Here is a 56,444-nt window from a genome sequence, read left to right on the forward strand (position 1 = left end):
CGTCCATCAGCCGGCGGCACGGAGACCAAGGAACCCCAACTCCCCGCACCCGGCACGGACATCGAACTGCCCGGCGACGACCTGCTGCCCAGCGGCGCTCCGCTGGGCAGCAACAGTGCGGACTCGATGGCCTCCACCCCCTCCACAACCGCGGATACTGGGCGGTAATGTCGCCATCCGCCGGACAGCACGAGACCGGCGGATGAGCGCGAAGGGGCCCTCATGGCGATGGACATGCCTGACATGCCTGACATGCCTGCGGAGATACAGGCGGCCCACGACCGTTGGCAGCGCATGTGGAGCCATCGCGAGCAACTGCTCAAGGTGGCCCGGCGCAGGTCGATGAGCCCTGAGGACGCCGAGGACGCGGTGCACGAGGCCATGCTGCGCGCCGCGGAGCGCCCCGACCTGGACGACGAACGCCTCGGCGCCTGGCTGACGACCGTGACCATGCGGCTGTGCGTCGACCGGTACCGCCAGGTCAACCGCGAGGCCGAGGTACGGAGCAGCCCCACGCTCGTCGCGCCGGGCCCGGTGCCCATCGAGGAGGCGGTGTGCGACCGGGCCGAGGCCAAGTGGCTGGCCGTGCGCAGCGGGGAACTGCCCGAGCGCCAGGCCGAAGCGCTGCGGCTGAAGTCCGAGGACCTCGACGTCGGCCAGGTCGCCGTGCGCATGGGGCTCAGCTACCGGACCGTCGAGTCGCTGCTCGCCCGGGCCCGGCGCACGCTGCGTACCTCGCTGGCCGGAACGCTGGGCGTCGCCCTGTTCCTGTGGGGGCGCGGGAAGCTGCGCGCGGGCGGACACGCGCAGGCTGTGGTGGTGACCTCGACGGCCGCGACCCTGGTGGTGGCGGGGTTCGTGTTGCCGTACGTCCACGACGGGGACGGGCAGGGCTCTCCCCGGCCCTCGGTGTCCCGTATGGCCCAGGAGACCACGGGGACCCTCCGGCCCGACGACGTCGGCCGGGCAGCCACCCCGAACGCCCGTGATCTGTCGGCCGCCTCGACGTCTCACGAAGCGACGCCGACGCCGACAGTGCCGGCCGGCGATCACGGCCGGTCCCTGCTGCCACTGTCGGTGCCACCGCTGCCGGACGCCTCGCTGACAGCGGTGCCGTCCGTCCCCGACGTTCCCAACGTTCCCGATGTTCCCGGCGTCCCCGGCGTGTCCGACCTGCCGAACGCGTCCGACCTCCCCCACCTCCCCGATCTGCCGGGCGCGTCCACGGTCCCGACGGCGCTGCCGGCCGTCCCTGAGGCTCCCGCCACGTCCTCCGCCGCGTCCTTTGCCCCGGTCGGCGTACCGACGCCGACGCCGCTGCCGTAGAACCGCGCCAAGAGCGCCGCCGTAGGCGGCCGGAGGGATGTCTCCGGCCGCAGTGGCACCGCCGGAAAGGCGCTGCCCTGGAACCAGTGGCACCACCGGAAATGGCGCCGCCGTCGACCCGACGGAAGCCCCGCCGCAGGCCCCGGAAAAAAAACCGCATCCCCCGCGACGGACACCCCGCCCCTCCCCGTAGAGCAGATGTCAGAGCTGCTCCATGGCTGAAGGGTGGACCGGATGGGTGTCGAGATCTGTGTGGAAGGGCTGACGAAGTCCTTCGGTCACCAGGTCATCTGGCAGGACGTCTCGCTGACGCTGCCCGCCGGGGAGGTCTCGGTCATGCTCGGCCCCTCGGGTACGGGCAAGTCGGTGTTCCTCAAGACGCTCGTCGGACTGCTGAAGCCGGAGCGCGGTTCCGTGAAAGTCGCGGGCCGGGACGTGACCAAGCTGCGCGAGCACGAGCTCTACGAAGTGCGGAAGCTCTTCGGCGTGCTGTTCCAGGACGGCGCGCTGTTCGGCTCGATGAACCTGTACGACAACATCGCCTTCCCGCTGCGCGAGCACACCCGCAAGTCCGAGAGCCAGATCCGGCGCATCGTGCTCGAGAAGATGGACATGGTCGGGCTGATCGGGTCCGAAGGGAAGCTGCCCGGCGAGATCTCCGGCGGAATGCGCAAGCGGGCCGGGCTGGCGCGGGCGCTGGTGCTCGACCCGGAGATCATTCTGTTCGACGAGCCGGACTCGGGCCTCGACCCGGTGCGCGTCGCGTACCTCAACCAGCTCATCGTCGACCTCAACGCGCAGATCAACGCGACGTTCCTGATCGTCACGCACGACATCGCCTCGGCCCGGCAGGTGCCCGACAACATCGGACTGTTGTTCCGCCGCGAGCTGGTCATGTTCGGGCCCCGCGAGAAGCTGCTGACCAGCGACGAGCCGGTCGTACGGCAGTTCCTGAACGGCCGGATGCAGGGCCCGATCGGCATGGCGGAGGAGAAGGACGCCGCCCAGGTCGAACAGGAGCTGGCCCAGCTCGGCGACGGAACGCACACGAGGACTCCCGGCGGTCAGGCTCTGACGCCCCGCCTGTTGCCGGGGCCGGGCATCACCCGCCCGCCCCGGTGGGAGGCGATCGCGAGACGCGAGGCCGAGCTGCACCGGAAGGAGGTGGCGGACGCATGAGCCTGTCACCGACCGGGGCGCTCAGGCAGTCGGGGAACCTCTTCGCGATGGCCCTGGACGTCATCCGGACCGTGCCCCGACGGCCCTTCCAGGCAAGGGAGTTCATCCAGCAGGCCTGGTTCGTCGCGAGCGTCACCATCCTGCCGACGGCCCTGGTGTCCATCCCCTTCGGCGCGGTCATCGCGCTGCAGATCGGCAGTCTGACCCGGCAGCTCGGCGCCCAGTCGTTCTCCGGGGCCGCCTCGGTCCTCGCGGTGCTGCGGGAGGCATCGCCGATCGTCACCGCGCTGCTGATCGCGGGCGCCGGCGGCACGGCCATCTGCGCGGACCTCGGGGCGCGGAAGATCCGCGAGGAGATCGACGCGATGCAGGTGCTGGGCATCGACCCCATTCACCGGCTGGTCGTCCCGCGAGTGCTGGCGTCGATGGTGGTGGCGGTGCTGCTCAACGGGCTGGTGTCCGTCGTCGGTGTCGCGGGCGGCTACTTCTTCAACGTCGTGCTGCAGAACGGCACACCGGGCGCCTATCTCGCCTCCTTCACCACGCTGGCCCAGCTGTCCGACCTGTGGGCGGCCGAGATCAAGGCGCTGGTGTTCGGCGCGATCGCGGCGATCGTCGCCTCGTACAAGGGACTTACGGCGAAGGGCGGGCCGAAGGGCGTGGGCGACGCCGTGAACCAGTCGGTGGTGATCACCTTCATGTTGCTGTTCGTGACGAACTTCGTGATGACCGCGGTGTACTTCCAAGTCGCCCCGCAGAGGGGTTAGCCGATGCGACTTCTCGACCGCCCGCTCAAGTCCCTCGAAGAACTGGGCGCCCAACTCTCCTTCTACGGCCGCTCCTTGGCGTGGACGGGCCGCACCGTACGCCGCTACAAGAAGGAGATCCTGCGGCTGCTCGCCGAGGTGAGCTTCGGCCGCGGCGCGCTCGCCGTCGTGGGGGGCACGGTCGGCGTCATCGCCTTCCTGTCGTTCTTCACCGGCACGGAGGTGGGCCTGCAGGGGTACGCCGCGCTCAACCAGCTCGGCACGTCCAATTTCGTGGCGTTCCTCTCGGCGTACTTCAACACCCGGGAGATCGCCCCGCTGGTGGCCGGGCTCGCCCTGTCCGCCACGGTCGGCGCCGGGTTCACGGCGCAGCTCGGCGCGATGCGGATCAGCGAGGAGACCGACGCGCTCGAAGTCATGGGCGTCCCCTCGCTGCCGTTCCTGGTGACCACCCGGATGATCGCCGGCTTCGTCGCGGTGATCCCGCTGTACGTGGTCGGGCTGCTGTCCTCGTACTTCGCCGCCCGCACCATCACCACCAGCTACTACGGGCAGTCCGCGGGCACCTACGACCACTACTTCCAGCAGTACCTGCCGCCGGTCGACGTGCTGTGGTCCTTCGGGAAGGTGCTCGTCTTCGCCGTCCTGATCATCCTGGTGCACTGCTTCTACGGCTACTACGCGAGCGGCGGCCCGGCGGGCGTCGGCGTCGCCGTGGGCCGCGCCGTGCGCACCTCGATCGTCGCGATCAACGTCCTGGACTTCTTCCTGTCGCTCGCGATCTGGGGCGCCAACACGACCGTGCGGATTGCGGGGTGAGCCGTATGAGAGTGCTGAGACTGCGGTTGTACGGCCTGGTGTTCCTCGCCGTGCTCGGCCTGCTGCTGTCCCTGTCCGTCGCCGTGTACCAGCAGGTGTTCACCTCGGCCGTACGGATCAAGCTGGAGGCCGACAGCCTCGGCAACCAGCTCGATCCGCGGGCCGACGTCAAGCTGCGCGGGCTGCTGGTCGGCGAGGTGCGCGCGGTGCACGCCGACGGGACGAAGGCGACGCTCGACATCGCGCTGAAGCCGGAGTACGTCGCGCACATCCCGTCCGACGTGCACGCACGTCTGCTGCCCAAGACGCTGTTCGGCGAGAAGTACGTCGATCTGGTCGCGCCCGCGCGGTCCTCGGCGAGGCCCATCCGCGCCGGGGACGTCATCACCCAGGACCGCACCCGTGTCGGCATCGAACTCCAGCAGTTGATGAACGACCTGCTGCCGCTGCTGCGGACCGTGCAGCCCGGCAAGCTCGACGCCACGCTCTCCGCGTTCGCCACCGCCCTGGAAGGGCGCGGCGACCGGATCGGCGACAACCTCACGCGCGTGGAGGACTATCTGCACCGCCTCAATCCCCACCTGCCGTCCCTCACCGAGGACTTCGCACGCCTGGCCGACGTCGCCGAGGGGTACGGCGACGCGGCTCCCGACCTGATGGAGATCCTGCGCAACACCGTCACCACCAGCCGCACCATCGTCGAGCAGCGGGACCGGCTCGCGTCCGCGCTCACCACGACGGCCACCGCCGCGGGCACCGCGGACGACTTCCTCGGCGCGAACGGCGACCGGCTGATCACCCTGGGCCGGATCTCCCGCCCCACGCTCGACCTCTTCGCCCGTTACTCGCCCGAGTACCCCTGTCTCCTCGCCGGCCTGGTCCGTGAGGAGCAGGCCTCCGAGCAGGCGTTCCGCGGCGGCAAGATGCACATCACGCTCGAGGTCGTCCGCCAGCAGGGGGCGTACGAACCCGGTGAGTACCCCCGCTACGGCGAACGGTCCGGGCCCAACTGCCGCGATCTGCCCCATCCGCCGGTGCCCGCACCCGGGGTCCACCTCGACGACGGTTCGAAGAAGGGGAGTTCGTCCGGCCCGGTCGGCGTGTCCGCCACCCGGGCCGAGCAGCGCGCCGTCGGCTCACTCGTGGCACCCGTCATGGGCGTGCCCGCCGACCAGGTGCCGCCGGTGGCGACGCTGCTGTTCGGTCCGCTGGCGCGCGGGACGGCGGTGAGCGTCGCATGAGGAACACAGGAGCGCGACAGACCGCCGCACCGCTGATCAAGTTCAGCCTCTTCGCCCTGGTGACGATCCTGGCGACGGCCCTGCTCGCCGCCACCATCGTCAACATCTCCTTCACCCCCGAGCACACGTACCGCGCGGTGTTCAGCGATGTCACCGGCCTGGAGAAGGGCGACGACATCCGGGTGGCCGGGGTACGGGTCGGCGAGGTCGAGGGCATCAGCATCAAGGACCGGACGCTGGCGCAGGTCACCTTCACGGTCAGCGCGGACCGTCCGCTGCTCAGCAGCACCGGCGCGGTCGTCCGCTACCGGAACCTGGTCGGACAGCGCTATGTCGCCCTGACCGAGGGCGCGGGAGACGGCACCCGGCTGAAGCCCGGCGCCACGATCCCGCTGTCGCGCACGCAGCCCGCGCTGGACCTCAACGCACTGCTGAACGGCTTCAAGCCACTGTTCGCCGCGCTCAGCCCGCAGGACGTCAACCAGCTCGCCACCGAGATCATCCGCACGTTGCAGGGCGAGGGAGGCACCGTCAACAGCCTGCTGGCGCACACGGCCTCGCTCACCACGACGCTGGCCGGCCGCGACAAGCTCATCGGGTCGGTGATCGACAACCTCAACACGGTGCTGGAGACGCTGGACAAGCGCGGCTCCCGCTTCTCGGGGCTGCTGGTGCAGTTGCGCCGGCTGGTCTCGGGCCTGTCCGCCGACCGCAAGCCCATCGGGCAGTCGCTGGTGAGCATCGGCGACCTCACGGACGCCACCGCGGGGCTGCTCGAGGACGCGCGTCCGCCGCTGAAGGACGACATCGCCCAGCTGAGCGATCTCACCGGAACGCTGAACAAGAACGAGAAGACTGTGGAGGGCGTCCTGAAGCGGCTGCCGAACAAGCTCAACGCGCTGACGGGGACGGCGTCCTACGGCTCGTGGTTCAACTTCTACCTCTGCGACTTCGACGGCCGGATCGTGCTGCCGAAGACGAAGCAGACGCTCACTCCAGACCTGCATGTGGCGAGGGCGAGGTGCGGCGCATGATGAAGCGTTCCCGCAAGCGCCGCCCGGAGCCGTTGGTCAAGGTCCGCGTCGACCCGCCCAGGCTCCCGAACATACGGCTGCCCCGCATACGGATCCGCCGCCCGCGCCTGACCCCGTTCCGCGAGCGGAACCCGGTGGTGATCGGAGCGGTCGGCCTCACCGTCCTCGGGCTGGTGGCCGTGGCCGCGTTCAACGCCGACAGCCTGCCGCTGATCGGTGACGGCGAGACGTACAGCGCGGCCTTCTCGGAGGCGGGCGGGCTCAAGCCCGGCGACGAGGTGCGGATCGCGGGGGTCAAGGTCGGCAAGGTCGAGGACGTCGATCTGGACGGTGACCACGTCAAGATCACCTTCAAGATCAAGGGCGACCCGGAGTTCGGTACCGAGACCGGCGCGTCGATCCGGGTCAAGACCATCCTCGGCGCGAAGTACCTCGCGCTGCAGCCCAAGGGACCGGGGCAGCTGACGGCCGGCAGCGAGATACCGCTGAAGCGGACGGTTCCGGCGTACGACGTCGTACAGGCGTTCAGCGATCTCACCACGACGACCGAGGACGTCGACACCGACCGGCTCGCGAAGGCCCTGGACACCATCTCCACCACCTTCCAGGACTCGCCCGCCGAGGTGAGGGCGTCCATCGAGGGCCTGTCGAAGATCTCGCGGACCGTGGCCTCGCGCGACAAGGCGCTGGGCGAACTCCTGGACCACGCGAACGGCGTCACGGGCGTACTGGCCGACCACTCCAAGGACTTCTCCGCGCTGGTCAAGGACGGCGACAAGCTGTTCAAGGAGATCAGCAGGCGGCGCGAGGCGATCCACAAACTGCTGAAGAGCTCCGCGACGCTCGGCATCGAGCTCTCCGGCCTCGTCGACGACAACGAGAAGGAAATCGGACCCGCACTCAAGGGCCTGGACCGCGTGGTGCGGATGCTCGAACGCAATGAGTCCAGCCTGAACCGGAGCGTCGAGCTGCTCGCGCCCTACGTACGGGTCTTCACCAACGCCCTCGGCAACGGCCGCTGGTTCGACAGCTATGTCCAGAACCTGGTCGCCGCCCCGGTGGAACCGCGGACAGGAGGCTCGCAGTGAGGAACCCGAAGAGGCGCCTGGCCCTGCTCACCGCCCTCGCCCTGGTCGCCGCGCTCACCTACGTGCTGTGGCCGCGCTCCGAGTCCGTGCGCGTCACCGCGTACTTCCCCCGCACCGTCGGCATCTACCCCGGCTCGGACGTCCGCGTCCTCGGCGTCCGGATCGGCGAGGTCAAGGGGATCACGCCGCAGGGCGACCGGGTGCGCGTGGTGCTGGAGTACGACGCCGGCCGCAAGGTCCCGGCCGACGCCAAGGCCGCGATCATCAACTCCTCGGTGGTCAGCGACCGTTACGTACAGCTGCTGCCGGTCTACCGCGGTGGTCCGGCGATGCGCGACGGCGCCGTCATCCCCGAGCAGCGCACGGCCGTACCGGTCGAACTGGACCGCGTCTTCGACAGTCTGCACACGACGGCCGAGGCGCTCGGCCCCAAGGGCGCCAACAAGGACGGCTCGCTGTCGCGGCTGCTCGGGGTGAGCGCGGACAACCTCCACGGCCAGGGCAAGAACCTCAACCAGACGGTCGAGGACCTCTCGCGGGCGGTCACCACGCTGTCCGACGGCCGCACGGACCTCTTCGGCACGGTCCGGAACCTGCAGGTGTTCACTGCGGCGCTGGCCGCCGACGACACGAGCGTGCGGTCGTTCAACACCAGCCTCGCCGACGTCGCCGGTCAGCTCGCGGGTGAGCGCGAGGACCTCGCGGCGGCGCTGCGGAACCTGGCGGCGGCCCTCGGCGACGTGTCCCACTTCGTGAAGGAGAACAAGAAGTCGCTGACCTCGAACGTGAAGGGCCTCAGCAAGGTGACCAAGGTGCTCGTCACCCAACGGGCCGCGCTGGAAGAGCTGTTGAGAGTCGCACCCACGGGTCTGTCGAACCTGAACAACGCCTACAACCCGTCCGCAGGCACCCTCGACACCCGCAACAACGCCCGGCAGGCGCAGGATCCGGCCTCGCTGCTGTGCTCCGTACTGAGGACGACCGGCGACGAAGGCGGCAAGAACCCCGACTGCAAGGAGCTCAAGGAGCTCTTCGACTCCCTGCCGAAGGTGCCTCAGGGCTCCGCGGTGACCGGCACCACCGACCGCACCCTCGGCGGAATTCTGGGGGCCGACGCATGAACGCACGACGCGTGAGCGCACGACGCGTGAGCACACTGCGCAAGGGCGGGGCGGTCGCCTGGGCGGCCGTCGGCTCGCTGCTGCTGACCGGCTGCGAGTTCAACGGCTGGTACGACGTCCAGCTGCCCGGCGGTGCCGCCGCGGACGGCCACGCCTACCACGTCACCGTCGAGTTCCGCGACGTACTCGACCTGGTGCCGCAGTCGGCGGTGAAGGTGAACAACGTCACCGTGGGCGCGGTCGAGAAGGTGCGGCTGAACGGCTGGCACGCGCGCGTACGGCTGCGGGTCGCCGACTCGGTGAAGCTTCCCGCCAACGCGGTCGCCGAGCTGCGCCAGACCAGCGTGCTCGGCGAGAAGTACGTGGCGCTCTCCGCCCCGCCAGACACCGCTCCCGTGGGCCGGCTCGGCGACGGCGACCGCATCCCGCTGTCCCGCAGCGGCCGCAACCCGGAGATCGAGGAGGTGCTGTCCGCGCTGTCCGCACTGCTCAACGGCGGCGGAGTGGCCCAGCTCAAGACGATCACCGTGGAGCTGAACAAGGCCCTGAACGGCCGGGAGAACCGGGTCAGGTCGCTGCTCAAGGAGCTGAACACGTTCGTCGGCGGCCTGGACGACCAGCGCGCGGACATCGTCCGTGCCCTCAAGGCCGTCGACGCGCTCGCCGAGCGGCTCGGGAAGGAGAAGAAGACGATCGCCGAGGCCGTCGACACGATGCCGCCCGCCCTGAAGGTCCTCGCCGACCAGCGGCGCGATCTGACGAAGATGCTCACCGCCCTGGCGAAGCTGGGCAGGACGGGCACCAGGGTGGTCACGGCCTCGCACGACGACACGGTCGCGAACCTCAGGCGACTGCGGCCGATCCTGCAGCAGTTGAACAAGGCGGGCGACGATCTTCCCAACTCTCTTGAACTGCTGACTACTTACCCGTTCCCGCGCAACGCGGTGGACGCCGTCAAGGGCGACTACGTCAACCTCCACATAACCGCCGACCTCGACCTGTCGGACCTCTACGGGAACCTGGCGGGCGGGTCCGGCAAGCCCGGCAACGGCAACTCCAAGGAACCCGGCGCCCCCGACGTACCCGGTCTTCCGGACCTGCCGGCCGTCCCGACACCCACCGCGCTGCCCAGCGCCCCGAGTGTGCCGTCCCCCTCGGTTCCGTCGGCCCCGTCGGCCCCGCAGGGCGGCGGCGGTCCACTGTGCCCGCCGGTGTGCACCAGCAGTTACACCACCCGAGGAGAGCTGGCCGAGGGGATCGACCTCGCGCTCGCGGAGCTGATGCTGAAGGGGGTACAGCCGTGATCACACGTACGGTCAAAGTCCAGTTGCTCGCCTTCGCCGTCGTCACCGCCGTCGGGATGTCGTACGTCGGCGCCGAGTACACCGGACTGGTGGACGACGTCCTGGGCCACGGTTACACCGTGCGGGCGGACTTCGCCGACTCCGGGGGAATCTTCCCCGGCGCCGAAGTCACCTACCGCGGGGTGCCGGTGGGCCGCGTCGGCGCGCTGCGGCTGACCGGCTCCGACGGGGTCTCGGTCTCCCTCGACATCAAGGACGGCGCACCGCGCATCCCGGCGGACACGCTCGCCGTGGTGGCGAACCGTTCGGCGGTGGGCGAGCAGTACGTCGATCTGCAGCCGCGTACCTCCCACGGCCCGTATCTGCTCGACGGCAGCTCCATCCCACGCGGCAGCACCCGCGTGCCGCTGCCCACGACGGACCTGGTCCTCAGCCTGGACCGGCTGGTGAACTCGGTCGGCAAGGACGATCTGCGGGTCACCGTCGACGAGTTGGGCAAGGCGTTCTCCGGCACCGGACCGAACCTGAGCCGGCTGGTGGACTCGGGCAACGCGCTCGTCGAGTCCGCGTCCGACTCACTGCCCCAGACGATCTCACTCATCGAGGACTCGCGGAAGGTCCTCAGGACGCAGGCCGACCAGGGCTCGTCCATCAAGTCGTTCGCGCACGATCTGGCGGCGCTCTCCGCACAGCTGAAGTCGAGCGACGGGGACCTGCGCAAGCTGATCGGCAACGCGACGCCGGCCGCGCAACAGGTGAACTCGCTGCTGAAGTCCACCGGACCACGGCTGTCGGTCCTGCTGGCCAACCTCATCAGCGGCGGCCAGGTCACACAGGCGCAGCTGCCCGGCGTGGAGCAGGCCCTGGTCACGTTCCCGGCAGTGGTCGCGGGCAGCTACACGGTCGTTCCGGGCGACGGCACCACCCACTTCGGCCTGGTGGTGAACGCCGACGACCCGCCGCCGTGCACCCAGGGATACGGGACGACACCGCGCGACCCCGCGGACACCAGCACACGCAGGGCGAACACCGACGCGCGCTGCACGGCCCCGCGCGGAAGCAACACGTCGGTGCGGGGCGCGCAGAACGCCCCCGGCGCGTCCGCCGCTTTTGGCGGTACGAACCAGGCGGCGTACGTCACGCCGTACGACCCGGAGACCGGCACGGCCACCGGCCCGGACGGAAGGCCCGTCGAGATCGGCTCGACGGGCGGCCAGCAGGCCGTGTTCGGAAAGGAGTCGTGGCAATGGCTGCTCGTTGGACCGATGGCATGAGCAGGCCCCTGACGGGCAGGGCGTGGTCGGTGGGGCTCGTCGTGGCGACCGTCCTCACCATCGCCCTGGCGATCTGGCTGAGCGTTGAGCGCTACGACCAACGCGAGGCGGAGCAGCGGCGCCAGGACATCCTGGCCGCGAGCCGCCAGTCGGCGCTGAACTTCACCTCGCTCGACTACCGGCACTACGACCGGGACAGCGCGAACGTCCTCAAGGACGCCACCGGCGACTTCAAGAAGCAGTTCGCCGCGCAGACCGGGCAGTTGACCAGGCTCGTCGCCGAGAACAAGTCCGTGTCCGAGGGCCAGGTCCTCGAAGCGGGCATCGTCCGGTCCGACGAGCACTCGGCCCGCGTCCTGGTGGTCGCCGACAGCAAGGTGACCAACACCGCCGCGCCCGAGGGCGAGGCCCGTACCTATCGGCTGCAGCTCGACCTGGTGCACCGGGGCGGCCGCTGGCTGACCTCCGACGTCGAGTTCGTCGGCTGACCGCACCCTCCCCGCCGTACCACCATGAGGAGTAAGACCGTGGCGAAGACGACCATCCGAGGCAGCGGCTCCGGTCCCGGCACCCGGCACACCATGATCGCGGCTGCCCGCGCGGCGGCCAAGCGCGCGGAGCGCGGCCGCCGCGAGCCGGGCCCGGCGGCCACCGACGAGGAGGCCCCGGGGCGGCCCGAGACGCCGACCGCCGGACGCACCGTGCTCGTCGAGGCCCCGGACGAGGACGGCTGGGAAGACCCGCCCGAGCCCTCGCCGGAGTCCTTCGGGGAGGACCCGCCGCAGGAGGAGGACGAGCCCGACCCCGGTACGGCGACGCGACGCGGTCCGCTGCGGCGACTCAACGCGGTCCTGTGCGTCCTGCTCGCGGCGGGCCTGGTCGCGGTCGGCGTGCTCGGGTGGCGCTATCGGGAGGACGTGCGGGCCGAACAGGCCCGGGTACAGGCAGTCACGGCCGCGCGGCAGGCGGCGCCCGTTGTGCTGTCGTACGACTACCGGCATCTGGACCGCGACTTCGCCGCGGCCCGCGCCCGGCTCACCGGGCACTTCCGCGACACATACCGGAAGACCACCACGACGGTGGTCGGGCCGACAGCCAGGAAATACCACGGGGTGGTGAAAGCGACGGTGGCGCAGCCACCCGGCGGCTCCCCGGCAGCCTCCGTGGTCTCGTCCTCGGCGGACCGGGCCGTGATCCTCCTCTTCGTCAACCAGGTGACCGAGAGCACCCAGGTCTCAGGCTCCCGGGTGGACCTGAACCGGGTGCGGATGACGCTGACCCGTACGGCCGACGGCTGGAAGGTGAGCGCCGTCGACGCCCTCTGACCGGCGCGGACACAAGAGCGTTGAGTGCGGAGTCCGGGTCGGTCAGTACGCGCGTCAGCCGGGCGGCGAGGCTCATCCGGCACCCCTCTTGATCTGGCGGACGATGGTCTCGTCGGTGATCTCGGTGTCGGCGGCGAGCAGGAATGCCTTGCTGAGGATGAGGGAGAGCCGTGCGTCCTCGAACGGCAGGAACACCCTGCCGTCGCCCTTGCCGCGTGACGGGACGATGCACAGGTAGGCGTCGTCGGGCTCCATCAGGATGTTGGCCGACCCCAGATGGATCCTGTAGGTCGTCAGGTCCCCTCGGACCACCAGGAAGCGGCCGTCGAGCGAGCACCGGCCGGCGCTCCTCAGGCGGGGCAGGATCCGTTCCAGGGCCTCGCGGCGGACCTCGGCGCTCGCCGTCAGCGCACCGAACGTGGCCGTGCGCCAGTACACGGAATGGCGGTCCTCGCCGCGGTCGGTCCAGCCGGGGTCGGCGGCGATCGAGGTCACGCCCACGAATAGATCGACGTCCCGCATCGCCTCGCTGAACACCAGCGGGGGCACCTCCGCCAGCGCAGCCTCCCGCCAGCGTCTGCCGTCCCGCCGCTCGAATCGGACCTGGTCCGTCGCGGCGTGCTCGGGCGCGTAGCCGTCGTCGTCCGCGGCGGGCTCGTGGTGGAAGCAGGCCCGCCAGTCGCCGTCGCCGAACTCGGCCCGCGCCGTCCCGTGGTAGCCGCCGTCGTGCCGGCCGAGGAAGTTGGCCTGCCAGCCGCGTTCCTTGAACAGCGCGTAGAGCTGCGGGTAGTGGACGATGTGGGCGGCGAACCGGTTGGAGTAGACGCCGGTTTCCTCCTCCGCCGGGGTGAGCAGGTAGATCTCCCGGAAGGCCTGTTTGAACGGCTGGCGCAGCCGCTCGGCGACGAGCCGCTCCCGCCACGCCCTGACCTCGTCCGCCGACGCCCGGATCGGATGCCACAACCGCACGCGCTCGGGCTCGCCGGGCGGCTCGGCCATCGGCGCCACCGCACGCCACTCGCCGTCGGCATCGCCGACGTCGCGGAACTCCCAGATCAGACCGCGGACGAGAACCCCGGTGACCGGATGGTCGCGGTAGTAGCGACACCACTCGTCGTACGGCCACTCACGCCCGGCCGACATCAGCGCCTCGACGCGGGCCCGCTCGGCCGACAGTGTCCCCCGCACCTCCTTGGCCAGCGCCTTCAACTCCTGGAGCTCGTCCGGGAAGCCGTCCTTCACTGCCGCCGGAGCGGTGCGGCTGGTCCCCCCGTCGGGGCGTGTGAAGGTGAGCCGCACGGTCGCCGCGCCCTCGATCACCACCCGCACCCGGTGTCCGCCCAACTCCCGTTCCATTGAACCGTCCGGCGCCAGGCCGTGGTCCGGCACGCTGCGCTCGATGAGTTGCCCGGCCGTGATGCCCTGCTTCCCTGCTGCCGTCACCAGGGCGGTGTCGAGCTGCTTGCGCAGAGCCCGGTGCTTGATCCGGGACCGCAACCGCCACAGGGTCTCCAGAGAGGCCGGATCGCCGGTCTCGGCCAGCGCGTTGACCGCCGCGCCCGCGAGCTTGAGGTCCTCGATCACACCGGTTCCCTGGCCGCCGGTCCGCAGAGCGAGCGCACCGAGGTGTCGCACCACGGCCGGGCCGCCGGTCAGCGCGGCCGCCCAGACGACGCCGCGCGCCAGATCGCCGTCGTTCTGGTGGACGACGTAGTGATAGTGGTGATCGCCGTGGATCCAGCCGGTGTGCGCACCGCTGTCCGTGCTGCACAGCACCTCGTCCCCGGCAAGCGACCGCAGGACATCGGCCACGGTGTCCCGCGCCGACGCCGCGTCCGCGAGTTCAAGGCACGTCCCCCGCCACCTCTGCGTGGGACGCGGCCCCGACAGGCTCACCAAGTGCCGTACGAAGCTGGCCAGTTCCGGTGTCGGCGAGGTCTTCGCACGGTCCCTCAGCGGGGCTGCCCACGGCGCGTCGGCGGGGATGAGTCCCTCGGGGATGTGCGCCTCGTCCACGCTCGCCAGCAGCGCGCGCAGGCGCTGGACTAGCGACGCGCGCAGGCGCGCCTCGACCGTGGTGCCCATGAGCTCCGTGTGGGCGTGCCGCAGCCAGGGCGTGACCGCACGGCGGCCGTCGGCGTCGAGCTGGTCGACGGCGTCCAGCACCAGCCCCAGCGCGTGGGCGAACCGGTAGCCCTTGGCGTACTCGGTGGCGCGGAGCAGCATCACCGCGACCTCGCCGGGCGTCCAGCCGCGCACCCGCGAGATCAGAGGCTCGATCTCGGCGTCGTACTGCCACGAGTTCCGGTCGTCGAAGCGGGCGGCCAGCATGAGGCACAGGACCGCGGCCCTGCCCTCCTCGTCCGCGCAGCCCGCGAGCCGCCCGTCGATCTCGGCCTGGGTCGCCGCGCCCGCCGCCCTGGATCGCCGGAACGCGTGCCCCATGAACCGACGGAACTCGGATCGCTGACGTTCCAGGAGGTCGACGAGCCAGCGGACGCGGTCGAGCGCAGCGGACCTTACGTCGTCGAGCGAGTCGTTCCTACGGGATTCGGCCACCAAGGCGTCGTACAACATGGCGGGATGATGGCAGAGGGGACTGACAACACGATCAGCTCGAAGGAGCTTACGGGCAGACGAGTCGGGCTGTACGCCGGGTTCTGTCACCCGACCACCTCGCGGCGGTCGGGGAGACGGCCATCCATCTAGGGCCGGCGTTGCCGCCGGTCTCGTGCGGTCTACCCGGGGACTCGGGCGGGCAGCCCTCGAACGTCCCCGCAGAGCAGCCTGTTGCCAAGCCGTTCCTTTTGACCTTGCTCCGGGTGGGGTTTACCTAGCTGCTCAGGTCGCCCTGGGCACTGGTGGTCTCTTACACCGCCGTTTCACCCTTACCGAGGACCGAGGTCCCCGGCGGTTTGTTTTCTGTGGCACTTTCCCGCGGGTCACCCCGGGTGGCCGTTAGCCATCACCCTGCCCTGTGGAGCCCGGACGTTCCTCGGGGAGTCCTCCCAGGGAGGATTCCACGCGGCCGTCCGCCCGGCTCGTCTGCCGTGGGGACCATGTTACCGGGGACTCGCAGCAGGATGGTTCCGCGGTGACCTTGACCGGGCCTGCCGTGGCCAGGACCGAGCCCGTCAGGATCAGGGCGAAGGCCACGCCGACGCCCACAGTCAGGGGCTCCGAGAGGAACAGCACCCCCGCCACCACCGCCACCGCCGGGTTGACGTACGTGATCACCGTCGCCCTCGTCGGGCCGACCTCCTTGATCAGTTCCAGGAAGGCGACGAAGGCCACCGCAGTGCAGATCACCCCGAGGCCGGCCAACGCCGCCAGGACCGAGGCGGAGGGCATCGAGGAAGGCCAGGTCAGTGCCGCTCCCGGGGCGTACACCAGGGCCGCCAACGCCAGGCACGGCGCCGTGAGCTGCAGGGACGGGACGTCCTTCAAATGCCTCGCGGCTATCAGCGGTGCCGTCGCGTAGCCCACCACCGTCACCAGCACCTCCGCCATCGACTTCGCGTCGCCCCCGGTGAGGTGCGGGATCGTCAGCACCCCTACACCCGCCAGGCCCAGTGCCAGGCCTGTCACCCGCCTCGCCCCCAGCCGTTCCGTGTCGCCGAAGAAGCGGGCCAGGACCACGCCGACTATCGGTACGCCCGCTATCAGCAGGCCCGCCGTCGAGCTGGACAGGTGCCGTTCCGCGTCCGTCAGCGTGTACCAGGGGCCCATGATCTCTATGACCGCGAAGGCCAGCATGGGGCGCCAGTGCGACCGTACGACATCGAACAGGCCGCCTTGCCGGACAGCGAACGGGAGCAGGAGCAGCGCGCCCAGGGCGCAGCGTACGAACACCACCATCGCCGCCGACAGCGGGGCGTCCACCGCCACTTTGATCATCAGGTAGGGGATGCCCCAGACCACTCCCATCAGGGAGAACAGGAACCAGCCGCGTGCAGTCATGCGGACATCGTCAGCGCCGTCAACGGCTCGCGTCTTGAACGCTGTTGCGGTACGCCGCCGGGGTCACCCCCAGTACGCGGCGGAACCAGCGCGTCAGGTGCGCCTGGTCCGCGAAGCCCACTGAGGCGGCCACCTCCGAGGGGCGGAGTCCCGATTCCAGCAGGCCGCGAGCTCTGCCGACCCGGTACTGGGCCAGCCATGCGTACGGCGGCACCCCCATCGTCGTACGGAAGGCCCTGAGGAGTTGGTAGCGGGACAGGCCCAGGTCCGCGGCCAGGTCGGCCAGGGACGGGGGTGACACCAACTCGTCGGCCAGGCGGTCGCGTACCGCTCTCGCCACCGCCTCCGCGCCGGGGATCACGCACGTCGTCACGCGTGTCGTGGAGTGGCGGGAGGCGAGGGCCGTCAGGAGCCAGGGGAAGCGGGACTCCGTCTCCAACGGGTCGGGGCAGGCGCTGAGTTCGGTGTGGGCCGAGAGGAGGGCTGCGGCCAGTTCGGGGTCGTCGAGGAGTGGCTCGCGGAAGTGTGGGAGGCCGGCATCGTCCGTCAGCAGGGTGGGGGTCGCGTACAGGGCCCGGTACGCGTAGCCGTCGGTCGTGGTGCCGGGGCCGCCCGTGTGTATCTCGCCGGGGGCCAGGACGACGATCGAGCCGGGGCCCGTACGGATGTGGCCGCCCCGGTAGTCGATGAGCTCCGAGCCGCCTACGCAGACGCCGATCGTGTATTCGTCGTGGGCGTGCGGGGCGTAGATGTGCTTGTCGAAGCGGGCGGTCAGGAGATCGAGTGGGGGGCCGCAGCGGCCCAGCCGTGCTCTTGTCCACAGTGCTTGTTCCATACGCGCCGCCCCCTGTCATCGCCCTCTGGGTGCAACGCCTCAGCGGTCAGAGAAAGTCCGCGGTATCCAGGTCGAAGGCGAAGGGTTCCGGGAGAGGCAGGGGCTTGCCGAAGGCGACGGCCCGGTGCTCCTGGTAATCGTCGGAGCCGGGGGCGCTGAACAGCGTGGTCCATGCGGTGTCGCGGTCGACCAGCAGGTAGAGGGGGATCCCGGCGCGGGCGTAGCAGCGTCGCTTGGTCTCGCGGTCGAGCCGCGGGTTCCGGGAGGTCACCTCCAGCACCATGACCACGCCGTCGCAGGGCATCCACGGATCGGCTCCCCGGAACAGCCGCAGTTCCTTGGGAACGAAGGTACCGTCCGGGATGACGTGATCCTGGGGGCAGGCGTCGGCGCTCCGCAATTTCAGCCCCTTCGTCCCTGAGAACTGCATGTCAGTCCGGGAGCAGCGGTGCATCTGGCCGACGATCCTGCTGATGCAGTGCTCGTGGTTGCCGTCCGGGACCGGGGCCAACACCAGTTCCCCCTCGACCAGTTCCACTCTGAGACCCTCCGGGGTGTCCAGGTTCACGAACCAGTCCAGGACGAGCTTCCGCGTGAACGCATCCAGTGCCATACCGCGATCCAACGTTTCCGCGGCCAGCCGGCGGAGCGCGACCCCAGAAGATCACCTGCACGAGGGGGTACCGGGGCCATCTCTTGACCCTCCCGCGACGTCAACGTACTGGTGGCATGCGAGTCGGACTACATGCGATCAAGGTCGGACTACATGCGATCAAGCAGGCACGAAGCGCACCTTCGAAGTCCCCGGATCTGACCGGACGACCCTCACCCGCAGCCGCTCGCCCAGCGCCAGACCACCCTCCCCGTCGATCCGGCCCATGACCGCCGGTGCCTCCAACTGCACGGTCCCCACATCCGGTCGGCGTTCGTCCACGTCCACCACGCACCCGTCGAACACCTCCCCCACCCGGTCCTTCAGCACCGCCGCCTCGACGATGTCGACGCACGCCCGTTCCACCGTGGCCGCACGGCGGCCGCCCTCGGACATCTCGCGAGGCAGCGCCTCGAAAGCGGTGAGCACCCAGTCCGGTACGGCCGTCCCCGCCGACGCCGCCAGGCAGATCTCCGACGCGTACCGGTCGACCAGGCGCCGCAGCGGGGCCGTGCAGTGGGCGTATGGAGCGGCCACCGCCGCGTGGGTGGTGATGGCGGGCAGGACTCCGTCGCGGAAGACCGTGTAGCCGGCGCCCCTCAGCAGGGTCGTGCACTCCTGGAGGAAGGCCGCGTGGTGCGGAGTCGTCGGGTCCAAGGACCGCAACAGCGCCGCGTACGACATGTGGTGCGGCCAGTCGATGTGCAGGGCGTGTGCGGTGCGGCGCAGGCGGCCCACCGCGCCGTCGGGAGCCGCGGGGAGCGTCCGGAGCACCCCCGTGCCGTACGCCAGCATCATGTCCGCCGCGGCCATGCCCGTGAGCAGGGAGATCTGGGCGTTCCAGCCGTCGGCGGGCACTCCGGCGCGGTACATGAGTTCGTACGTGCCGTCCCGTTCGACGATCTCCTGCTCGGGGACCCGCAGCGAGATCCCGCCGCGTTCGACCTCCAGCGCCTCCCGCAACCGGCCCACCTCAGACAGCAACACCAGCGGTTCCTCGGCCGTCCCGGTGTCGATCGCCTGCTGCACGCCCTCGTAGTCCAGCTTGGCCCGGCTGCGGACCAGCGCCCGGCGGACGTCGGCCCCCGTCGTACGGCCTTCCGCGTCGAGGTCGATCGTCCACAGCGCGGCCGGGCGCACCTGGTCCGGGAGGAGGCTCGCGGCTCCCTCGCTGAGCAGCGCGGGGTGCAGGGGGACGCGTGAGTCCGGGAAGTACAGCGTCATCACGCGCCGGTGGGTCTCCGCGTCCAGCGCCGATCCGGGTACGACGAAGGCGGCGACGTCGGCGATCGCGTACCTGAGGCGGTAGCCGGTGCCTCGCCGGGAGAGGTGCATCGCCTGGTCGAGGTCTGTGGAGGTGGGCGGGTCGATGGTGAAGAAGGGGATGTCGGCCGCGTCCACGTGAGCCCCGGACAGCGGGGCCCGCTCCGCCTCGGCCAGCGCCGCGGGCGGGAAGTCCGACGGCACGCCGAGTTCGGTGCGCAGGGCGGCGAAGGCGGCCCGTAGCGGGACGTCGGTCACACGTATGCGGCGGCGGGGCATACAGCGAGGGTAAGCAGATCGGGCCCCGTACGCTGTCCGGAGCTCAACAGAAGGAGATCATCCGTGCTGGTCCTGCTCCCGCCCTCCGAAGGCAAGGCGTCCTCCGGTCGTGGCGCCCCCCTGAAGCTGGAGTCGCTGTCGCTGCCGGGGCTCAACGAGGGTCGGGAGGCCGTCCTCGACGCGCTCGTCGAACTGTGCGCCGCCGACGAGGAGAAGGCGCGCGAGGTGCTCGGACTGAGCGAGGGGCTGCGGGGCGAGGTCGCGAAGAACGTCGAGCTGAGGACAGCCGGGGCGCGCCCCGCCGGGGAGATCTACACGGGTGTGCTCTACGACGCCCTCGACCTGGCTTCTCTCGACGCGACCGCGAAGAAGCGTGCCCGGCGTTCCCTTCTCGTGTTCTCGGGGCTCTGGGGAGCGGTCCGGGTGACCGACCGGATTCCGTCTTACCGCTGCTCGATGGGGGTCAAGCTGCCGGGGCTCGGGGCGCTGGGCTCGCACTGGCGGGCGCCGATGGCCTCCGTTCTCGCCGAGGCCGCCGGGGACGGGCTCGTGCTCGATCTGCGGTCCTCCGCGTACGCGGCCGCGTGGAAGCCGAAGGGCGAGGTCGCGGGGCGGACGGCGACCGTACGGGTGCTGCACGCGCCGACCCGGAAGGTCGTCAGCCACTTCAACAAGGCGACGAAGGGGCGGATGGTGCGGAGTCTGCTGTCGGCGGGGGTCGCGCCGACAGGGCCGGGCGAGCTGGTGGAGGCGCTGCGGGAGCTCGGGTATGTGGTGGAGGCGCAGGCGCCCGTGAAGGCGGGGCAGGCATGGTCGCTGGACGTGCTGGTGGACGAGATCCACTGACGGCATGGACTGGCGTTGCATAGAATGCAATGACCTTTGCGTAAGGTGCAGCGTTTGGTCATGATGACGCCATGGCCTCCTCCCCGCATGCCTCCCTGCTCGATCTCGCGCCCGTCGTCCCCGTCGTCGTCCTGGAGGACGTCTCCGACGCCGTACCGCTCGCCCGCGCCCTGGTCGCCGGTGGGCTCCCCGCGATCGAGGTGACACTGCGGACGCCCGTCGCGCTCGACGCGATCCGCGCGATCGCCGGGGAAGTGCCGGACGCGGTGGTCGGGGCCGGGACCGTCATCACGCCGGAGCAGGTAAAGGACTCGGTGGCGGCCGGCGCGCGCTTCCTCGTCAGTCCGGGCTGGACGAACGTACTCCTGGAGGCGATGCGGGGGTCCGGGGTGCCGTTCCTGCCGGGGGTGTCGACGACCTCGGAGGTCGTGGCGCTGTTGGAGCGGGGCGTCACGGAGATGAAGTTCTTCCCCGCGGAGGCGGCCGGGGGTACGGCCTATCTGAAGTCCCTGTCGGGGCCGTTGCCGCAGGCGCGGTTCTGTCCGACGGGTGGGATCGGGGCCGGGAACGCCCCCGCGTACCTGGCCCTCCCCAACGTCGGCTGTGTGGGCGGGACTTGGATGCTGCCCGCGGACGCGATCGCCGCGCGGGACTGGGAGCGGGTCGAGAACCTGGCCCGGGATGCGTCCGGGCTTTCCGGGCTTCCCGGGCTTCCCGGGCTTTCCGGCCTTCCCGGTCTACGGCCGCAGGTGTGACGTGTCGTTGAGGAGCCGTACGCTCGCGTTGCCGTCGGCGTAGTACGCGACCGCCGAGATCGAGGCCGCCGAGAGTTCCATGCGGAACAGGGACTCGGGCGGGGCGCCCAGGGCGAGGCGGACGAACGTCTTGATCGGGGTGACGTGGGTGACGAGCAGGACCGTGCGGCCGGCGTACGCCGCCACGAGCCTGTCCCTCGTCGCGGCGATCCGGGTCGCCGTGGCCGCGAAGCTCTCGCCGCCGCCGGTGGGTTCGGCCTCGGGGTCCGCGAGCCACTTGGTCAGGTCGTCGGGGTAGCGCTCGCGCACCTCTCCGAAGGTGAGGCCCTCCCAGGCGCCGAAGTCGGTCTCGATGAGGCCGTCTTCGACGGTGACCTCGATACCGAGCCGCTCGGCGACGGCGGCGGCGGTCTGGCGGGTACGGGTCAGCGGCGAGGCCAGGATGTGCTGGATCGTGCCTCGCCTGGCCAGCGCTTCGGCCGCCCGCTCGGCCTGTTCCCTTCCGACATCGGAGAGGGAGGGATCCGTACCGCCGCGCCCCGAGAACCGCTTCTGGGGAGTCAGCGGGGTCTCGCCGTGCCGCAGGAGCACGAAGGTGGCCGGTGCGCCCATGTCGGCCGGGGCCCAACCGGGGCTCGCCACGGCCTTGGCCGCCCGTACGTCGGCCTTGGCGTCGGCGTCGGACAGCTTCCGTACCGAACTCGCCGAACCTTCGGAGTCCATCGCCTCGTTCGCCAATCGATCCGCCCGCTTGTTCTGCTCGCGCGGGATCCACTCGTATGTGACCTGCCCCGGAGGGAACACCCGGCCCGCCTCCAACGCCAGCGGCTTCATGTCCGGGTGCTTGATCTTCCAGCGGCCCGACATCTGCTCGACGACCAGCTTGGAGTCCATGCGGACGTGCACCGAGGCGGACGGGTCCAGGTCGTGCGCGGCGCGCAGGCCCGCCAGCAGGCCCCGGTACTCGGCGACATTGTTGGTGACGACGCCGAGGTACTCGTACGTCTCGACCAGCGTCTCCCCCGTCGCCGCGTCCAGCACCACGGAGCCGTACCCGGCGGGCCCGGGGTTGCCCCGCGAGCCGCCGTCGGCCTCGACGATGAACTCCCGCACGCCCCAAGCTCCTTACAGGCCGGACTCGGACGTGCGCACCAGGATGCGGCGGCAGTTCTCGCAGCGCACCACGGTGTCGGGCGCGGCCGCGCGGATCTCGTTGATGTCGGTGATGGCGAGCTCCTGGCGGCAGCCCTGGCAGGTGCGCTGGTAGAGCTTGGCCGCGCCGATGCCGCCCTGCTGCTCGCGGAGCTTGTCGTAGAGCTTGAGGAGGTCGGCGGGGACGGAGGCCGAGATGACCTCGCGCTCCTTGGTCACCGAGGCGATCTCGCCGTCCAGGGTCTCGAAGGCGGCGTCGCGGCGGGCGGTCGCGTCCTCGATCTTCGACTGGACGGAGGCGACCCGCTCGGTCAGCTCGGCCACCCGCTCCTGCGCGGACTCCAGACGCTCCATGACCTCCAGGACCACGTCCTCCAGGTCGCCCTGGCGCTTGGCGAGGGAGGTGATCTCGCGCTGGAGGTTCTCCAGGTCCTTGGGGGAGGTGACGGCACCGGAGTCCAGGCGCTGCTGGTCGCGGGTGGCGCGCTGACGCACCTGGTCCACGTCCTGCTCGGCCTTGGTCTGCTCGCGGGCGGTGTCGCTCTCCTCGGTCTGCGCGGCCACGAGGAGGTCGCGCAGCTGGGTGGCGTCCTTGGTGAGCGCCTCGATCTCGGCGTGCTCGGGCAGCGACCTGCGCTTGTGCGCGAGCTGCTGGAGGCGGACGTCGAGGTCCTGGACGTCGAGGAGTCGGATCTGGTCGGCGGGCGCGGCGTTCAGTTGGGGGCTCCAGGTGAAGGGGAGTGGCTGGTCCAGGGGTCGGTGACCGTCTTCGAGACGTGCACGCGCAGGTCCCAGCCGTGGCGGTCGGAGATCTCGTCGAGCTGGGCGGCGGCCAGCTCGCACCAGGGCCACTCGGTGGCCCAGTGCGCCGCGTCGAGCAGCGCGAGAGGAGTCTGGGCGACCGCTTCGGACACCGGGTGGTGGCGCAGGTCGGCGGTGAGGAAGGCGTCGACGCCGGCCGCGCGGACCTGGTCGAAGAGGCTGTCGCCGGAGCCGCCGCTGACGGCGACCGTGCGGACGGTGGCCTCGGGGTCGCCTGCGACGCGGATGCCCTGCGCGGTGGCGGGCAGGCGTGCGGCGGCGCGGGCGGCGAAGTCACCCAGGCTCGTCGGAGGGTCCAGCTCGCACACCCGGCCCAGGCCCCGACGCCCTTCCGGGTCCGTCGGGTCCGGCACCAGCGGTCGTACGACACGGAGGTCGAGCGCGCCCGCGAGGGCGTCCGAGACGCCCGGGTCGGCGGAGTCCGCGTTGGTGTGGGCCACGTGCAGCGCGATGTCGTTCTTGATGAGGGTGTGGACGACCCGGCCCTTGAAGTGACTCGCGGCGACCGTCGTCGTGCCGCGCAGGTAGAGGGGGTGGTGGGTGACCAGCAGGTCGGCGCCCAGTTTCACCGCCTCGTCGACGATCTCCTGGACCGGGTCGACCGCGAACAGGACCCGGGTGACCTCCTGGTCGGGGTCGCCCACGACGGTGCCGACGGCGTCCCAGGACTCGGCCCGCGCGGCGGGCCACAGGGTCTCCAGCGCGGCGATGACTTCAGACAGACGGGGCACGGGGAAAAGGCTACCTGCCTGGTCTACCCCGTTGAACCTGAGCCGCCCACGGCAGTCGCGCTCAGCACAGTCGCCCCGGTTCCCTCAGGCGAATCGTTCCTGGGCCACCCCTTTGTGTGAAGCGAATGCCTGCCGGTCCCACGCCTGTGCTTGCGAAAACTAGTTTCGTGGCCGGAGGTGACCGGACGATGACGGCCTGTGCCATCGAACCCTCGGCGGCGAACGAAGACGGGGCGACCGAAGACGGGGCGACCTCGCGGACGGAGCACGTGATCACCGAGGACGGGGAGGCTCCGCGGACGGAGCGCGGGACGGGCGGGGGTTCGTTGGCGGAGGGCGGGACGGGCGGGGTTCACCGCGGACGGACGGCGGAACGGGCGGAGGTTCACCGTTGGCGGAGGGCGGGACGGGCGGAGGTCCTCCGCGGACGGAGCACGGGACGGGCGGAGGTCCTCCGCGGACGGAGCACGGGACAGGCGGAAGTCCTCCGCGGACGGAGCACGGGACAGGCGGAAGTCCTCCGCGGACAGAGCACGGGACAGGCGGAAGTCCTCCGCGGACAGAGCACGGGACAGGCGGAAGTCCTCCGCGGACAGAGCACGGGACAGGCGGAGGTTCACCGCGGACGGACGGCGGGACGGGCGGAGGTTCACCGTTGGCGGAGCGTGGGACCGGCAGGGCTTCTCCGCGGACGGGGTGCGTGATCACCGCCGACGGCTCCTACGCGGCCCGGCTCGCCCACGTCGGTGGCTCGTGGTTCCCGGAGCGCTGGACCCTGGACGGCCCGGAACCCTACGCGGTGCCGCTGCCCGCCCATCAGCCCGAGGAGCCCGGCACCGAGGTGCAGCCGATGGGCGACGGTCGGGTGCTGATCAGGCGGTTCGCGGACGGGCGGCACAACTTCTCGCTGCTGTACCCGACCGGGCCGCAGACGGGCGAGCTGCCGCTGGGCGCGGTGGAGTGCCCGGACCAGGGGACGGTGCTACGGCTGCTGCCGCCGGCGCCGGGCGGTGAGAAGGCGTACGCCCTGGCCGTGGGCCTGCGCTCCAGCGCCGTGTGGCTGGTCGCGGGCGGGGCCTTCGGGCCCGAGCACCTCGCGGAACTCCCGGGGCGCTGCTCGGGTGGGGTGTGGCTGGACCGGGCCGGACGGATGCTGGTGCTCGACCGGGAGGTCGGCGGGCGGACCAAGGCGGTGGTGGTCGATCTGGAGCGGGGTGGCGAGGTCTCCCCTCTCCTCCAGATCGCCGAGGACAGCGACGACCGGCTGCTGCTCGCCGACCCGGACAGCGGGCTGCTGCTGATCTCCTCGGACGCGCCCTCGCCGGGGCGGGAGCGGCTGGGCTGGGGGGTGCTGGGCAGCACGCTGCCGGTGCGTTTCCCGGAGTGCCTGCGGGTGCCGGACTGCGCTGTGACGCCGTTCGCGATCCAGCCGGGGCACGTGCTGATGCCGGAGAGCTGCGGGGTGGCGCTGCGGATCGACGGCCCGATGGGCAGTTGGGTGGGCGTGTGGCGGCCCGCCGCCCGGCAGGTCGAGCATCTCCCGGCGCCCGAGGGGTGGTTGGCGGGCGCCGGGCTGTGGACCGAGGACGGGGAGCTGCTGCTGCCGTACGCCACGGCGGACACGCCGTGCGGGGTGGCGCGGTGGGCGGTGCCCTCGCGCGGCGGGGCCCCCACTGGGGAAGCGGGGGGCCCGGGGGGAACGGGGGCGGGGGAAACGGGCCCGGAGGATCCGGAGGGCGCCGGCGGTACGGCCGCACAGGCACCCCCACCGGATCCTCCGGAGCCTGTCGTGGCCCGTCCCGTGCCTTTGCAGCAAGCACCGTTGGGCAATCTTGTAACGAACTAGTGCCGGTTGGTGTGGCCGTCTGGATTCGCCCCGTGGTGGGCCGGTTAAACTCGCCCCGCTGTAAGAAAGATCATGTTGACGGGGTGAATTACTTCCGATGAGCGACGCCAGCAAGCACCAGTCGACTGCCGACGTCCAGGAGTCCACCGGCCACGGTAGGCACCGCGGCCCGGTCTCGGTCCAGGACAGCGAGACGGCCCCGCGCGGCCGTCACCGCAAGTCGGTCGAGCAGACCGAGGCCGCGGCCTGAGGGCAGACGGCGCACGGCCCCGCCCCTCCTGTGAAGGGCGGGGCCCCTGCGCGTCTACTCCCGCTTGAGACCCAGCACTTCGGCCGCCGCGAACGTCTCCCCCGCCGGCCGCCGCGCGTAGTGCGGGGTGAGCAGCGCGTCCAGTTCGTCGTAGGTGAACGCGTCCTGCTTGCTGTCGAACTTGGCCTGCACCCGCGGCCGTTCGACGACGACCACCATGCCTCCGTGTACGACGAGCAGCTGGCCGTTGACGCGCTCAGCGGCGGGTGAGGCCAAGTAGCCGACGAGCGGGGCGACATGCTCGGGGGCGAGGGGGTCGAGTCCCGACTCGGGCTGCTCGAAGCCCGCTCCGGAGAAGACGTCCTCGGTCATCCGGGTGCGGGCGCGCGGGCAGATGGCGTTGGCGGTCACGCCGTACTTGGCGAGGGCGAGCGCCGTGGAGGTGGTGAGTCCGACGATTCCGCCTTTGGCGGCCGCGTAGTTGGGCTGTCCGGCGGACCCGGCGAGGAAGGCCTCCGAGGAGGTGTTGACGATACGGCCGTACACCGGCGCGCCCGCCGCCTTGGACCGCTCGCGCCAGTGCGCGGCCGCGAACCGGGTCGTGTTGAAGTGGCCCTTGAGGTGGACCCGGATCACCGCGTCCCACTCGCCCTCGGTCATGGAGAAGACCATGCGGTCGCGCAGGATGCCCGCGTTGTTGACGAGGATGTCGAGCTTGCCGAACTCGCTGACCGCCAACTCAACGAGTTTTTCCGCCTGTTGGTGGTCCGCCACGTCTCCGGTGTGGACGACCGCCTGCCCGCCCGCGGCCCGGATCTCGTCGGCGACCTGTTCGGCGGGGCCGTCGGAGGCCTCGCCGGAACCGTCCCGGCCCGGCTGTCCGTAGTCGTTGACGACCACGGCCGCGCCGAGCCGGGCCAGCTCCAGCGCCTCGGCCCGGCCCAGGCCCCGGCCGGCGCCGGTGACGATCGCCGCGAGCCCGTCGAGTGGCAGTGCCCCTGGCTGTGTCATGCGGGGCCCTCAGATCTCGATGCAGGTACGGAGCGAGGTCCCCGAACGCATCTGGTCCAGCGCCTCGTTGATCTCGCTCAGCGGCACCCGGTGGGTGATCAGGCCGTCCAGGTCGACGCGGCCCGCCCGCCACAGGGCGATGGTCCGCTCGTAGGAGCGCAGGACGTCCCCGCCGCCGTACATCGAGGGCAGGATGCGCTTCTCGTCGAAGAACAGCTCGAACATGTTGAGCTGGAGGTTGTCGTCCATGGCGCCCGCGCCGACGACCACGAGGGTGCCGCCGCGCCGGGTGGTGTCGTACGCCGTCCGCGCGGTGGCCGACTTGCCGACGACCTCGAAGACGTAGTCGAAGCCCTCGCCCGCGGTCACCTGCTGCTTGGCGTCGGCGAGTTCGTCCGGGGAGACGGCCCGGGTGGCGCCGAACTTCAGGGCGGCCTCGCGGCGGGAGGCGACCGGGTCGACGGCGACGATCTCGGCGGCTCCCTTGAGCCGAGCGCCCTGGATCGCGGAGATGCCGACGCCCCCGCAGCCGATGACGGCGACCGACGAACCGGCCTCCACGTCCGCGGTGTTGAGCGCGGCGCCGAGTCCGGTGGTGACCCCGCAACCGATCAGCGCCGCTATGTCGAAGGGCACGTCGTCGGGTATCGGCACCGCGCAGCCCGCGTCGACGACGACCTCCTCGGCGAAGGTGCCGGTGCCCGCGAAGCCGAAGACATCACCGCCGGGGCGATGGAAGTTGGGGGTGCCCGCGTTCATGAACCCGGCGAGGCACAGTTCGGTCTGACCGCGCTTGCAGGCGGGACAGGCGCCGCAGGCCGGCAGCCAGCAGACGACGACCCGGTCGCCCGGCTTCAAGGTGCTGACGCCCTCATCGACTTCGAGGATCTCGCCCGCGCCCTCGTGTCCGGGGACGAAGGGCGCCGGCTGCGGGAGGACGCCACCCATCGCGGACAGGTCCGAGTGGCACAGCCCGGTGGCCCGTACCCGGATCCTGACCCTGCCGGGGCCGAACCCCACCGCCTCGACGTCGTCGTGGACTTCGAGCTTTTCCTGGCCGATCTCGTGCAGTACGGCTGCGCGCATGGTGCGGCTCCCCTCAGGGTCATCCAGGGTTCAGGAGTGTTCGACGATGGTGTCGGCGAGGACGGGCGCGTCGTCCCGCTCGACGGCGGAGACGGCGACCCTGGTGGACTCCGGCCCGTGCCACATCCGGATCCGCAGGGTCTCCCCCGGGTACACGACCCCGGCGAACCGGGTGACGTACGACCGCACCCGGGTCACGTCCCCGCCGAGCAGTGTGTCGACGACCGCCTTGAGTGTCATGCCGTAGGTGCACAGCCCGTGCAGGATGGGCCGTTCGAACCCTGCGACCTTGGCGAACTCCGGGTCGGCGTGCAGTGGGTTCCAGTCGCCGGAGAGTCGGTAGAGCAGGGCCTGGTCCTCGCGGATCGGGCGCTCGACGGTCCGGTCGGGCTCACCGGTGGGGGGCTCCAGGCGGGCCGAGGGTCCCCGGTCGCCGCCCCAGCCGCCCTCTCCCCGTACGAAGATCTGGGCGTCGTTGGTCCACAACGGGCCCTGCGCGTCGGCGACTTCGGTCCGCATGACCAGGACGGCCGCCTTGCCCTTGTCGTACACGGCGGCGATCCGGTTGGTGGCGGTGGCGGTGCCGGTGGCCGGGAGGGGTCGGTGGAGGGTGAGCGACTGGCCTCCGTGCAGGACGCGGGCGAGGTCGACCTCGATGCCCGGCATGGACAGTCCGCTGATCACTCCGGGCGAGCCCGAGCCCGCGACGGTGGCGAAGCTCGGCAGGACGTGCAGCCGGGATTCGAGGGTGTAGCGCAGCTCGTCGGGATCGGTGGCCGGATTCTGTTTCTCGGGGTTCGAGCCCGCCCCGATCCCGAGGTGGTAGAGCTGGACGTCCTTCGAGGTCCAGGAGATCTCACCGGTCCGGGGCTCGGCGGCGAGGGCTGTGGCGGCATCGATGGGCATACGGCTCCTGACAGTGACGGATTCAAGACCCCGGTACGGCCGTCCGCACCGTCGGCCGCACCGAGGTCGTCACGGGCCGATCTAGAACGCGTTCCAGTCCGGCGCCCTCTGTATAGCCGAGCGCACCGCACTTGTGAAGGCTCCTGACGGAGTGTCAGGTCTGTGGCTCCTCCTGGCTCCGGCACCCGTGACATTTGTCCTGCCCGAGTGCGTACATCCGCCTCTGCCGGGCGAGGGAGCTGATCCGTAGCGTGGTCCCGTCGCCCCGGTGCCACGCGGGGGACCTCTGAGCGGAGGAACGGTCATGTCCTGGTCGCACAAACTCTCGTGCCGCGTGGACGCGATCCGCGAGGACGTCCGGGCGGCGCGGGAGCACCAGCGCTACTACGCGGCGAACAAGGACCGCCTCAAGGCCGAGTACAAGGCCGCGCGGAAGGCCGGGGAGACCCCCACCAACGCGGGCCTCGGCAGCGGCTTCGGTCTGCTGCCCTGGCTGCTGCTGGGGATGGGCGCCTTCTCCAACCTCTTCCAGGGCGAGACACCCAGCCCGTGGATCGGCGGTCTCGGACTGTTCACCTTCAACTCGCTGTACATCTACGTCGCCTTCCGCGCCTTCCGCAAGGAGACCCGGGAGGCAACCTCCACGCGGGTGGCGCTGGTGCTGATGGGCCTGGTGACCTGCGGTCTGGCGATGGGGTACGGCGGCAACTGGCTGCTGTTCTTCCCCCTGTTCGGGCTCGCGACGGGCGCGGTGGTGCGGCTGCCGCACCTGCGCTGGGTCGGTACGGTCGTCGCCGTGGTCGCCGGCGTGGCCTCCGTTCTGCGGGACGGCTGGGGCGGGCTCGACACCGCGTACGCCACCTGGATCTCCACGATGGTGACGGCCGCGATCATGTCCCTCTCCGAGGCGGTACGGCAGTTGCGGGAGGCCCGGGAGGAACTGGCCCGGCGTGCGGTCGAGGAGGAGCGGCTGCGGTTCTCCCGCGATCTGCACGATCTCCTCGGACACACGCTGTCGGTGATCGTGGTGAAGTCCGAGGCGGCCCGGCGGCTGGCGCCCCGTGACCTGGACGCGGCGCTCGTCCAGATCACCGACATCGAGTCGGTCGGCCGGCAGGCGCTGACCGAGATCCGCGAGGCGGTGACGGGGTACCGCGAGGGCAGCCTCAGCACGGACCTCGACCGCGCCGCATCGGCCCTGCGCGCGGCGGGCATCACCCCTACCGTCCACCGCTCCGGGCCCCCGCTCACCGCCCAGACGGAGGTCCTGCTGGGCTGGGTGGTACGCGAGGCGGTGACCAACGTGGTACGGCACAGCGGGGCGGGGCGGTGCGAGATCTCGGTGGAGGGGTCTGCGGAACGGGTACGGCTGCGGGTCTGGGACAACGGCCCGGGGGCAGCAGCGGGCACGGGGCCGACCGTGGGGCGTGAGCCGGTGGCGGGACCGGGACCGGCGTCGGGCAGGGAGCCGACCACGGGCACGGAGGCGGCCGGTCATACGGGTCATGCGGAGGCCGCCAATCACACGGGCCAAGCGGAGGCGGCCGGTCATACGGGTCATGCGGAGGCGGCCAGTCACCCGGGCCAAGCGGAGGCGGCCGGTCATAGGGGTCAAGCCATCCACTCGGAGCCGACCCCCACCACGGGACCGCCCACTGGCACAGGCCAAGCCACGAGCACGGAACCGGCCACTCCCACAGAGGCGGCCACTCTCACCGAGGCGGCCTCTCGCACGGGACGAGCCCTGAAAGCAGGTCCGGCCACTGGCCCCGAGCACCCCTCCGACGCCCGCCTCCCCGGAAGCCCCGCCCCCGAACCACCGGTTACGACACCGGCGTTCGCGTCCGTTCCGGGCATCGGCGGTACCGGTCTCAAGGGGCTCACCGAACGGCTGGCCGCGGCCGGCGGGCGGTTGGAGGCCGGGCCTGGGCCACGGGGTGGGTTCGTGGTGCGGGCCGAGTTGCCGGTCGAGTCGGTGGGGCCGACACAGCCCGACGGGTCGGCGGAGACCACGCGCGAGGTCCAGGTCGGTTGACGCACCCCGTCACGCCACACGGCTTCCCGACTTCTCAACTCCCCCATCTGCTCTGCAGTTCTCAAAGACCACGCGCGATCAGCGCACCGGCGCCGGACCCCACCGCCCCTCGGCGCCCCTACTCTTGGGCCGTGAACGAGATGCCCCGCAATCACCGTCCCGCCAAGTCCATCCGTGTGCTGCTCGCCGAGGACCAGGGGATGATGCGGGGGGCGCTCGCGCTGTTGCTCGGGATGGAGCCGGATATCCAGGTCGTGGCGCAGATCGCGGCCGGGGACGCGATCGTGGACGCCGTGCTCACCCACCGGCCCGATGTCGCGCTCCTCGACATCGAACTGCCGGGCAAGAGCGGTCTGGACGCCGCCGCCGAGCTGCGCGACCAGGCGCCCGACTGCCGGGTGTTGATCCTGACCACCTTCGGCCGGCCCGGCTACCTGCGGCGGGCCATGGAGGCGGGTGCCGCCGGTTTCCTCGTCAAGGACGGCCCCGTGGAGGAGCTCGCCGCGTCCATCCGCCGAGTGCTGACCGGCGAGACGGTGATCGACCCCGCGCTCGCGGCGGCCGCCCTCAGTGCCGGGCCGAACCCCCTCACCGCCCGCGAGTGCGACGTCCTCAAGGCCTCCACGGACGGCGCGACGGTCGCCGACATCGCCGACAGGCTCCACCTCTCCGAGTCCACCGTCCGCAACTACCTCTCCGCGGCCATCGGCAAGACCGGCACCCGCAACCGGATGGAGGCGGTACGGGCAGCCCGGCAGCAGGGGTGGCTGTGAGCCCGGCGGCTCCCTACCCGATCACCTCCGCCGTCTTGTACTCGGCGCCCCGCGGTGCCAGGCACACGAACCAGTTGTAGGGGGAGCCCTCCGGAGACCGGATCGCCTGGACGTCGGTGCCGCTCCCGGGGCCGGCCTTCTCCACCACCGTCGCCGTCCCGTTCGTCCAGGTGCAGTTGACGCGCTCGGCGGTCTTGGCGATGTAGCCGATGACGAGACGGATGTCCGCCTTGTCGTCGGGCTGGAGCGGGACCGAGCCGGAGATGAGGTCCGTGCCGGCCATGGTGTCCGACTCGGGGACCGTGTTCTCCATGACCTTGGTCGCCCTGTCGCCGTAGTCGCGGTACACGAAGTACGTGATCTTGCCGATGAGGTCGGAGGCGGTGTGGGCGTCCGGCGGGGTCTGGCCGCGCGAGGCCATGGCGGCGCGCTGGGCCTCGGCCTGCTTCTCGTCGTGCGGGGCCGACCACACGTCGATCAGGACCCGCCACTTGGTGCCCTGGTCGGTGCCGGTCGCCAGCGTGGTCCGCAGGGCCCTGGACGGGTCGGCGTCAGCCAGGAGGGGCGGCTGGGTCGCCACCTGGCCTCCGTCCCGGCCCGGCAGCCCCGCCACCGCGAGCGTCGCCGAGGAGCCCGCGAGGACCAGTGCCGTCGCCGCGGCCACCGCCCAGCGACGGGCCCGGCGCCGACGGCCACCGCGGATCACCGCCTCGTAGGGGGCTATGCCGATCTCGACCTCGTCCGCGGCGTCGGCCAGCAGGAGGGCGATGTCGCTGTTGCTCATGTCCTGGTTCTCCCGGTCCGCGCTCATCACTTCCGCCCTCCCTGCGTCACCATGTCGGCCAGTCCGGGTATGGCGCGAAGTTTCGCGATCCCCTTGGCCGCGTTGCTCTTCACCGAGCCCACCGAGCAGCCCATCGCCTCGGCCGTCTGGGTCTCGGTCAGGTCCTCCCAGTAGCGCAGGACCACCGCCTCCCGCTGCCGGGGCGGCAGCTCCGCCAGCGCCTTCAGCAGGGCGCTGCGGTCCTCGGCCTGGGCGATGCGGTCACCGGTGTCGGCGATCTCGCGCACCAGCCCCGAGTCGTCCTTGGGGGCCAGGAACTCCCTGAGCCTCCTGCGGTGCCTGCGCGCGTGCGCGTTGATCATCACGCGCCGTACATACGCCTCCGGATCGTCCGCCGAGCCGACCCTGCGCCAGGCCACATAGGCCTGTTCGAGCGTCGACTGGACCAGGTCCTCCGCGGCGTGCTGCTCCCCCGTGAGGAGAAATGCCGTCCGCATCAGCCGCGGCCAGCGGCCGATGACAAAGCTCTGGAACTCCTCGTCCCGAGCCTGTTTCCGATCCCCCATGGGCACCTCCTAGATGTCTAAAGGAGTCCATGAGCGGCCCGGACCGTTGCCTCACGTCACCGGAATTTTCCGAGGCAGCCACACCAGCATGAGCACCACCCCGGCGAGCAGCACCCCTGTCCCCACCCGGAACGCCAGGGCGTATCCCTCCGTCAGCGCCTCCGGCGAACCCGCACCACCTGTCCGTGCCGCCGCCAGCGTCGACAGCACGGCGAGCCCCAGCGAGCCGCCCATCGTGCGCGAGGTGTTGACGAGCCCGGACACCAGCCCGGCCTCCCCCGGCGCCGCCCCGGAGGTGGCCAGCGAGGCGAGCGGGGTCGAGGCGAGGCCCGCGCCCAGCATCATCAGGATCCCGGGACCCATGATCGAGGTGACGTAGCCGCCGTCCCCGGTCATCGTCGACTGCCAGCCGTAACCGGTGACCGCGACGAGTGTCCCCAGGACCGCCACCCGGCGGGCCCCGAGCCGGTGCATGAGGCGGGGCGCGAGCTTGGAGCCGAGCACGATGGCCAGGGAGCTCGGCAGCATGGCGAGTCCGGCTTCCAGCGGGGAGTATCCGAGGACGTTCTGGGCGTAGAGCGTGATGAAGTACCACGTGCAGAAGAGGGCGGACCCGCTGAGGAACATCGCCGCGTTCGCCGACGCCACGGCCCGCACCCTGAGCAGGCCGAGCGGCATCAGCGGGGCGGCCGTACGGGACTCGACGAGCAGGAACCCGCAGATCAGCACCAGCCCGACCGCCAGCGGGACCAGCGTGGCGGCGGCCGTCCACCCCTCGGCCTCGGTCTGCGAGATGCCGTACGCCAACACCGCAAGGCCCCCGGTGACCAGCAGCGCGCCCGGCAGGTCGAGGCGCCGGCGGTCGCCGCTGCGGCTCTCGTTCAGCCACCACAGCGAGCCCAGGAACACCAGGCCGCCGACGGGGACGTTGATCAGCAGGACCCAGCGCCAGGACAGGGTGTCGACCAGGAGTCCGCCGAAGAACGCGCCCGCCGCTCCGCCGCCCGCGCCGACGGCGGTCCAGGTGGCGATGGCCCGGGCACGCGCGGCGCCCTCGGGGACGGCCGAGGTCACGATGGTCAGCGTCGAGGGGGCGAGGACCGCCGCGCCGAGGCCCTGTGCGGCCCGTGCGAGCAGCAGTTCCCCGCCCTGCTGGGCCAGGCCTCCGGCCAGCGAGGCCGCGGTGAACAGGCCGAGGCCGACCAGGAACATCCGCTTGCGGCCGTAGAGGTCACCGGCCCGGCCGCCGAGCAGCATGAACCCGGCGAAGGCGATGGAGTAGGCGTTCACGACCCACTGGAGCCCTGATGCGCTCATGCCCAGGTCGGCGCGCATGGACGGCAGCGCCACGTTGACGACGGAGACGTCGAGCACGACCAGGAACTGGCCCGCGCACGCCAGCGCCACGACCAGCCAGGCGGGGGGTGCGGAGCGGACACGAGGGGGTCTGCGGGTGGCGTCAGCGGCTTCGAGCATGACCGCCATGGTCTCAACCGGCCCCGACTTCCCCAAGAGAATATAAAGAATTCGTTAGTACGCCGAAGCATCGGAATAGTTGCCCATGCATACGTAGTTCAAGCCACACGTAACCAGAGTCCACGTCCCACACAGCCCGATCTCCAGGCCCGGAGGCCTCCCTCACATGACGCACACGCCGACCGACCAGCCCACCCGGAGAGCGTCCGGCGCTGTCGTCCCGGTGCTCGCCTTCGCGGGCATCGTGGTCGCGGTGATGCAGACCCTGCTCGTCCCGGTCATCAAGGACCTGCCGCAACTGCTGGACACCGCGCCCAGCAACGCCACCTGGGTCCTGACCTCCACCCTGCTCTCGGGCGCCGTCGCCACCCCGATCATGGGCCGCCTCGGCGACCTGTACGGCAAGCGACGCATGCTCATCCTCAGCCTCGCCGTGATGGTGGCCGGCGCCCTGGTCAGCGCGCTCACCAGCGACCTGCTCACGATGATCGCCGGCCGCACCCTCCAGGGCTTCGCCATGGGCGCGATCCCGCTCGGCATCGGCCTGATGCGGGACATGTTGCCCCGCGAGAAGCTCGGCTCGGCCATGGCCCTGATGAGCTCCTCGATCGGCGTCGGCGGCGGCCTCGCGCTGCCCCTCGCCGCGCTGATCGCCCAGCACGCCGACTGGCACGCCCTCTTCTACGGCGCCGCGGGCCTGGGCGCCCTCTCGATCGTCCTCACCCTCCTCGTCGTACCGGAGTCCCCTGCGCGCGCCGAAGGCACCTTCGACGTTCTCGGCGCGATCGGCCTCTCCACCGGACTCGTCCTCTTCCTCCTGCCGATCACCAAGGGCAGCGACTGGGGCTGGACCTCGGCGACCACGCTCGGCCTCTTCGCCGCCGCCGCGGTGGTCCTCGTCCTGTGGGGCGTGATGGAACTGCGCCTGAAGGCCCCCCTGGTCGACCTGCGCACCACCGCCCGCCCGGCGGTCCTCTTCACCAACCTGGCGTCGATCATGGTCGGTGTCTCCTTCTACGTCGTCTCGCTCGTCCTTCCCCAGCTGCTCCAGCTCCCGAAGGCGACGGGCTACGGTCTCGGCCAGTCGATGGTCACCGCGGGCCTGCTGGTCGCTCCGCTGGGCCTGACGATGATGCTCACGGCGCCGGTCTACGCCCGGCTGTCCGCGAAGTACGGTCCCAAGGTCACCCTCATCCTCGGCATGCTGATCATCGCGATCGGCTACGGCGCGGGCCTCGGCCTGATGAGCGCGGCCTGGCAGAGCCTCGTGATCGCGGTGGTGCTGGGCGCCGGTATCGGCCTCGCGTACTCCTCGCTGCCCGCCCTGATCGTGGGCGCGGTCCCGGCCTCGGAGACGGGCGCGGCCAACGGTCTCAACACGCTGATGCGTTCCATCGGTACGTCCGTGTCGAGCGCCGTGATCGGGATGGTGCTGGCGAACACCGCGAACACCGTCGGCGGTGTGGAGATACCGACCATGCACGGCTTCCGGGTCTCCTTCCTGATCGCGACCGGCGCGGTGGCGATCGGCCTGCTGATGGCGCTGTTCCTGCCGAAGCCGAACCGGGCGCCGCAGCTGCGGGCGAGCAGTGAGGAAGAGGCGAATCTGGAGCGGGCCGAGGAGGTTCTGCGGGGGTTCCGGGGCCGTGTCCTCGACGCGTCCGGGGCTCCGGTCGCCCGCGCCAAGGTGACGCTGATCGACCGGCGGGGACGGCAGGCGGGGGCGACGCTGTCCGCCGACGACGGCACATACGTCCTCACCGTCCCCGCCCAGGGCGCCTACGTCCTCGCCGCCCGCGCCACCGGCCACGGCCCCCTCGCCTCCTCGGCCACCCACACGGGCGACGACCGCGCGATCGCCCTGGACCTGGCCCTGCCGGGCGAGACGGTCACGGCCTGACCTACGGCCGGCCGGTCCCCACCCCCTCCCCGCGCCCGGGGCGGGGGTGGCCTGCGTCGGGGGGCACGCGGAAGGCCGTAGGACGGAGGCAGGACCCGCGAACTCACACCGGTCCAGACGTCGGACCCGTCCCGACGCAGGCCCGTTCACGGGGTCCGCTCCCGTGCAGCCCACCCACGTCCCCACGCCACGCGCGGACTCATCCGACTCGGCATGCCGCGCCGTCGGTCCTCGTCCCCGATCCGCAGCACGACTGCACCGACCGTGCCGACCAGGACAGGAGCGCATCGACGAACGGCCACTGCCACCTCACCTGCCACCGAGGGGCGCCGGGCGCCGGCCCGCCCGGCACACTCATCAGGCTGGGCTCCCCCTCCCGCCGGCCCACCCCGGCTGCATCCGGCAGCGCGACGGCCGGTGGCGCACGCGCTTCACTCTCCCCAGCAGCGCGGCGATCGAGCCCCCGGTCCCCCCTCCGGAGGAGCATGCGGCAGCATGGGGCGCCCGGACGTACGTACGGCGGTGGATGACGGTCGTACGACGTCGCCCGCACGCACGACTGACCCGTACGACCGAGAGGACCCCCATGGCCGCGGCCGCACCCAAGCCCGAGATCCTGGCCGCCTTCGAGGCCGCCAAGGGGTTCATGCCCCTGGGCGAGGGCCTGGCCCTCTACGAGGCCGCCCTGGACGCCGGGCGGCTCGGGCTGCCGTTGCTGGAGGTCGGGACGTACTGCGGTCGCTCCACGATCCTGCTCGCCGACGCGGCCCGGGAGGCCGGTGTCACCGCGCTGACCGTCGACCACCACCGGGGCAGCGAGGAGCAGCAGCCTGGGTGGGAGTACCACGATCCGCAGACCGTGGATTCCGAGCTCGGGGTGATGGACACCCTGCCGGCCTTCCGCAGGACCCTGCACCGGGCCGGGCTGGAGGACCATGTGGTCGCGATCGTCGGCCGCTCTCCGCAGATCGCGAAGATCTGGGGCTCCCCGCTCGCCCTGGTCTTCATCGACGGCGGCCACACCGACGAGCACGCGAACGCCGACTACGAGGGCTGGGCCCCCCACGTGGCCGAGGGCGGGCTGCTCGTCATCCATGACGTGTTCCCGGAACCGGAGGACGAGTTCACCGGCCAGGCTCCCTACCGGATCTACCTCCGGGCCCTGGCCTCCGGCGCGTTCACGGAGGTCTCCGCGACCGACTCGCTGCGGGTGCTGCGACGGACGCGGGCGGGGATCCGAGAGCACGGTTAGAGTCGCAGACGTGTCGTACGCAGGCCCCGAATTCGATTCCCCCCAGCCCCGCCGCCCCCGCCGCAGGCCGCTGACCCTCGCCCTCGCCGTGCTCGTGCCGGGTGCGCTGCTCGGATGGCTGGTGTACGAGGGGGTGGGCGGGGCGGCCGACGGCGGAGCGACAGCCGCCCCGGGCAAGGAGGCGAGCGCTCCGCCGACCGTCTCCTCCACCACCGCCGACGACAAGGAACCCGCCGCCCCGCTCAAGGGCAAGGTCGTCGTCATCGACCCGGGGCACAACCTCACCAACTTCCGGCACACGGCCGAGATCAACCGCAAGGTCGACATCGGCACCAACCGCAAGGAGTGCGACACGACGGGGACGTCCACCAACTCCGGTTACGCGGAAGCCAAGTTCACCCTCGACGTCGCCCACCGGCTGCGCGCGCTGCTGGAGAAGCAGGGCGCGACGGTGAAGCTGACGCAGGACGGCGACCGGCCCTACGGCCCCTGCGTGGACGAGCGGGCCCGGATCGGCAACAGGGCCGAGGCCGACGCGGTGGTGTCGATCCACGCGGACGGCGCGGACGCCGGGCAGCGCGGCTATCACGTGATCCTGCCGGGCCGTGTCCACCAGGGCATCGCCGACACCCGCCGGATCGTCGCGCCCTCCGCCGCACTCGGCAAACTGATCGCGACCGACTTCGGCCGCGCGACGAACACCAAGCCCTCCAACTACATCGGTGACGGCACCGGACTGGTCACCCGCAAGGACCTGGGCGGCCTCAACCTGTCAACGGTCCCCAAGGTGTTCATCGAATGCGGCAACATGCGCGACAGCAAGGACGCGGCACGGCTCACGAGTGCCGCCTGGCGACAGAAGGCCGCGCAAGGAATCTCTGAGGGAATCGTGAGTTTCTTGCGCGGGTAACGATCAGCGCTCCGATCCCGTCGTACGCTCCGCCCGGGCGGACGATAGGGTCTACCGACGACGAGACGACCTACGAAGGACTTGAAGTGAATATCCGCTCCCTCACTCGAGGCGACGGCGTGGTGATCGGAGCAGCGGTACTGCTGTTCATCGCGTCGTTCCTCGATTTCTACTCGGTCGACGGGGCCTCCGACGACGCCGATCTCCCGAGCGCGTGGGCGAGCGGCCCGTTCGTGATGGGGGTCGTCCTCGCCGGCATCATCGGTGCCGCGCTCGTCGTGGTGGCGCGGGGCCTGCCGCAGGTGCCCAAGGTGGCGGGGCTCGACCTCGGCCAGGTGGGCACCGCGTTCACGGTCTTCGCCGCCTGGAGCGCGCTGGGCAACGTGTTCGACCCGCTGAGTGCCGCGGACTACGGCTCCAGTTCGGACACCGTCGGCGCCGGTGTCGGCCTGATCCTCGCTCTCGTCGCGACCCTGATCATGGCCGGGGCGGCCGTCGCCACCCCGCTGGTCCCCGCCCTGAAGGCCGGTCTCGTCCCGGCCCCCAAGCCGCCCCAGCCGCAGCCCTACGGCGCCCAGCCGCCCGGTGGTTACGGCTACCCGGGCGCCCAGCAGCAGGGTCAGCCGGGACAGCCCGGGCAGCCGGGTCAGCCCTACGGCGGTCAGCCGCAGCCGGGGCAGCCGTTCGGTGCGCAGCCCCAGCCGCAGGCGCAGGCCCCGCAGCCGCCGGCCGCGGAGTTCTCGCCGTTCTGGTTCGCCGTGCCGGTGCCGCGTCCGCTGTTCGCGGAGGACGGTTCGCCGACGCCGATCGCCGAACTCGCGCCGGGTACCTGGTACTTGGCCGTCGAGCAGCGCGGTCCCGGACTGGTCGCCCAGACGCAGGACGGCCGCCGTGGCGTGCTCCAGGACACGAGCGGCATCCAGCGCGGCTGAGCCCTTCGAGGTCGTACGACGGCCCCTCGCCCCTTCCGGGCGGGGGGCCGTTGCCGTACATTCGCGAGCGACCCGAAGAGCTGACACAGCGTCAGGAGGCGTCGTGCGACTCGGTCTTGCGCTCGGCTACTGGGGCCGTGGCCCCGATGACCGCCATGTACCGCTGGCCCAGGAGGCGGAGCGGCTCGGGTACGACTCGGTGTGGACGGCCGAGTCGTGGGGGTCGGACGTGTTCACACCGCTCACCTGGATCGCGGCGCGGACGTCGACCATCAAGCTGGGTACGGCGGTTGCCCAGATGGCCGCCCGCTCCCCGACCACCACGGCCATGCACGCCCTCACCCTGGACCATCTCTCCGGCGGGCGGATGATGCTCGGTCTCGGGCTGTCCGGGCCGCAGGTCGTCGAGGGCTGGTACGGCCGCCCGTTCCCCAAGTCACCGCTGACCGCGACCCGGGAGTACGTCGAGGTCGTACGGCAGGTCCTGAGGCGTGAGGGGCCGGTCGAAGTGGACGGCCGTTTCCATCCGTTGCCGTACCGGGGCCCGGACGGCACCGGTCTCGGCAAGGCCCTCAAGCCGATCACCCATCCCCTGCGCGCCGAACTCCCCGTGCTCCTGGGCGCCGAGGGACCGAAGAACGTCGCGCAGACCACCCGGATCGCCGACGGCTGGCTGCCGCTGTACTGGTCGCCGACCCGTCCCGAGGTGTACGAAGCATCGCTCGCCGACGCACCCGAGGGCTTCCTCATCGCCCCCATGGCCCAGGTGCGGGTCTGCGACGACGTCGCCGAAGGGCTGTTGCCCGTCAAGACGATGCTCGGCTTCTACATCGGCGGCATGGGCCACGCGGCCCGCAACTTCCACGCCGACCTGATGGCCCGCATGGGCTACGAGGACGAAGCCCGCCGCATCCAGCGGCTGTTCCTCGAAGGCCGGCGCGAGGAGGCCGTACTCGCCGTCCCGGACGCCTTCGCCGACGAGATCTCCCTGGTCGGCCCGCGCGAACGCATCGCCGAGCGGCTGGAGTCCTGGCGCAAGGGCCCGGTGACGGACCTGCTGGCCCTGGCCCCCGATCCGCACACGCTGCGGGTGCTGGCGGATCTGAACGCATGACACCAGGTTTCGTCAAGCGATTCGGGGCCATCCGAACAACATGTCCACTGAAACGCGCCGTGGTGCCAATTCCGCCGGGACGGTCATAGCGATCGTCGCCGACATCATGGCCCTCATCCTGGGCCTGTGGATCCTGATGTACCTGCTGGACGCCAACCCCGCGAACGACTTCGTGCAGTTCATCCACGACGCCGCCCGCTGGCTCGCCGGCTGGTCCTACGACCTCTTCACCTTCGACGAGGCCTGGGCACGAGTAGTAGCCGGCTACGGCCTGGCAGCGGTGGTGTACCTGTTCGTCGGCCACGCCATCGCGAATCGGGCTCACCGCCACTGAAACGCGCCCCGCAGGGGCGCGGGGAACTGCGCGACCAGCCACAGAACACCCGCACCCGCCGACGAACAACAACCACCCGTGCGCTCAGGCGCAGCAGTCCGGATCCAACCCCGACGGCAACCGGTCCCCCGAGAACACCGCACAGGTCGCCTCGTGACCCCCGAGCGCGGCGACCGCCAGCAGCAACGACCCCGCGGTCCACGTCGTCAGCTCCCGTGGCCAGATCGCCGAGTCCTCGAACACGAACCCCGTCCAGTACAACCCGCTCTCCGCGTCCCGCAGATGCTGGATCGACTGGAGGATCTCCAGCGCCCGGTCGGACTCGCCCGTCGCCCACAGGGCCAGCGCGAGTTCGGCCGACTCGCCGCCCGTCACCCACGGGTTGGGGAAGACACAGCGCACTCCGAGGCCGGGGACCACGAACCGGTCCCAGTCCGCCTCGATACGGGACTTGGCCTCCGCGCCGGTCAACGCCCCGCCCAGGACCGGGTAGTACCAGTCCATCGAGTAGCGGCCCTTGTCGAGGAACCGCTCCGGGTGCCGGCGGATCGCGTGCCGCAGCGCTCCGACCGCCAACTCCCAGTCCGGCTGCGCCTCTTCACGCTGCTCGGCGATCGCCAGCGCACACCGCAGCGCGTGGTGGATCGACGACGACCCGGTGAGCAGCCCGTCCGCGACCGCCGTACCGTCGTCCTCCCGCTTCCAGCCGATCTGCCCGCCCGGCTGCTGAAGCCCCAGCACGAACTCGATCGCCGCGTACACCGCCGGCCACATCCGGTCGAGGAACGTGTCGTCCCCGGTGGACAGATAGTGGTGCCACACTCCTACGGCCATGTAGGCGACGAAGTTCGTCTCGCGCCCCCGGTCGGTGACCTCCGCGAAGTCCCCGTCCTGGTATGACGCGTACCAGGAACCGTCCTCGTTCTGGTGCCGCGCGAGCCACTCGTACGCCCGCTCGGCCGCCTCGTGCTCCCCTGCCGCGTCCAGCGCCATCGCGGCCTCGGTGTGGTCCCAGGGGTCGAGGTGGTGCCCGCGGAACCACGGGATCGCCCCGTCCTCCCGCTGCACGGCCAGGATCCCGGCGACGGTCGCGGCGGCCTGCCCGGCGGTGAGGACCCCGGGCAGGACGAGGTGTTCTGTCCGGGGAGTGGTCACGAGCCGGCCACCTGCGGCAGGTGCGGCTTGGTCGCGTACGCCACGAAGCTCTTGCCGATCAGGGGGTTGAGGGCCTGCTCGGCGACCCTCGTCGCCAGCGGCTTCTTCATGATGTCCCAGACCAGCAGCTTGTGGTACGCCTGCACCGGCAGCGCCTTGTCGTTGTCGACGCCGAACGCGCACTTCAGCCACCAGTACGGCGAGTGCAGCGCGTGCGCGTGATGGGTGCCGTAGGGCTTCAGGCCCGCCTCGCGGATCTTCGCGAGCAGTTCGTCCGCCTTGTAGATGCGGATGTGGCCGCCCTCGACCTCGTGGTACGCGTCGGACAGCGCCCAGCAGACCTTCTCGGGGCCGTAGCGCGGGACGGTGATGGCGATCCGGCCGCCCGGCTTCAACACCCGGACCATCTCGGCGAGTACGCCCTTGTCGTCCGGGATGTGCTCCATGACCTCGGAGATGATCACGACGTCGAAGGACTCGTCGGGGAAGGGGAGCGCCAGGGCGTCGCCCTCCATGGCCGTCGCGGTGGCGCCCTCGGGGGCCTCGCCCGCCTCCTTCATCGCCGCGAACCACTTCGCGACCTCGCGGATCTCCTCGGCGTTCTGGTCCAGGGCCACGACCTGCGCGCCGCGCCGGTAGCACTCGAACGCGTGCCGGCCGGCCCCGCAGCCGAGGTCCAGGACGCGGTCGCCCGGCGCGAGCGGGAACCGGGAGAAGTCGACGGTCAGCACGTGGCCCTGCTTTCGGGATAGACACCGGTGTCTGCGGTGGAGGCCGCGGGGGCGGTCCTGGGAGTGGCGGATACGGCACTGTTCGAGGGCGCGGGAGCGGAAGGGGAAGCGGCGGACGGCTCGGTCGCGACGGCGGTGGCCGCCTCGCGCCCCTCTTCCGTCCCGGCTTCCGAGCGCCCCCGGCGCGGGACCCCCGGGCCCGTCGCAGCCGCCGACGAGCCGGACGCGGTTCCCTTCGCAGCGGCGGTGGCCCCCTCGCGATCCTCTTCCGTCCCGGCTTCCGAGCGCCCCCGGCGCGGGACCCCCGGGCCCGTCGCAGCCGCCGACGAGCCGGACGCGGTTCCCTTCGCAGCGGCGGTGGCCCCCTCGCGATCCTCTTCCGTCCCGGCTTCCGAGCGCCCCTGACGCGGGACCCCCGGGCCCGTCGCGACCGCCGACGAGCGGGACGTGGTTCCCTTCGCGGTCGTGGCGATCGCCTCGCGGTATCTGGTCACCGTTCCCTCGGCGGCGCGTGCCCAGGTGAAGCGGGCGAGCACTCGCTCGCGTCCCGCCGCCCCGAGCCGTGCCCGTAGCTCCGGGTCGCCCAGCAGCCGGCTGAGCCCCACCGCCAGTGCGCCGGAGTCGCCCGGCGGCACCGCGAGGCACGTCTCGCCGTCACGTCCCGCCACCTCGGGGATCGCGCCACCCGTCGTCGCCACCAGGGGGGTCGCGGTCGCCATCGCCTCCGCCGCCGGGAGGGAGAAGCCCTCGTAGAGCGACGGTACGCAGGCGACCTCCGCCGAGCGGACCAGGTCGACCAGTTCCGCGTCCGAGATGCCCTTGACGAAGTCGACGGCGCCTTCGAGGCCGTAGCGCTCGATCGCCTGGGCGACCGGGCCCTCGGTGGGCCGCTTGCCGACGACCACGACATGGGCCCCGGGGTGTTCGGTGCGCACCTTCGCCAGTGCCTCGACGAGGAAGACCAGGCCCTTGAGGGGGACGTCCGCGCTGGAGGTCGTGACGATCCGGCCGGGGACGACCGGCACGGACGGATCCGGCGAGAACTGGTCCGTGTCGGCGCCGATGTGGACGACGTGGATCCGGTCGTCGCGGACGCCCAGGTGGTCGACGATCTCCTGGCGGGAGGTGCCGGAGACGGTGAGGACCGAGGGGAGGCGGCGGGCCACCCTCTTCTGCATGCGGGTGAAGGCGTACCAGCGGCGCTTGGACAGCCGCTGCTGCCAGCCGTCGGCCGCGTCCAGCTCCAACTGCCGGTCCACGGTGATGGGGTGGTGGATGGTGGTCACCAGCGGGGCGCCGACGTCGCCCAACAGGCCGTAGCCGAGGGTCTGGTTGTCGTGGACCACGTCGAACTCACCAGTGCGGGCCCGGAGATGGCGTCGGGCCCGCAGGGAGAAGGTCAGTGGCTCGGGGAAGCCGCCGGTCCACATCGTGGCGACTTCCAGGGCGTCTATCCAGTCCCGGTACTCGTCGCGTTTCGGGGTGCGGAAGGGGTCCGGGAAGCGGTACAGGTCGAGGCTCGGCAACTCCGTGAGCGGCACGCCCTCGTCGAGGACGGGGTACGGCTGGGCGCCGATGACCTCGACCCGGTGGCCGAGGCGGGCCAGTTCGCGTGAGAGGTGCCGGGTGTAGACCCCCTGGCCCCCGCAGAACGGGTTCCCCTTATAGGTGAGGAGCGCGATACGGAGCGGTCGCTCGCCGTCGGCGGCCAGGTCCTCGGAAGACCCCGCCTGACTGGCCTCAGCGGTCACTCTTGGCCCCCTTCTGCCTGCGCTGTCCCGCGAGATTACGACGAGACGGTAATCTAGAACAAGTTTCAGACTTGATCGTTCAGGAGGCTCTGAATCTACCGGCAGGTAGGGGCCCTGTGAGCGGTGGATCGGGTGATTCACGCCACGACCCGTACGCTGGCATGCTGAGTGATCGCACACCCTCACGCACTGTCACTGAACCCAAGGTGGACAAGGTGGCCAAGCCGCCCAGAGTGGAAGCCAGTACCGCACGGCCGGACACCCCGCCGCTGACCGAGCGGCAGGAGGCGCGGCGCCGCCGCATCCTGCACTCGAGCGCGCAGTTGGCGAGCCGGGGCGGGTTCGACGCGGTGCAGATGCGGGAGGTCGCGGAGTCCTCCCAGGTCGCGCTCGGCACCCTCTACCGTTACTTCCCGTCCAAGATCCATCTGCTGGTCGCCACCATGCAGGACCAGCTGGAACACATGCACGGCACACTCCGCAAGAAGCCGCCGCAGGGCGAGACGGCCGCCGAGCGGGTCGCGGAGACGCTGATGCGGGCCTTCCGGGCGCTGCAGCGCGAGCCGCACCTGGCCGACGCGATGGTCCGCGCGCTGACCTTCGCGGACCGCAGTGTGAGCCCGGAGGTCGACCAGGTCTCCCACCAGACCACGTTGATCATCCTGGACGCGATGGGCATCGAGAAACCGACCCCCGAGCAGCTGTCCGCGGTCCGCGTCATCGAGCACACCTGGCACTCGGCCCTGATCACCTGGCTCTCGGGCCGCGCCTCCATCGCCCAGGTGAAGATCGACATCGAGACGGTGTGCCGCCTGATCGACCTCACGGAACCGCGGCCCTAGCCGCACTCCGGGGTGAGTCCGTGGCCGTGATGTTTGCTCTTGCCGACGTCCAGGCCGAAAAAGACGCCAGTCCCGTTGATGTCGATCACCGTGCCCCCACATGCATCGATGCCGTGCCGGCATTGGCGGTGGGGCCGTTCGCGCGCATCCACGTCATGCAGACCTGCCGCCCGCGCGCGACCCGGCATTGCACCGGGCCGCGCGGTGGCCGGACCTCTGATCAGCGTCTCCGACAGCAGCCCTCTTGGCAGGGCCGCGAAGATGGGGGGGGCGGCGAGGGAGACCTGCTGGACGCGACGAATGACCTACGAGACGGGTTCCCTTCGCCGGTATGACCCGGATCAGGTCCTGGGGGTCGCCGTCGAGCCCTACTGCTGCTCTCCGGCCTCTCAGCCCGACCGTCGACGTCGGCCCTGGCGGAAGCCTTCACTTCCTGCCCGAGTCGGCTACTCCGCTCGGACTCCCTCACTCGTCTCGTAGGCCTGCTTCCAGAATAGAACGCTCGTCCGTGAATGAAACCCCTCAAACCATGATTTTTAGGACAATCACCGGGCGTCTACTCCTCCGGCGGGAACACCGGCTCCCCGCTTCCCAGCAGGCTGATCATGATGGCCTCGACCGGGCAGTTCTCGGCGGCCGCCAGGATCTTCTCGTTGGCGTCGGTCTCCGGATCCGCGGGGTGGGACTGGCGGGCCGTGTCGAGGCGGAAGCCGTCCGGGGCGGTGTGGACGCACTGGGCCGAGCCGATGCACAGGGAGCGGTCGACCTCGACGTGCCAGCGGTCCCCCATCGCGGCTCACGCCTCCCAGCCGGCCGGCAGATGGATCATCTTGTGCTCCAGGTACTCGCCGTAGCCCTCCGGACCGAACTCCCGGCCAAGGCCCGAGTTCTTGTAGCCGCCGAAGGGGCCGAGCATGTCGAGGCTGAAGGTGTTCACCGAGTAGGTGCCGGTGCGGACCTGGCGGGCGATCTCGATGCCGTGCCCGGTGTCGGCCGTCCACACACTGCCGGAGAGGCCGTAGTCGGAGTCGTTGGCGATCTTCACGGCCTCGGACTCGTCGCCGTAGGGGAGCAGGCAGATCACCGGGCCGAAGATCTCCTCGCGCGCGATCCGCATCGAGTTGTCGACGTCCCCGAACAGGGTCGGCTCGACGTACCAGCCGCGGTCCAGGCCCGCCGGGCGCCCACCGCCGGTGAGGATCTTGGCGCCCTCCTCCTGGCCGATGCGGATGTAGTCGAGGTTGCGGCGCTGCTGGCGTTCGGCGACCAGGGGGCCGACCTGGGTGGCCGGGTCGAGCGGGTCACCGACGACCAGCGCGCTCGCGGCCGCCGCGAAGGCCTCGGCGAACTCGTCGTAACGGGAGCGGGGCAGCAGGATGCGGGTCTGGGCCACACAGGCCTGTCCGTTGTTCATCCAGGCGTTCGGGACGATCCCGGCGACGGCCGTCTCGACGTCCGCGTCCGGCAGCACGACGGCCGCCGACTTTCCGCCCAACTCCAGTGTCACGCGGGTGAGGTTGCGGGCGGCGACCTCCATCACGCGCTTGCCCGCGCCCACCGAGCCGGTGAAGGAGACCTTGTCGACGCCGGGGTGTCCGACCAGGTACTCGCTGACCTCGCGGTCCGCCGGGAGGATGGAGAGCACCCCCTCCGGCAGCCCGGCCTCCTTGGTGATCTCGGCCAGGACGTACGCGTCCAGCGGCGTCTCGGGCGACGGCTTGAGCACCACCGTGCAGCCGGTGAGCAGCGCGGGCGCGAGCTTGGCGGCGGCGACGAACTGCGGGACGTTCCAGGGGACTACGGCGGCCACGACCCCGACGGGCTCGCGGCGCACGAGGATGCGGCCCAGGACTCCGTCGCGCGCCTCCTCGTACGTGAAGTTCCGGGCGACCGTGATCGCCGAGTCCCAGACCATCATCGCGCCGAGGGCCTGCGCGAGAACGCTCCAGGAGTACGGGGAGCCGTTCTCGGAGGAGATCACGCGGGCGATCTCCTCGTGCCGTATCGCGATGGCGTCCTTGATCCTGGTGACGACCTCGATGCGCTCGTCCAGCGTCATCCGCGGCCAGGGTCCCTCGTCGAAGGCGGTGCGCGCGGCGGCGACGGCCGCGTCCACGTCCGCCCGGGAGGCGTGCGGCACCCGTCCGATGACCTCCTGGGTGTGCGGGGAGATCACCTCGATGACGTCCTTGCCCAGGGGGTCGGTCAACTCCCCGCCGATGAACAGCTGTCCGTGTTCCAAGAGCTCGGCCATGACGACTGCCTCCCTGGGGCGGCTTACTGACGATCCATCAGATACGGAAACTGATACCAGTTCCACTCCGAGGAGTCCACGGGCCGCACACCACGGCTGTTGGTGACCTCGGGCTACCGTCGAAACCCGTTCTAGTTATAGTGAGCCGGGACCCGGTGATTGGGGAACTCATGGCGCAGGTGTACGACCACGGCGGCGGTGTCCGGTCCGTTCGGGTGCCGATCCCCGACAACCCCCTCGGCCACACGCTCGTGTACGCCGTCGAGACCGACCGCGGACTGGTCCTCGTCGACACCGGGTGGGACGACCCGGCCTCCTGGGACACCCTCGCCGAGGGGCTCACCGCGTGCGGCACCGACGTCGGCGAGATCCACGGCGTGGTCATCACCCATCACCACCCCGACCACCACGGTCTGTCCGGCAAGGTGCGGGAGGCCTCCGGCGCCTGGATCGCGATGCACGCGGCGGACTCCGCGATCGTGCGGCGCACCCGGGAGACCCGCGCCGAACGCTGGTTCACCTATATGACGGCCAAGTTGGAGGCCGCGGGCGCCCCCGAGGAGCATGTGGCCCCTTTGCGCACCGCTCGCCGCCGCGAACTCCCGGGCTTCTCCCCCGCGTTGCCCGACCGCGAGATCGTCCCCGGCGAACTCCTCGACCTCCCCGGCCGCAGGCTCCGCGCGATCTGGACCCCGGGGCACACCCCCGGCCATGTCTGCCTGCACCTGGAGGAGGAACACCCCGCCCAACTGCCCGGCCACGGCCGCCTGTTCTCCGGCGACCACCTGCTCCCCGAGATCACCCCGCACATCGGCCTGTACGAGGACCCCGACGACGCCACCGTCACGGACCCCCTCGGCGACTACCTCGACTCCCTGGAACGCGTCGGGCGCCTCGCCCCCGCCGAGGTCCTCCCCGCCCACCAGCACGTCTTCACCGACGCGAGCGCCCGGGTACGGGAGCTGCTCGCCCACCACGAGGAACGCCTCACCGACCTGCACTCCCTGCTCGCCGAACCCCTCACGCCCTGGCAGCTCGCCGAGCGCATGGAGTGGAACCGGCCGTGGGAGCAGATCCCGTACGGCTCACGGAACATCGCGGTCTCGGAGGCCGAGGCGCATCTGCGGCGGCTGGTGAAGCTGGGTCGGGCGGAGGCGGTGCCGGGGAGCGAGCCGGTGACGTACGCGGCCGTCTGAGCACACAGGTGGCTCTCAGCCGCTTCCCTACGGGCGAGTAGAGTGGCCAGGTCGTCATCACACCCGTACAGGGGGAAGCCGGTGCGAATCCGGCGCTGACCCGCAACCGTGAGCCGCATCCATGAGCGGTGAGCCGGACTGCCCCGCACGGTTCGTGACCGGCTCGCGCGCACCGGCAACCGGCCGGTGTGCGGCACCGTCGAGGTATACGGAGCCGAGCCGCCCGGGGCTCCTCCCGTGCTGCCCGGCTCCCCGCAGGGAGAAGGGCAACCGCCGATCATGAACGTCCGCCGCAGCGCCGCGGTCCTGGCCGCCACCGTCGTGATCGCAACGGCCGCGCCCGCCATAGCCGCCTCACCGTCCCCGTCGCCCGCGCTGCCCTCCGCTCTGTACGGCAGCAGCGACCCCACGTACGACGGGGTCTGGCGGCAGTCCCTCGCCCTGATCGCCCTGCACCGGGCGGACGTGGAGCCCGCCGCCGCGGCCGTCGACTGGCTGGCCGGGCAGCAGTGCGCGAACGGCGCGTTCGCGGCGTACCGCGCGAAGCCGTCGGCGGCCTGCGACACCAAGCTCATGGTCGACACCAACAGCACGTCCGCCGCCGTCCAGGCGCTGGCCGCGTCCGGCGACCACGACCCCGCCGTCCGTAAGGCGGTGAGCTGGCTGGAGTCCGTCCAGAACAAGGACGGCGGCTGGGGCTTCGCCCCCGGCGGGGCCAGCGACGCCAACTCGACGTCCGTGGTGATCGGCGCGCTCAACGCCTCGGGCGCCTACATCTCGCGGATCGCCAAGTACGGCAAGTCGCCCTACGACGCCCTGTTGAAGCTGGCCCTGCCATGCGCCGACGGGGGCGCGTTCGCCTACCAGCCGGACAAGAAGGGCAAGCTCACGGCCAACGCGGACGCGACCGCGGCGGCCGTCGTCAGCGTGCTGGGCACGGGCATGCTCACCGTGCGGGCCGGCGACGCGAAGAAGGCCGGCTGCGCCGACGCCTCGACACCCACCTGGCAGCGGGCCTCGGCCAACGGCGCGGCGTACCTGGCGAAGGCGGTCGCGAAGGACGGCCATCTGACCTCCGCCCTCCCCGGCTCCGAGAACCAGCCCGACTACGGCAACACGGCCGACGCGGTCGTGGCGCTGGCCGCACAGGGCGGGACGGCCGCGGCCGCGGGTCCGCTGCGCTGGCTGGAGCGGAACTCCGCGAAGTGGGCCGAGCAGAGCGGCCCCGCGGCCTACGCCCAGCTCATCCTGGCCGCGAAGACGGGCGGCGCCGATCCGCGCGACTTCGGCGGCACCGACCTGGTGCAGCGGCTGACCGCGACGGGACCGAAGCCGAGGGCGACGGCGGCACCGGCCGCCGAGTCCCGGGACGACTCCGACCCCTCCGTGTGGTGGGTGGTCGGCGCGGGTCTCGCCGCCGGGGCCGGCATCGGCTTCCTCCTCAGCGGCCGCAACAAGCGGAAGCAGCCGTGACCCGCCGGGGCCTGGCGGTCCTGCCCCTCCTGGCGGGACTCCTCCTGTCGCTCGCGACCCCGTCCCACGCCACCGGTTACCGCTACTGGTCCTTCTGGGACCGCACCGGCACAGCCTGGACGTACGCCACCCAGGGCCCCTCCACCTCGGTCCCCTCCGACGGTGACGTCCAGGGCTTCCGCTTCGCGGTGAGCGAGGACTCCTCGGACGCGGACACCCCCCGCGGGACGGCGTCGTTCACGACGATCTGCGCGGACACCCCGGCTCGGGACGGCCGTAAGCGGGTGGCCCTGGTCCTCGACTTCGGTACGGCGTCGGACGCGCCCTCCGGAGAGAAGCCGCCGTCCCGCCGCACCGCGTGCGCGTCGGTCCCCTCGGACGCGACCACGGCCGAGGCCCTGGCCACGGTCGCCAAGCCCCTCCGCTACAACACCAACGCCCTGCTGTGCGCGATCGGGGGGTATCCGGAGACGGGGTGCGGGGAACAGGTGACGGGGAAGAAGACGACCCCGTCGGACAAGGGTCCCTCGGACGGGGGCCCTTCGGTGGGGCTGCTGGCGGGGTTGGCGGGGGTGGCGGTACTGGGAGCTGCGGCGGTGTGGCAGGCGAGGCGACGCCGGCATGCCTAGCTTCGGGCAGCCGATCCATCCCGGCGCCTGGTGGCTCTGGTCCCTCTCCCTCGGCATCGCGGCCACCCGCACCACCAATCCCCTCCTCCTCGCCCTCCTCATCACCACCTCCGCCTACGTGGTGGCGGCCTGCCGCCGCCCCACCCCCTGGTCCCGCTCCTACACCGCCTTCCTCAAACTCGCCCTCGCCGTCCTCCTCATCCGTCTCCTCTTCGCCCTCGTCCTCGGCTCCCCGATCCCCGGCTCCCACACCCTCGTCACCCTCCCCGAACTGCCCCTCCCCGACTGGGCCCAGGGCATCCGCCTGGGCGGCAGGGTCACCGCGGAGTCCCTCGTCTTCGCCCTCTACGACGGCCTGAAGCTCGCCACCCTCCTCATCTGCGTGGGCGCGGCGAACGCCCTGGCCAACCCGCACCGCCTCCTCAAGTCCCTCCCGGGCGCCCTCTACGAACTCGGTGTCGCGGTGGTCGTGGCCCTCACCTTCGCCCCGCACCTCGTCGCCGACGTCCAGCGCCTGCGCGCCGCCCGCCGCCTCCGGGGCCGCCCGGACACCGGCGTCCGGGGCCTGCTCCAAGTCGGACTCCCGGTCCTGGAGGGCGCGTTGGAGCGATCGGTCGCCCTCGCCGCCGCGATGGACGCCCGCGGCTACGGCCGTACGGCCCAGGTCCCGCCCCGCGTCCGCCGTACGACCACCGCACTCACCCTCGGCGGCCTGCTCGGCGTGTGCGCGGGAACGTACGGACTGCTCACCGCCGAAGGCGGCACGTACGGCATCCCCGTCCTCCTCGCCGGCCTCGCCGCCGCCCTCGCGGGCCTGCGCCTGGGCGGCCGCCGTACCCCGCGCACCCGTTACCGCCCGGACCGCTGGACCGTCCGCGCCCTCCTGGTCGCCGGTTCCGGAGTGGCCGTGGCGGCGGCGATGTTCCTGGCGGGGGCCACCGACCCGGCGGCCCTGCACCCCGGGGTGGTCCCTCTCGTCGCCCCCACCCTCCCCCTCCTGCCTGCCGCGGCGATCCTCCTCGGCCTCCTGCCGGCCTTCCTCGCCCCCGCCCCCTCCCTCTCGCTCAAGGAGCCGTCGTCGTGATCCGCTTCGAGGATGTCTCCGTGACGTACGACGGGGCGGCCGAACCCACCGTCCGGGGCGTCGACTTCGCGGTGCCGGAGGGTGAACTCGTGCTGCTCGTGGGCCCGTCGGGGGTGGGCAAGTCCACGATCCTCGGCACGGTGTGCGGACTGGTCCCGCACTTCACCGGCGGCACCCTGCGCGGCCGCGTCACGGTGGCCGGCCGTGACACCCGCACCCACAAGCCGCGCGAACTCGCCGACGTGGTGGGCACAGTGGGCCAGGACCCCCTGGCCCACTTCGTGACGGACACGGTGGAGGACGAACTCGCCTACGGGATGGAGTCGTTGGGCCTGGCGCCGCCGGTGATGCGCCGCCGGGTGGAGGAGACCCTGGACCTCCTCGGCCTGGTCCCGCTGCGCGACCGCCCCCTGGCCACGCTCTCCGGCGGCCAGCAGCAGCGGGTGGCGATCGGCTCGGTCCTCACCCCGCACCCGCGGGTCCTGGTCCTCGACGAACCCACCTCGGCGTTGGACCCCGCGGCGGCCGACGAGGTCCTGGCCGTCCTCCAACGCCTGGTCCACGACCTCGGCACGACGGTCCTCATGGCCGAACACCGGCTGGAACGCGTCATCCAGTACGCCGACCAGGTGGCCCTCCTCCCGGCCCCGGGGGAACCACCTCTCCTCGGCACCCCGGCCGACGTCATGGCCGTGTCCCCGGTGTATCCCCCGGTGGTCGACCTGGGCCGGCTGGCGGGCTGGTCCCCGCTGCCGCTGACGGTGCGGGACGCGCGCCGCAGGGCGGGAGACCTCAGGGAGCGCCTGGCCACGAGACCGACTCAGCCTGCGGGCAGTCGTGCCGCTGGGGCGGCACGGGTGGGCGCAGGCGGCACCCCGCAAGCGCGGGCAAGCGAAAGCGCCCCTACAGGACCCCCCGCCCAGCGCCACCTCCTGTTCCTACGTAAACGTGACACCGCCCCCGAGACGCCGCCCCACCTCGCCGAAGTCCAGAACCTCACCGTCCGCCGAGCCCACATCCAAGCCCTCACCACCCTGGACCTCACCATCCGCCCGGGCGAGACCATCGCCCTCATGGGCCGCAACGGCGCCGGAAAGTCCACCCTCCTCAACACCCTGGTCGGCCTCGTGGCGCCCTCCGCCGGAAGAGTCCAGGTAGGCGGCGCCCAGCCACACCGCACCACCCCCCGCGACCTCGTACGCCACGTAGGCCTCGTCCCCCAGGAACCCCGGGATCTCCTCTACGCCGACACGGTCGAAGCCGAATGCCGGGCCGCCGACTCCGACGCCGACGCACCACCCGGCACCTGCCGCACCCTCGTCGCCGAGCTGCTTCCCGGCGTGACCGACGACACCCACCCCCGGGACCTCTCCGAAGGACAGCGGCTCGCCCTCGCGCTCGCCGTGGTCCTGACCGCCCGCCCACCCCTGCTGCTCCTGGACGAACCCACGCGCGGCCTGGACTACGCGGCGAAGACCCGCCTCGTCGCCCTGCTGCGGGACCTCGCCACCACCGGCCACGCGATCGTGCTGGCCACGCATGACGTGGAGCTCGCCGCGGAGCTCGCCCACCGGGTGATCCTGCTCGCCGAGGGAGAGGTGATCGCCGACGGGCCGACGGCGGACGTCATCACGTCCTCCCCCTCCTTCGCCCCGCAGGTCAGCAAGATCCTCGCCCCGCAGCGGTGGCTCACGGTCAACCAGGTGAGGGAAGCCCTGTCATGACACGAGCCGTCCGCCTCGGCCCCCGCTCGGTCCTCACCCTCACCCTCGTCAGCGCCGTGGGCGTCGTCGCCTTCGGGTGGCCCTTCCTCGCCCCGCCCACCTCCCAGGTCGGCACCCACACCCAGGACGCCCCCTGGCTCTTCGCCGGCCTGCTGGTCCTCCTGGTCGCGGTGGTCGCCGCGGCGATCGCGGAGTCGGGGCTCGGCCCGAAGGCCGTGGCGATGCTCGGTGTCCTCGCCGCGACCGGCGCCGCGCTCAGACCGATCGGCGCCGGGACCGCCGGTATCGAGCCGATGTTCTTCCTGATGGTGCTCAGTGGCCGGGTCCTCGGTCCGGGCTTCGGCTTCGCGCTCGGCAACGTCACGATGTTCGCGTCCGCGCTGCTCACGGGCGGGGTGGGCCCGTGGATGCCGTTCCAGATGCTGGCGATGGGCTGGTTCACGATGGGCGCGGGTCTGCTGCCGGGCCCCGGCCGCCTGAGGGGCCGCGCCGAGGTCCGGCTCCTCGCGGTGTACGGCTTTCTCGCCGCCTTCGCCTACGGCACCGCCATGAACATGGCCGGCTGGCCCTTCATGGGCGCCCTCGCCTCGAACATCGCCTTCGACCCGCACGCCGGTGTCCCCGCCAACCTGGCCCGCTTCCTGGCGTACTGCCTGGCCACGTCCCTCGGCTGGGACCTGGGCCGGGCCCTGGTCACCGTCGTGCTCACCCTTGCCGTCGGTCCCGTCGTGCTCAGGGCGCTACGCAGAGCCACCCGGCGGGCGGCGTTCGAGAGCGCGGTCACATTCGAGCCTCGTTGACCGGTGAACCACCCCACATGACCCATATCACCAACTAACTGCACTAGTAGTGCATATCGGACGCCATGTCCGCGACAAAACAGCCTCTGACCTGCGCTTTGAGAGCCAGATCACACGGCACCCCCGCACCCCAGATGCGACCACAACTAGTAAAAGGGGTCATTGCGGACACCTGTCGAGCCTGTTTCTCTGGATGACGTCGCACGGCGCCGACAAGCCCACGGGCCTCGGCGCCGACGCATGTCCCCCGGGACCGCGAGCGACCTCCATGTCCCCGAAGAAAAGGTTCCCCGTGACCGTCTCCCGCATCGCCCGCCGCATCGCTTCTCCGAAGAAGGCCATCACCACCGTCGCGATGGCCGCCGCCACCGCCGGCCTGGTCCTGACCGCGGCGCCGGCCCAGGCGGCCACCACCAGCTCGTCCGCCTCCGCCAAGGCCATCGCGCACCAGATGATCCCGAACGCCGCGCAGTACGCCGCGTTCAGCAAGATCGTCGAGCACGAGAGCGGCTGGGACGTCAACGCCACGAACTCCTCCTCCGGCGCCTACGGCCTGGTCCAGGCCCTGCCCGGCTCCAAGATGGCCTCCGCCGGGTCCGACTGGAAGACCAACGCCAAGACCCAGATCAAGTGGGGCCTGGACTACATGAACTCCCGCTACGGCAGCCCGACCGGCGCCTGGGCCTTCTGGCAGGCCAACGGCTGGTACTGAGCCACCGCGCGCCTCACCGCCGTACGCCGTCCAAGAACAGCCAGGAAGCCGAAGCGGTCCACGGCTCCCTGCTCGACCGCCCGCACCCTCGCTCCCTGACCTGCGAGGGTGCGGGCGCATGTCCGGGTGTCGCCGATGGCGTGAGCAGCTGCTTCACCGAGGGCGCGTCCTTGTGGAGGGGGTGCAGGGGGCCTTCCCGAGCGCCATCGCGACGTGGGTGTCGGAGACCAGGTCAAGGCGGTGGGCACCGCCCTTGGGAAGGGTGAGCAGGCCGGTCGCCGTGGTGGTGCGCCGTGCGGGTCGACGGTCCGGTACGTCAGCCGGTAGGCCCGTGCGCCGTACCGGACCGGGTCGGTGGCGACGTCCCGCCCGCTCAGGATCGCCCGGACGGCCCCCGTGTCCCGGTCGGCGACGGGCGTGACGGTGACCGGATCGCCGCGCCGCGTCTGATGCGTCTGCTCGCCGGCGCGGGACGCCCGGACGGCCCCCGCGTCCCGGTCGGCGACGGGCGTGACGGTGACCGGATCGCCGCGCCGCGTCTGATGCGTCTGCTCGCCGGCGACTACCACGGGGGCCACCGCGAGCCCGCCGAGCCCCCGTTCCTCGACGCTACGGACGCGCAGGTCACCCCGGCATCCGAGAGGCCCCCGCATCCGTGGTGGACTTGGGTGCACCCTTCCGTCCGGCCGTCCGGAGACCCGATGAGCGAACAGAGCAGCACCGGCACGAAGACAGCCGACGATCCCGAGGCGCGCGGACTGCGGCTGGTGGTCGTGCTGTTGGGGCTTACGGTGGTCAGCGGACTGATCGACGCGGTCAGCTACCTGGGCCTGGAGCACGTGTTCACCGCGAACATGACCGGCAACGTGGTCGTGCTCGGGTTCGCCGCGGCCGGGGCGCCCGGGTTCTCGGTGCTGCACAACCTGACCTCACTGGGGTTCTACGTCGTGGGCGCGGTGGCGGGCGGCCGGTCCGCCATATGGCTCGGCGCCGGCTCCCGCCGTACCTGGGCCCGGCTCGCGCTCGCGACCGAGGCGGTGCTCCTGGGCGCCGCGGCCGTGGTCTTCTTCACCGCCCTCGACGCCACGGCCACCGTCTACACCCTCATCGCCGTCACGGCCCTCGCCATGGGCCTGCGCAACGCC

Annotated in this window: 52 protein-coding genes, 1 other RNA gene, 1 pseudogene and 2 riboswitches (2 of these 56 cut by a window edge); of the genes and pseudogenes, 34 read left to right on the top strand and 20 right to left on the bottom strand. The window is 71.4% G+C overall.

The features are described from left to right. The 13 genes from AB0D34_RS14025 to AB0D34_RS14085 form a co-directional block, all read left to right on the top strand. Positions 1-168 carry the end of a lytic murein transglycosylase gene (locus AB0D34_RS14025; RefSeq protein ID WP_362661635.1) on the top strand. It extends 870 nt beyond the left edge of the window, so only the last 168 of its 1,038 coding nucleotides appear in the window; its start codon lies off the left edge, out of view; its stop codon occupies positions 166-168. A 75-nt stretch (positions 169-243) separates the two neighbouring features. Continuing rightward, the gene (locus AB0D34_RS14030) at positions 244-1,326 is read left to right on the top strand and encodes a sigma-70 family RNA polymerase sigma factor (protein WP_362661160.1); all 1,083 of its coding nucleotides are present in this window, start codon (positions 244-246) and stop codon (positions 1,324-1,326) included. 234 nt (positions 1,327-1,560) lie between these two features. Next, positions 1,561-2,505 (top strand): ABC transporter ATP-binding protein, encoded by a 945-nt coding sequence (locus AB0D34_RS14035; RefSeq protein ID WP_362661162.1) that lies wholly within the window; start codon positions 1,561-1,563, stop codon positions 2,503-2,505. Next, positions 2,502-3,272 carry an ABC transporter permease gene (locus AB0D34_RS14040; protein ID WP_362661164.1) on the top strand — a complete coding sequence of 257 codons (771 nt, stop codon included), beginning with the start codon at positions 2,502-2,504 and terminating at the stop codon, positions 3,270-3,272. Before AB0D34_RS14035 ends, AB0D34_RS14040 begins: the two co-directional genes overlap by 4 nt. A gap of 3 nt (positions 3,273-3,275) precedes the next feature. Further along, positions 3,276-4,091 (top strand): ABC transporter permease, encoded by an 816-nt coding sequence (locus tag AB0D34_RS14045; RefSeq protein WP_362661166.1) that lies wholly within the window; start codon positions 3,276-3,278, stop codon positions 4,089-4,091. Positions 4,092-4,096: 5 nt separating this feature from the next. Beyond that, positions 4,097-5,332: an MCE family protein gene (locus AB0D34_RS14050; RefSeq protein WP_362661168.1), complete on the top strand. Its 1,236-nt coding sequence runs from the start codon at positions 4,097-4,099 to the stop codon at positions 5,330-5,332. Next, a complete protein-coding gene (locus AB0D34_RS14055; protein ID WP_362661170.1) occupies positions 5,329-6,366 on the top strand; it encodes an MlaD family protein in 1,038 nt (345 codons plus the stop codon). The genes AB0D34_RS14050 and AB0D34_RS14055 overlap by 4 nt, the downstream gene beginning before the upstream one ends. 107 nt (positions 6,367-6,473) lie before the next feature. Continuing rightward, complete coding sequence (locus tag AB0D34_RS14060) at positions 6,474-7,454, top strand: MCE family protein (RefSeq protein ID WP_362661637.1); 981 nt, start codon at positions 6,474-6,476, stop codon at positions 7,452-7,454. After that, complete coding sequence (locus AB0D34_RS14065; protein ID WP_362661172.1) at positions 7,451-8,575, top strand: MCE family protein; 1,125 nt, start codon at positions 7,451-7,453, stop codon at positions 8,573-8,575. Before AB0D34_RS14060 ends, AB0D34_RS14065 begins: the two co-directional genes overlap by 4 nt. Before the next feature lie 26 nt (positions 8,576-8,601). Continuing rightward, a complete protein-coding gene (locus AB0D34_RS14070; RefSeq protein WP_362661639.1) occupies positions 8,602-9,879 on the top strand; it encodes an MCE family protein in 1,278 nt (425 codons plus the stop codon). Further along, entirely contained in the window at positions 9,876-11,153 is a 1,278-nt protein-coding gene (locus tag AB0D34_RS14075) for an MlaD family protein (RefSeq protein WP_362661174.1), read from the top strand. The genes AB0D34_RS14070 and AB0D34_RS14075 overlap by 4 nt, the downstream gene beginning before the upstream one ends. Beyond that, positions 11,150-11,641 (top strand): hypothetical protein, encoded by a 492-nt coding sequence (locus tag AB0D34_RS14080; RefSeq protein WP_362661176.1) that lies wholly within the window; start codon positions 11,150-11,152, stop codon positions 11,639-11,641. Before AB0D34_RS14075 ends, AB0D34_RS14080 begins: the two co-directional genes overlap by 4 nt. A gap of 39 nt (positions 11,642-11,680) precedes the next feature. Then, positions 11,681-12,478 carry a hypothetical protein gene (locus AB0D34_RS14085; RefSeq protein ID WP_362661178.1) on the top strand — a complete coding sequence of 266 codons (798 nt, stop codon included), beginning with the start codon at positions 11,681-11,683 and terminating at the stop codon, positions 12,476-12,478. A gap of 72 nt (positions 12,479-12,550) precedes the next feature. Here AB0D34_RS14085 and AB0D34_RS14090 read toward each other — a convergent pair whose 3' ends face one another. The 6 genes and pseudogenes from AB0D34_RS14090 to AB0D34_RS14115 form a co-directional block, all read right to left on the bottom strand. Next, positions 12,551-15,055, bottom strand: a complete 2,505-nt coding sequence (locus tag AB0D34_RS14090; RefSeq protein ID WP_362661180.1) for a DUF4132 domain-containing protein — start codon at positions 15,053-15,055, stop codon at positions 12,551-12,553. 56 nt (positions 15,056-15,111) lie between these two features. Continuing rightward, an RNA gene (gene rnpB, locus AB0D34_RS14095) (RNase P RNA component class A) lies at positions 15,112-15,522 on the bottom strand. A gap of 133 nt (positions 15,523-15,655) precedes the next feature. Then, positions 15,656-16,438: pseudogene (locus AB0D34_RS14100) on the bottom strand (DMT family transporter); the annotation flags it as partial. A 19-nt stretch (positions 16,439-16,457) separates the two neighbouring features. After that, positions 16,458-17,273: an AraC family transcriptional regulator gene (locus AB0D34_RS14105; RefSeq protein WP_362661182.1), complete on the bottom strand. Its 816-nt coding sequence runs from the start codon at positions 17,271-17,273 to the stop codon at positions 16,458-16,460. 46 nt (positions 17,274-17,319) lie between these two features. Then, positions 17,320-17,886, bottom strand: a complete 567-nt coding sequence (locus AB0D34_RS14110) for a Uma2 family endonuclease (protein WP_362661183.1) — start codon at positions 17,884-17,886, stop codon at positions 17,320-17,322. A 159-nt stretch (positions 17,887-18,045) separates the two neighbouring features. After that, a complete protein-coding gene (locus AB0D34_RS14115) occupies positions 18,046-19,467 on the bottom strand; it encodes an RNB domain-containing ribonuclease (RefSeq protein ID WP_362661185.1) in 1,422 nt (473 codons plus the stop codon). A gap of 63 nt (positions 19,468-19,530) precedes the next feature. Between AB0D34_RS14115 and yaaA the strand changes: the two genes are divergently transcribed. Then, positions 19,531-20,313, top strand: coding sequence for a peroxide stress protein YaaA (yaaA, locus tag AB0D34_RS14120; RefSeq protein ID WP_362661187.1), 783 nt, complete (start codon positions 19,531-19,533; stop codon positions 20,311-20,313). 71 nt (positions 20,314-20,384) lie between these two features. After that, positions 20,385-21,068: a bifunctional 4-hydroxy-2-oxoglutarate aldolase/2-dehydro-3-deoxy-phosphogluconate aldolase gene (gene eda, locus AB0D34_RS14125; protein ID WP_362661189.1), complete on the top strand. Its 684-nt coding sequence runs from the start codon at positions 20,385-20,387 to the stop codon at positions 21,066-21,068. On the opposite strand, the gene AB0D34_RS14130 is transcribed toward eda, so the two are convergent. Genes AB0D34_RS14130 through AB0D34_RS14140 form a run of 3 tightly spaced genes read right to left on the bottom strand, consistent with a single transcriptional unit; the run spans position 21,051 to position 23,773 of the window. Next, positions 21,051-22,181, bottom strand: a complete 1,131-nt coding sequence (locus AB0D34_RS14130; protein WP_362661191.1) for a bifunctional RNase H/acid phosphatase — start codon at positions 22,179-22,181, stop codon at positions 21,051-21,053. The two genes, eda and AB0D34_RS14130, sit on opposite strands and share 18 nt — an antisense overlap. Before the next feature lie 12 nt (positions 22,182-22,193). Continuing rightward, the gene (locus tag AB0D34_RS14135) at positions 22,194-22,937 is read right to left on the bottom strand and encodes a C4-type zinc ribbon domain-containing protein (protein WP_362661641.1); all 744 of its coding nucleotides are present in this window, start codon (positions 22,935-22,937) and stop codon (positions 22,194-22,196) included. Beyond that, a complete protein-coding gene (locus tag AB0D34_RS14140) occupies positions 22,934-23,773 on the bottom strand; it encodes a Nif3-like dinuclear metal center hexameric protein (protein WP_362661193.1) in 840 nt (279 codons plus the stop codon). Before AB0D34_RS14140 ends, AB0D34_RS14135 begins: the two co-directional genes overlap by 4 nt. A 655-nt stretch (positions 23,774-24,428) precedes the next feature. On the opposite strand from AB0D34_RS14140, the gene AB0D34_RS14145 reads away from it, so the two are divergent. Continuing rightward, on the top strand, positions 24,429-25,619 hold the full coding sequence (locus tag AB0D34_RS14145; RefSeq protein WP_362661195.1) for a hypothetical protein: 1,191 nt from the start codon (positions 24,429-24,431) through the stop codon (positions 25,617-25,619). Positions 25,620-25,716: 97 nt separating this feature from the next. Further along, positions 25,717-25,869, top strand: coding sequence for a hypothetical protein (locus AB0D34_RS14150; protein WP_362661197.1), 153 nt, complete (start codon positions 25,717-25,719; stop codon positions 25,867-25,869). A gap of 54 nt (positions 25,870-25,923) precedes the next feature. On the opposite strand, the gene AB0D34_RS14155 is transcribed toward AB0D34_RS14150, so the two are convergent. Genes AB0D34_RS14155 through AB0D34_RS14165 form a run of 3 tightly spaced genes read right to left on the bottom strand, consistent with a single transcriptional unit; the run spans position 25,924 to position 28,872 of the window. Further along, positions 25,924-26,880, bottom strand: coding sequence for a 3-oxoacyl-ACP reductase (locus AB0D34_RS14155; protein ID WP_362661199.1), 957 nt, complete (start codon positions 26,878-26,880; stop codon positions 25,924-25,926). A 9-nt stretch (positions 26,881-26,889) separates the two neighbouring features. Beyond that, the gene (locus AB0D34_RS14160) at positions 26,890-27,966 is read right to left on the bottom strand and encodes a Zn-dependent alcohol dehydrogenase (protein WP_362661201.1); all 1,077 of its coding nucleotides are present in this window, start codon (positions 27,964-27,966) and stop codon (positions 26,890-26,892) included. 30 nt (positions 27,967-27,996) lie between these two features. Beyond that, positions 27,997-28,872 carry a MaoC/PaaZ C-terminal domain-containing protein gene (locus AB0D34_RS14165; protein WP_362661203.1) on the bottom strand — a complete coding sequence of 292 codons (876 nt, stop codon included), beginning with the start codon at positions 28,870-28,872 and terminating at the stop codon, positions 27,997-27,999. A gap of 334 nt (positions 28,873-29,206) precedes the next feature. Here AB0D34_RS14165 and AB0D34_RS14170 point away from each other — a divergent pair, with 334 nt between their 5' ends. Together AB0D34_RS14170 and AB0D34_RS14175 are read left to right on the top strand one after the other, a co-directional pair. Further along, entirely contained in the window at positions 29,207-30,907 is a 1,701-nt protein-coding gene (locus AB0D34_RS14170; protein ID WP_362661643.1) for a histidine kinase, read from the top strand. 140 nt (positions 30,908-31,047) lie between these two features. Beyond that, positions 31,048-31,680 carry a response regulator transcription factor gene (locus AB0D34_RS14175; RefSeq protein WP_362661644.1) on the top strand — a complete coding sequence of 211 codons (633 nt, stop codon included), beginning with the start codon at positions 31,048-31,050 and terminating at the stop codon, positions 31,678-31,680. A 13-nt stretch (positions 31,681-31,693) separates the two neighbouring features. Here AB0D34_RS14175 and AB0D34_RS14180 read toward each other — a convergent pair whose 3' ends face one another. From AB0D34_RS14180 to AB0D34_RS14190, 3 genes are read right to left on the bottom strand one after another with little or no spacing between them, the layout of a single operon-like run. After that, positions 31,694-32,491: a hypothetical protein gene (locus AB0D34_RS14180; RefSeq protein WP_362661205.1), complete on the bottom strand. Its 798-nt coding sequence runs from the start codon at positions 32,489-32,491 to the stop codon at positions 31,694-31,696. Then, complete coding sequence (locus AB0D34_RS14185; protein ID WP_362661206.1) at positions 32,491-33,030, bottom strand: SigE family RNA polymerase sigma factor; 540 nt, start codon at positions 33,028-33,030, stop codon at positions 32,491-32,493. Before AB0D34_RS14185 ends, AB0D34_RS14180 begins: the two co-directional genes overlap by 1 nt. A gap of 51 nt (positions 33,031-33,081) precedes the next feature. Continuing rightward, a complete protein-coding gene (locus tag AB0D34_RS14190; RefSeq protein WP_362661208.1) occupies positions 33,082-34,506 on the bottom strand; it encodes an MFS transporter in 1,425 nt (474 codons plus the stop codon). Positions 34,507-34,672: 166 nt separating this feature from the next. Between AB0D34_RS14190 and AB0D34_RS14195 the strand changes: the two genes are divergently transcribed. The 6 genes from AB0D34_RS14195 to AB0D34_RS14220 all read left to right on the top strand — a co-directional run bounded on the left by AB0D34_RS14195 (position 34,673) and on the right by AB0D34_RS14220 (position 40,948). Beyond that, positions 34,673-36,406 (top strand): MFS transporter, encoded by a 1,734-nt coding sequence (locus AB0D34_RS14195; protein ID WP_362661210.1) that lies wholly within the window; start codon positions 34,673-34,675, stop codon positions 36,404-36,406. 586 nt (positions 36,407-36,992) lie between these two features. After that, complete coding sequence (locus AB0D34_RS14200; RefSeq protein ID WP_362661211.1) at positions 36,993-37,658, top strand: class I SAM-dependent methyltransferase; 666 nt, start codon at positions 36,993-36,995, stop codon at positions 37,656-37,658. A 10-nt stretch (positions 37,659-37,668) separates the two neighbouring features. Then, positions 37,669-38,568, top strand: coding sequence for an N-acetylmuramoyl-L-alanine amidase (locus AB0D34_RS14205; RefSeq protein WP_362661212.1), 900 nt, complete (start codon positions 37,669-37,671; stop codon positions 38,566-38,568). Positions 38,569-38,654: 86 nt separating this feature from the next. After that, positions 38,655-39,500: a hypothetical protein gene (locus tag AB0D34_RS14210; protein WP_362661214.1), complete on the top strand. Its 846-nt coding sequence runs from the start codon at positions 38,655-38,657 to the stop codon at positions 39,498-39,500. A 103-nt stretch (positions 39,501-39,603) separates the two neighbouring features. After that, entirely contained in the window at positions 39,604-40,614 is a 1,011-nt protein-coding gene (locus AB0D34_RS14215; RefSeq protein ID WP_362661216.1) for an LLM class F420-dependent oxidoreductase, read from the top strand. Positions 40,615-40,654: 40 nt separating this feature from the next. Beyond that, positions 40,655-40,948, top strand: coding sequence for a hypothetical protein (locus tag AB0D34_RS14220; RefSeq protein ID WP_362661218.1), 294 nt, complete (start codon positions 40,655-40,657; stop codon positions 40,946-40,948). Positions 40,949-41,032: 84 nt separating this feature from the next. On the opposite strand, the gene AB0D34_RS14225 is transcribed toward AB0D34_RS14220, so the two are convergent. Genes AB0D34_RS14225 through AB0D34_RS14235 form a run of 3 tightly spaced genes read right to left on the bottom strand, consistent with a single transcriptional unit; the run spans position 41,033 to position 44,585 of the window. Continuing rightward, complete coding sequence (locus AB0D34_RS14225; protein ID WP_362661220.1) at positions 41,033-42,103, bottom strand: prenyltransferase/squalene oxidase repeat-containing protein; 1,071 nt, start codon at positions 42,101-42,103, stop codon at positions 41,033-41,035. Beyond that, the gene (locus AB0D34_RS14230) at positions 42,100-42,834 is read right to left on the bottom strand and encodes a class I SAM-dependent methyltransferase (RefSeq protein ID WP_362661221.1); all 735 of its coding nucleotides are present in this window, start codon (positions 42,832-42,834) and stop codon (positions 42,100-42,102) included. Before AB0D34_RS14230 ends, AB0D34_RS14225 begins: the two co-directional genes overlap by 4 nt. Next, positions 42,828-44,585, bottom strand: coding sequence for a glycosyltransferase family 4 protein (locus AB0D34_RS14235; RefSeq protein WP_362661223.1), 1,758 nt, complete (start codon positions 44,583-44,585; stop codon positions 42,828-42,830). Before AB0D34_RS14235 ends, AB0D34_RS14230 begins: the two co-directional genes overlap by 7 nt. 206 nt (positions 44,586-44,791) lie before the next feature. Between AB0D34_RS14235 and AB0D34_RS14240 the strand changes: the two genes are divergently transcribed. Then, positions 44,792-45,427 (top strand): TetR family transcriptional regulator, encoded by a 636-nt coding sequence (locus AB0D34_RS14240; RefSeq protein ID WP_362661225.1) that lies wholly within the window; start codon positions 44,792-44,794, stop codon positions 45,425-45,427. A gap of 301 nt (positions 45,428-45,728) precedes the next feature. Beyond that, positions 45,729-45,904: riboswitch (TPP riboswitch) on the bottom strand. Positions 45,905-45,983: 79 nt separating this feature from the next. On the opposite strand, the gene AB0D34_RS14245 is transcribed toward AB0D34_RS14240, so the two are convergent. Then, on the bottom strand, positions 45,984-46,217 hold the full coding sequence (locus AB0D34_RS14245) for a ferredoxin (RefSeq protein ID WP_266381693.1): 234 nt from the start codon (positions 46,215-46,217) through the stop codon (positions 45,984-45,986). Positions 46,218-46,223: 6 nt separating this feature from the next. Continuing rightward, positions 46,224-47,681, bottom strand: coding sequence for an aldehyde dehydrogenase (locus tag AB0D34_RS14250; protein WP_362661227.1), 1,458 nt, complete (start codon positions 47,679-47,681; stop codon positions 46,224-46,226). 170 nt (positions 47,682-47,851) lie between these two features. On the opposite strand from AB0D34_RS14250, the gene AB0D34_RS14255 reads away from it, so the two are divergent. From AB0D34_RS14255 to AB0D34_RS14290, 8 genes are all read left to right on the top strand, one after another. Beyond that, on the top strand, positions 47,852-48,877 hold the full coding sequence (locus tag AB0D34_RS14255; RefSeq protein ID WP_362661646.1) for an MBL fold metallo-hydrolase: 1,026 nt from the start codon (positions 47,852-47,854) through the stop codon (positions 48,875-48,877). Positions 48,878-48,946: 69 nt separating this feature from the next. Then, positions 48,947-49,021: riboswitch (cobalamin riboswitch) on the top strand. A 135-nt stretch (positions 49,022-49,156) separates the two neighbouring features. Then, positions 49,157-50,350 (top strand): prenyltransferase/squalene oxidase repeat-containing protein, encoded by a 1,194-nt coding sequence (locus tag AB0D34_RS14260; protein WP_362661229.1) that lies wholly within the window; start codon positions 49,157-49,159, stop codon positions 50,348-50,350. Then, positions 50,347-50,979, top strand: a complete 633-nt coding sequence (locus tag AB0D34_RS14265) for an SCO2322 family protein (RefSeq protein WP_362661231.1) — start codon at positions 50,347-50,349, stop codon at positions 50,977-50,979. Before AB0D34_RS14260 ends, AB0D34_RS14265 begins: the two co-directional genes overlap by 4 nt. After that, positions 50,972-52,063, top strand: a complete 1,092-nt coding sequence (locus AB0D34_RS14270) for an energy-coupling factor transporter transmembrane component T (RefSeq protein WP_362661232.1) — start codon at positions 50,972-50,974, stop codon at positions 52,061-52,063. Before AB0D34_RS14265 ends, AB0D34_RS14270 begins: the two co-directional genes overlap by 8 nt. Further along, positions 52,060-53,787: an ATP-binding cassette domain-containing protein gene (locus AB0D34_RS14275; protein ID WP_362661233.1), complete on the top strand. Its 1,728-nt coding sequence runs from the start codon at positions 52,060-52,062 to the stop codon at positions 53,785-53,787. The genes AB0D34_RS14270 and AB0D34_RS14275 overlap by 4 nt, the downstream gene beginning before the upstream one ends. Beyond that, positions 53,784-54,587 carry an ECF transporter S component gene (locus tag AB0D34_RS14280; protein WP_362661235.1) on the top strand — a complete coding sequence of 268 codons (804 nt, stop codon included), beginning with the start codon at positions 53,784-53,786 and terminating at the stop codon, positions 54,585-54,587. The genes AB0D34_RS14275 and AB0D34_RS14280 overlap by 4 nt, the downstream gene beginning before the upstream one ends. A gap of 292 nt (positions 54,588-54,879) precedes the next feature. Then, positions 54,880-55,299: a transglycosylase SLT domain-containing protein gene (locus AB0D34_RS14285; RefSeq protein WP_362661237.1), complete on the top strand. Its 420-nt coding sequence runs from the start codon at positions 54,880-54,882 to the stop codon at positions 55,297-55,299. Between the two features lie 701 nt (positions 55,300-56,000). Beyond that, positions 56,001-56,444 carry the 5' portion of a YoaK family protein gene (locus AB0D34_RS14290; protein ID WP_362661648.1) on the top strand. It continues 255 nt past the right edge of the window, so only the first 444 of its 699 coding nucleotides appear in the window; the start codon lies at positions 56,001-56,003; its stop codon lies off the right edge, out of view.

It is taken from the genome of Streptomyces sp. NPDC048420, from assembly GCF_040651535.1.
GTDB lineage: Bacteria > Actinomycetota > Actinomycetes > Streptomycetales > Streptomycetaceae > Streptomyces.

What these genes read in the sequence shown, in the direction of transcription:
- AB0D34_RS14150 (WP_362661197.1), top strand. Translation starts at nt 25,717, where the DNA reads ATGAGCGACGCCAGCAAGCACCAGTCGACTGCCGACGTCCAGGAGTCC.
- AB0D34_RS14245 (WP_266381693.1), bottom strand. Translation starts at nt 46,217, where the DNA reads ATGGGGGACCGCTGGCACGTCGAGGTCGACCGCTCCCTGTGCATCGGC.
- AB0D34_RS14115 (WP_362661185.1), bottom strand. Translation starts at nt 19,467, where the DNA reads ATGCCCCGCCGCCGCATACGTGTGACCGACGTCCCGCTACGGGCCGCC.
- AB0D34_RS14110 (WP_362661183.1), bottom strand. Translation starts at nt 17,886, where the DNA reads ATGGCACTGGATGCGTTCACGCGGAAGCTCGTCCTGGACTGGTTCGTG.
- AB0D34_RS14050 (WP_362661168.1), top strand. Translation starts at nt 4,097, where the DNA reads ATGAGAGTGCTGAGACTGCGGTTGTACGGCCTGGTGTTCCTCGCCGTG.
- AB0D34_RS14185 (WP_362661206.1), bottom strand. Translation starts at nt 33,030, where the DNA reads ATGGGGGATCGGAAACAGGCTCGGGACGAGGAGTTCCAGAGCTTTGTC.
- AB0D34_RS14280 (WP_362661235.1), top strand. Translation starts at nt 53,784, where the DNA reads ATGACACGAGCCGTCCGCCTCGGCCCCCGCTCGGTCCTCACCCTCACC.
- AB0D34_RS14270 (WP_362661232.1), top strand. Translation starts at nt 50,972, where the DNA reads ATGCCTAGCTTCGGGCAGCCGATCCATCCCGGCGCCTGGTGGCTCTGG.
- AB0D34_RS14080 (WP_362661176.1), top strand. Translation starts at nt 11,150, where the DNA reads ATGAGCAGGCCCCTGACGGGCAGGGCGTGGTCGGTGGGGCTCGTCGTG.
- AB0D34_RS14175 (WP_362661644.1), top strand. Translation starts at nt 31,048, where the DNA reads ATGCCCCGCAATCACCGTCCCGCCAAGTCCATCCGTGTGCTGCTCGCC.
- AB0D34_RS14250 (WP_362661227.1), bottom strand. Translation starts at nt 47,681, where the DNA reads ATGGCCGAGCTCTTGGAACACGGACAGCTGTTCATCGGCGGGGAGTTG.
- AB0D34_RS14155 (WP_362661199.1), bottom strand. Translation starts at nt 26,880, where the DNA reads ATGACACAGCCAGGGGCACTGCCACTCGACGGGCTCGCGGCGATCGTC.
- AB0D34_RS14180 (WP_362661205.1), bottom strand. Translation starts at nt 32,491, where the DNA reads ATGAGCGCGGACCGGGAGAACCAGGACATGAGCAACAGCGACATCGCC.
- AB0D34_RS14160 (WP_362661201.1), bottom strand. Translation starts at nt 27,966, where the DNA reads ATGCGCGCAGCCGTACTGCACGAGATCGGCCAGGAAAAGCTCGAAGTC.
- AB0D34_RS14190 (WP_362661208.1), bottom strand. Translation starts at nt 34,506, where the DNA reads ATGCTCGAAGCCGCTGACGCCACCCGCAGACCCCCTCGTGTCCGCTCC.
- AB0D34_RS14055 (WP_362661170.1), top strand. Translation starts at nt 5,329, where the DNA reads ATGAGGAACACAGGAGCGCGACAGACCGCCGCACCGCTGATCAAGTTC.
- AB0D34_RS14165 (WP_362661203.1), bottom strand. Translation starts at nt 28,872, where the DNA reads ATGCCCATCGATGCCGCCACAGCCCTCGCCGCCGAGCCCCGGACCGGT.
- AB0D34_RS14090 (WP_362661180.1), bottom strand. Translation starts at nt 15,055, where the DNA reads ATGTTGTACGACGCCTTGGTGGCCGAATCCCGTAGGAACGACTCGCTC.
- AB0D34_RS14200 (WP_362661211.1), top strand. Translation starts at nt 36,993, where the DNA reads ATGGCCGCGGCCGCACCCAAGCCCGAGATCCTGGCCGCCTTCGAGGCC.
- AB0D34_RS14045 (WP_362661166.1), top strand. Translation starts at nt 3,276, where the DNA reads ATGCGACTTCTCGACCGCCCGCTCAAGTCCCTCGAAGAACTGGGCGCC.
- AB0D34_RS14260 (WP_362661229.1), top strand. Translation starts at nt 49,157, where the DNA reads ATGAACGTCCGCCGCAGCGCCGCGGTCCTGGCCGCCACCGTCGTGATC.
- AB0D34_RS14030 (WP_362661160.1), top strand. Translation starts at nt 244, where the DNA reads ATGCCTGACATGCCTGCGGAGATACAGGCGGCCCACGACCGTTGGCAG.
- AB0D34_RS14035 (WP_362661162.1), top strand. Translation starts at nt 1,561, where the DNA reads ATGGGTGTCGAGATCTGTGTGGAAGGGCTGACGAAGTCCTTCGGTCAC.
- AB0D34_RS14105 (WP_362661182.1), bottom strand. Translation starts at nt 17,273, where the DNA reads ATGGAACAAGCACTGTGGACAAGAGCACGGCTGGGCCGCTGCGGCCCC.
- AB0D34_RS14040 (WP_362661164.1), top strand. Translation starts at nt 2,502, where the DNA reads ATGAGCCTGTCACCGACCGGGGCGCTCAGGCAGTCGGGGAACCTCTTC.
- AB0D34_RS14195 (WP_362661210.1), top strand. Translation starts at nt 34,673, where the DNA reads ATGACGCACACGCCGACCGACCAGCCCACCCGGAGAGCGTCCGGCGCT.
- AB0D34_RS14220 (WP_362661218.1), top strand. Translation starts at nt 40,655, where the DNA reads ATGTCCACTGAAACGCGCCGTGGTGCCAATTCCGCCGGGACGGTCATA.
- AB0D34_RS14255 (WP_362661646.1), top strand. Translation starts at nt 47,852, where the DNA reads ATGGCGCAGGTGTACGACCACGGCGGCGGTGTCCGGTCCGTTCGGGTG.
- eda (WP_362661189.1), top strand. Translation starts at nt 20,385, where the DNA reads ATGGCCTCCTCCCCGCATGCCTCCCTGCTCGATCTCGCGCCCGTCGTC.